A 57,671-nucleotide genomic window follows, 5' to 3' on the forward strand; every position below is an offset into this window, starting at 1 on the left:
GGTGGGCCCCAACGGTGCCGGCAAGACGACGATGCTCAAGATCATCATGGGCATCGACGCGCCCGACGCCGGAAGCGTCACCTACGCAAAGGACGTGAATGTCGGCTACCTCGAGCAGGAGACGAAGCTCGCCTCCGACAAGCCGATCATCACCGAGGTCATGGATGCCGCCATCGAGATCCGCACCATGGGGGAGCGCGCCGAGGAGCTGCAGCTGAAGATCGCCGAGGCCGACCCGAACGACCCTGGCCTCGAGGCCATGCTCACCGAGTACGGCCGCGTCCAGGACCGCTTCGAGCACCTGGGCGGCTATGAGCTTGAAAGCAACGCGCGCCAGATCCTCTCGGGTCTGGGCTTCCATCCCGAGGATTTCGAGCGCCCCTGCTGCGAGTTCTCCGGCGGCTGGCAGATGCGCATCGCGCTCGCGAAGCTCTTCCTGCGCCGGCCCGACCTGCTGCTGCTCGACGAGCCCACCAACCACCTCGACCTCGAGAGCGTCCAGTGGCTGCGCAGCTTCATCGCCAACTACGAGGGCGCCGTCCTCATCGTCAGCCACGACCGCGCGTTCATGGACGCCTGCGTCGACCACGTTGCTGCTCTCGAGAACCGCCGCGTCACGACCTACACCGGCAACTACAGCTCGTACCTCAAGCAACGCGAGGACAACCTCGAGCAGATGCGCGCCAAGCGCGCCGCCCAGGAGCGCGAGATCGCCCACATGCAGGTGTTCGTCGACAAGTTCCGCTACAAGCCCACCAAGGCGGCCCAGGCGCAGGAGCGCATCCGCAAGATCGAGCAGATCAAAAGCGAGCTCGTGATCCTGCCCGAAGGCCATAAGCACGTGGACTTCAAGTTTCCTGACCCGCCGCGCTCCGGCGACCTCGTGGCCGCCCTAGAGAACGTCTCGAAGAGCTACGAGGACAAGCAGGTCTACGACGGCATCGACCTCAAGCTCTATCGCGGCGACCACATTGCGCTCGTCGGCCCCAACGGCGCCGGCAAGTCGACCATGCTCAAGATGATCGCCGGCATCGAGCAGCCGACCACCGGCACCCGTGAGCTCGGCCTGCACGTGGGCGTGGCCTACTATGCCCAGCACCAGCTCGAGGGCCTGAAAGAAAGCAACACCGTCCTGCAGGAGATCGATTCCGTCGCGCCCACCTGGACCGTCCCGCAGCAGCGCAGCCTGCTCGGCGCCTTCCTGTTCTCGGGCGAGGACGTTGACAAGCGCGTCGGCGTGCTGTCGGGCGGTGAGCGGGCGCGTCTGGCGCTCGCCAAGATGCTCGTCGCGCCCGAGGCGCTGCTGTGCCTCGACGAGCCCACGAACCATCTGGACATCGACTCGGTCGACATGCTCGAAAACGCCCTCAAGCGCTTCCCGGGCACCATCGTGCTCATCAGCCACGACGAGCATCTCGTACGCGCCGTGGCCAACCGCGTCGTCGATATCCGCGACGGCAAGATGACGGTCTACGACGGCGACTACGACTACTACCTGTTCAAGCGCGAGGATCTGGCCCAGCGCGCCGAAGCCGAAGCCGAAGCCGCGGCGTCCCACGCCCCGGCGCAAAAGCCCGCCGCGGGTGGCCGCACCCTGCGCCGCACGCACGAGCCCGCATCCGCCGCGCCCGAACCTACCGGCAAGAAGACCCGCGAGCAGAAGCGCGCCGAGGCTGAGGCCCGCGCGGCGCTTAACCGCAAGCTCAAGGGTACGAAGGATCGCCTGAGGAAGGTCGATGCCGAGCTTGAGAAGAAGCGTGCGCGCTATGACGAGCTCATGGAGTTGATGGCCTCCGAGGAGCTTTATGCCGATCAGGAGAAATTCAACGCCGCTCTTGCGGAATACAATGCGCTGAAGAAGTCCATTCCCGAGCTCGAGGACGAATGGCTCGAGCTCTCGACGACCATCGAGGAGGAGACGGCGCGTGGATGTGCGTAAGGCGGGTGCGATCGCGCTGTCGGTGCTTTCCGTTGCCTTCCGGCTCGCCGGCATCGCGTTTGCTATCCTGACCGTGATGCTCTGCTTCCCGAGCGCCGCCGCGCGCTTGGGGATAAGCGACATCGTCATCGACCTCTCGCGCGCGCTGCCCGACCTCATCGAGGGCTACGGTCTGGTGACCTCGCCGTTCGGCGGCGTCTTCCGCCTCGACTTCGCGCTCGCGATGCTCGCCCTCTTCGGTCTCGACTATCTCTGCCAGCGCGTGAGCTGGAACCTGCGCTAAAGGACGCCCATGAACATCGACTACATCGTCTCGCTTCTCATCACGGCGGCGGCCCTCATCCTCGCCATCGTCATCCACGAGAGCGCCCATGCGCTCGTCGCCTATCTTCTTGGCGATAAGACCGCCCGTTCGCGCGGCCGCGTATCGCTGAACCCGCTTAACCATATCGACCCCTTCGGAACGGTCATCCTGCCGCTGCTCATGCTCGCGGCGGGCGGCCCGGTGTTCGCCTTCGCCAAGCCCGTGCCGGTCTACCTGAACAACCTGAAGCACCCGAAGCGCGACGAGGTCCTCGTGGCGCTCGCCGGGCCGGCATCGAACCTCCTGCTTGCCTGCCTGGCGGCGCTTCTTGTCCATCTGCTGCTCGGATATTCCTACAGCACGCCGGTCGGCCTGATCGGCAGCTCGTACATCGTGAACTTCCTGTTCACCTTCCTCACCGTGAACCTCTCGCTCGCGTTCTTCAACCTCATCCCGCTGCCGCCGCTCGACGGCTCCTCGATCCTCGTGCCGTTCCTGCGCGGACGCGCCTTGCAGACCTACTACGAGATCCAGCGCTACGCGATGCCGATTCTCATCATCGTGCTGTACCTGCTGCCGACGGTCCTCCACATCGACCTCGTGGATATCTACTTCCGCTTCACGTACTATCCCGTCGCGAACGCCTTGCTGAGCTTCGCGATCGGTGCATAGGAAAACACGCTAGAATCGTGTACGGAATCGCATCGGGAACAGCGGGGGAGGGAAAGCCGTGTCGTATCGCGTGAGCACGCAGGCATATAGCGGTCCTTTCGACCTGCTGCTTCAGCTGGTCAGCCGCCAGAAGGTCGACATCGGCTCCATCTCCATCTCCGAGGTCGCCGAGCAGTACCTCGCCGAGGTCGACCGCCTGGGCGCCCTCGACCTCGATGTGGCGAGCGACTTCCTGCTCGTCGCGGCAACGCTGCTCGACATCAAGGCGGCCTCTCTCGTGCCCGATGACGAGCCGCGCCGCAGCGACGATGACGACGAGCTCGAGGAGTACAGCGACCTCGATGGCGAGTCGCTGCGCGAGGTGCTCATCGCTCGCCTGATCGCCTACAAGCAGTTCAAGAGCGCCGCGGCCGCGCTCGGCGCGCGCATGGAGGCCGAAAGCCGCATGCACCCGCGCGTCGCCGGCCCCGATCCGGAGTTCTTGAACCTCGTGCCCGACTACCTGGCGGGGATCACGCTGCGCGGCCTGGCCGTCATCTGCGCCGACCTCGACGGCCGTCGGGAGACCTTCCTGCTCGAGGCCGAGCACGTGGCGCCCAAGCGCATGCCGCTTGAGCTCACGGTGGCCTCCGTCGACCGCGTCACCATGGCGCGCCCGCAGGTCACCTTCGCGGAGCTGCTCGACGGTGATTCCACGACCGAGCAGGTCGTGGCCACCTTCCTTGCCGTCCTCGAGCTCGCCAAGCGCGGCTCGGTCGTGCTCGAGCAGCCCAAGGCCTTCGGAACCATCACCATCAACCGCGTCAAGGACGCGCCCGCATACCATCCCGGCGAGGCCCTCGCCATCGAGGAGGACTGATAATGGACGATCTCGACATCCTCGAACCTGACTCCCTTAAAGGCGCCCTCGAGGCGCTGCTGCTCGTATCGAGCGACCCGGTGAGCGCAAGCGCTCTCGCCACGGCACTGAACATCGCCCCCGGCGAGGTCGCTTCGCTGCTTGCTGAGCTCAAGGTGGAGTACGAGGAGAAGAACCGCGGCTTCCAGCTGCGCGAGGTCGCAGGCGGCTGGCGCCTGTTCACCCATCCCGCCTTCCACGACCAGGTGGAGCGCTATGTGCTCTCCTGGGACACCCAAAAGCTTTCGCAGGCTGCCCTCGAGACGCTCGCCGTCATCGCATACCACCAGCCCGTGACGCGCGAGACCGTCAAGGGCATCCGCGGCGTCAACTCCGATGGCGTCATCTCGTCGCTCGTCGACAAGGGCCTCGTGCGCGAACTCGGCCGCGATCCCCAGCGCGGACAGGCCATCATCTACGGCACGACCGCGGCGTTCCTGGAGAAGTTCGGCCTGCGAAGCATCCGCGACCTACCCGACCTCGAGCAGTTCGCCCCCGACGAGCGCACGCGCCAGTTCATCCGCGAGCGCCTGTCGGGCCGCTCCATCGCCTCGACCCTCGACGAGACCGACGAGGAGCTCACCGAGGAGCGCGACCTGCTCGATGCCGACGGAGACCCCGACGACGAACTCATGATCATCGGCAACGCGACGGATGAAGAGTTCGATGAGTAGGCCCATGCCCCCGCAAGACCCCGCAACCGGCGAGCCCATCGTGCCGATGCGCCTGCAGCGCTTCCTGGCGCGCGCGGGCGTGGCGAGCCGTCGCGGGTCGGAGGACCTCATGACCGCCGGCCGCGTGCGCGTGAACGGCGCCGTGGTCACCGAGCTCGGAAGCAAGGTCGATCCGGCGAGCGACATCGTGGAGGTCGACGGCCGGCGCGTGGAGCTCGGCACCAAGGCAGTGCACATCATGCTCAACAAGCCCGCGGGCTATCTCACCACCATGAAGGACCCGAAGGGCAGGCGCTGCGTGGCGGAACTCGTGCCCTGCGACCGCTATCCCGGGCTCTTCCCGGTCGGTCGACTCGATATGGATACGACGGGCCTTCTGCTGTTCACAACCGACGGCGACCTCGGGCAGCGGCTGCTGCACCCCTCGATGCATGTCGACAAGCGCTACGTCGCTCTCGTCGACGGGCGCGTGCGCGACCACGAGCTTGAACCCCTGCGCCGCGGCATCGAGCTCGATGACGGCCCCTGCCAGCCCGCGCGCTGCCGCATCCTGTCTGTGCGCGAGGCGCGCGAGGTCGCACCGCACGGCATCGGCGACTTCGAGACAGCCGTCGAGGTCATCATCCGCGAGGGCCGCAAGAACCAGGTGAAGCGGATGCTCAGCCGCATCCACCATCCGGTGCTCGCCCTCCATCGCTCCGATTTCGGCCCGCTTGCCCTGACCGGCGTGAAGCGCGGCCACTGGCGCCTGCTCACCGAGGAGGAGACCGCCGCCCTCGAGCGTGCCTCAGCCGAGCGCGCAGGAGCCCCGAAGCCATCACGAACCCCGAGGAGGAACCGCTCATGATCATCGCCATCGACGGACCCGCAGGATCGGGCAAGTCGACGATCGCAGACCTGCTTGCCGACCGATTCGGCTACACGAAGCTCGACACCGGCGCCATGTACCGCACCGTGGCGCACGTGTGCGCGACCCGCGGCATCGACCTCGATGACGAACCCGCCGTGACGAGCGTTGCCGACGCCCTCGACATCGTGTTCGACCGCCGTCCCGACCGCATGCATGTGCTCGCCGACGGTACGGACGTCACGACCGAGATCCGCACGCCCGCGACCGACCGCATCGTGTCGAAGGTCTCCGCGTACCCCGGCGTCCGCACCGCGATGCTCGGCTGCCAGCGCGCCTTCGCGACCGGCCGCGACGTCGTGGCCGAGGGCCGCGATATCGGCACGGTCGTGTTTCCCGATGCCGACCTCAAGGTGTTCCTCACCGCTGATCCCCGCGAGCGCGCACGTCGCCGCGTGCTGCAGCGCCACCCCGACGGCGCTCCCGACGACAAGACCATGAAGCGCGAGGTAGCCGAGACCCTGGCCGACCTCGAGCGCCGCGATGAGCTCGACGCCCACCGCGCTGTGGCCCCGCTGCGCGCCGCCGACGACGCCATCCGCATCGATTCCACCGCCCACACCATCGACGAGATCGTCGACCAGATCATCTCACTTGCGAATGCCAGGAGGCAGGCATGAAGTTCTTCTCTTCCAAGGCGGACGACTACTACGACAACGGCATGCGCGACTTCCCGACGGCCGTGCGCGCAGGCTACGCCGTGATCTTGGGCATCCTTTACGTCTTCACGAAGATCATGTGGCGCTGCTCGTTCGACAACATCGAGAAGTTCCTCGACCGTCGCGACAAGACCGGCATCGTCATCATCTCGAACCACACCTCCATGGCGGAGGTCGTTGCCATCGTCGTGCTGCTGTGGCGCCGCGGCCGCCTCGTGCGCCCCATCTTCAAGTCGGAGTTCAACAAGAGCGGCATCGTCGAGTGGTTCTTCGCGCGCGTCGGCGGCATTCCCGTCGAGCGCGGCACAGCCGACATGAAGTCGCTGCGCCGCGCGAGCAAGGCGCTCGGCCGTGGCGAGGACATCCTGATCTTCCCTGAGGGCACGCGCATCCGCACCGACGACCAGCCCGTCGAGGTCCACGGCGGCTTCGCCATCATCGCGCAGATGGGCAAGGCGCCCGTGATGCCCATGGCGGTCTGCGGCTTTCGCGACATCACGCCCAAGGGTCACCACCTCATGCGCCCCGTGAAGTGCTGGATGCGCTTCGGCAAGGCCCTGAGCATGGACGACGCCCCCGCCGACCTCAAGCGCCGCGAGCGCACGGACTGGGTCGAGAAGGAAGCCCTGCGCCGCATGTACGAGATTCGCGACATCCTGCGCGACGAGCACCCCGGGAGGCGCTGATGGGCTCTCAGGTAACGATCGAGGTCGCGGCGCACGCTGGCGTCTGCTACGGCGTCGAGCGCGCGCTTTCGATGGCAGCCGACGCCGCGGCGAGTGCGCCCGCACCTGTCCACACGTTGGGACCGCTGATCCACAACCCGCTCGTGGTCCGCGAGCTCGCTGAGACAGGCGTCGGCCTGGCCGATACCCTGGACGACGCGAACGCGGGCTCCGTCATCATCCGCGCCCACGGCGTCGTGCCCTCCGTGATCGAGGCCGCCCGCGAGCGCGGCCTTGCCGTCATCGACGCGACCTGCCCCTACGTCAAGCGCGTCCACCACGCTGCCGAGCGTCTTGTGGCCGAGGGCTACCAGCTCATCGTGGTGGGGGAGAGCGGGCACCCCGAGGTCGAGGGCATCATGGGCCATGCCGACGGGCGCGCCCGCGTGGTCTCCGACACGTCCGACCTCGAGGGCATCGAGCTCGAACGCCGCGTGGGCGTCGTCGTGCAGACGACGCAGACCCAAGACAACCTCTCTCGCATCGTGAGCGAGCTCACACGCCGCGTCGACGAGGTCCATGTGGTGAACACCATCTGCAGCGCTACGCAGGAGCGCCAGCAAGCAGCCGCTGAGCTTGCCGACCGCGCCGATGTCATGGTGATCGTCGGCGGCAAGAACTCCGGCAACACCCGCCGGCTCGCCCAGATCTGCTCCGAGCGCTGCGAGCGCACGCGCCACATCGAAGACGCATCTGAGCTTGATGCTGCCTGGTTCGAGGACGCCCGCCTGATCGGCGTCACCGCCGGGGCGTCCACGCCTTCGGCCCATATCGACCGCGCCTGTACCCGCATACAGGAGCTCACGGGAGCGGCCCATGCCCGCTGACCAGCAGCTTCCGACCATCGCCGCCTACGCCGGGGTGCGCGCTGACTACGCGCCCTCCGCGCACCCGGACGCCCAAGGCGCCCTCGTGACCGCCGTGCGGCCCGAGTCTCCCGCCGACGATATGGGCATCGAGCCCGGCATGCGCGTGCTGACCGTGAACGGACAGGACCTCACCGACATGATCGTGTGGCTCTGGGAGGCCGACGACGAGACGGTCGACCTCACGGTGCTCGACCCCTCGGACAACACGGTGAGCCCCTGCACCCTCGAGCGCTTCGAGGGCGAGGACTGGGGCCTCGAGTTCGACGGCGCCGTGTTCGACGGCATGCGCACCTGCGTGAACGCCTGCGTGTTCTGCTTCATGACCATGCTGCCCAAGGGGAGTCGCGACAGCCTCTCCATTCGCGACGACGACTACCGCCTCTCGTTTCTGCAGGGCAATTTCGTCACGCTCACGAATATGACCGACGAGGATGTCGACAACGTCATCAACCGCTGCCTGTCGCCCATGAACGTGTCGCTGCACGCCATCACGCCCGAGGTGCGCCGGCGCATCATGGGAAAGAACGCTGCCCGCGGCATCGAGGTGCTCGAGCGCCTCATGGCTGCCGACATCGAGATCCATGCCCAGATCGTGCTCTGCCCGGGTATCAACGACGGCGAGGAGCTCGACCGCACGCTCGCGTACTGCGAGGCCCACCCGCAGATCACGAGCCTCGGCATCGTGCCGCTCGGCTTCACCAAGCACCAGAACCGCTTCACGACCTCGTTTTCCGACGATCCGGCTGCTGCGCGCGCGATCATCGAGCAGGTGCGCCCCTACCAGCAGCGCGCCTATGAGCGCTTCGGCCGCCACACGTTCCAGATGTCCGACGAGTTCTATCTCGATGCCGAGGTCGAGGTCCCGCCCGCCACGTGGTACGACGGCTATCCGCAGTACTACGACGGCATCGGCATGATCCGCAGCTACCGCGACGACACGGACGAGATGTTGAGCGAGCCGCAGCGCCTTGAGCGCATCCGCGAAGGGCTCTCACGCGCGGGACTCAAGCTCACCGTCGTGTCGGGGACCTCCGCCGCCGACACCGTCGCGCGCTTCGTGGAAAGCGACGCGCTGGGGGGAGCCGTCGCCCCCATCCGCAACGATTACTTCGGCGGCAACGTCGACGTCACGGGGCTCATCTGCGCCGGCGACCTGCTCGCGCAGCTGCCGCGATCCCTTGCCGGCGTTATGCTGATTCTCCCCAGCGTCATGTTCAACGCAGACGGAATGACGCTCGACGGGTATCATCAGACTGATATATTGAACGAACTCACGCGGCGCGGCGCGCAGGCGCTCATCGTCTCGACCATGCCCCGTGAGCTCGCCGACGCCCTCGAGAGTGCGCTCGGCCTCAGCTGAGGCCGGCCCGATACATCAAGGAGCAGACCGCATATGAAACCTGTCGTCGCAGTCGTCGGTCGACCCAATGTCGGCAAATCGACGCTCGTCAACCGACTTGCCCAAACCAAGGACGCCATCGTCCATGAGAGCCGCGGCGTCACCCGCGACCGCTCGTATTACGACGCCGAGTGGAACGGCCGCGAGTTCACCCTCGTGGACACCGGCGGTATCGAGCCACTCAAGAGCGAGGACGTGTTCTCCGCGCCCATCCGCGACCAGGCGCTCGCCGCCGCGGAGGAGGCTTGCGCCATCCTGTTCGTCGTCGACGGCACCGTCGGCATCACCGAGGAGGACGAGAGCGTCGCGCGCATGCTCAAGCGCGTGCGCAAGCCGACCTTCCTGCTCGTGAACAAGCTCGACAACCCCGACCGCGAGGACGAGCGCCTCTGGGAGTTCTACTCGCTCGGCGTCGGCGACCCGCTGCCCATCTCGGCGCTGCACGGTCACGGCACGGGCGACCTGCTCGACGAAGTCGTCGCCCTGTTCCCCGACGAGGACGAGCTCGAGGACCGCACCCCCGATGACGGCGCGCTCTCGATCGCCATCATCGGCCGTCCGAACGCCGGCAAGTCGTCGCTGTTCAACAAGATGCTCGGCTCTGAGCGCTCCATCGTCTCCGATGTCGCCGGCACGACGCGCGACGCCATCGACACCGTCGTCGAGCACGCGGGCAAGATGTACCGCATGGTCGACACGGCCGGTATCCGCAAGAAGAGCACGGTCTACGAGAACATCGAGTACTACTCCATGGTGCGCGGCCTGCGCGCCATCGACCGCGCCGATGTCGCCCTGCTCGTCGTCGACTCCTCAACCGGCATGACCGAGCAGGACCAGAAGGTCGCGAACCTCGCCATCGAGCGCGGCTGCGCCCTCGTCATCCTGCTCAACAAGTGGGACCTGCTCACCAACGATCAGGAGCGCGAGCACGTCATGGAGTCGGTCGCCCGCCGCATGACGCTCGCACCCTGGGCACCCGTGCTGCGCATCTCCGCGCTCACCGGCCGCTCCATCGAGAAGATCTGGGCGCTCGCCGATTCCGCCGCCGCCGCGCGCGCGACGCGCGTGACGACCTCGGCGCTCAACAAGCTGCTGACTGACATGCGCGAGTTCGGCCATACCGTCGTGGACGGCAAGCGCCGCCTGCGCATGCACTACGCCACCCAGACCGGCACCAAGCCGCCGACGTTCACGTTCTTCGTCAACCATGTCGACCTCGTGAGCGATTCGTATCGCCGCTACATCGAGAACCGCATGCGCGAGGCCTTCGGCTTCAAGGGCACGCCCATCCGCCTGCGCTTCCGCAAGAAGGAGCAGCGCGACGACAAGGGAGATAGGTAATGGAGACGCTCGCCGCCGGGGGAAGCTCGATCTACCTGCTGCTCATCGGCTGCATGGTCGTATCCTACCTCATCTGCGGCATTCCCTTCGGCCTTATCCTCGGTCGCTTCATGGGCCATGTCGACATCCGCAAGTCGGGCTCGGGCAACATCGGCACCACGAACGCCCTGCGCGTGGCTGGCCCCAAGGTCGCTGCGGCGACGCTTCTGTTCGACGTGCTCAAGGGCGTCATCTGCATCAACGTCTCCCGCGTGCTCATCGCCGGCGCGCTCGGGCCCGCCGCCAGCGCCATCGAGCCGGGCGGCGGCGCCGACTGGCTCATAGCCCTCGTGTCGCTCAGCTGCCTGTACGGCCATATCTTCAGCCCATACCTGAAGTTCCACGGCGGCAAGGGCATCGCCACCGGCGTGGGCATTCTGTTCGGCTTCTTCTGGCCGCTCGCGATCGTCCATCTCGCTATCTTCATCGTACTTGTGGCCATCACCAAGTACGTCTCGGTCGGCTCCATCGCCACCGCCGCCCTGGTGCCCGTCACGATGTACATCGCCTTCCCACAGACGTCTGCAGCGTCGCTTGCCATCTGGGCGCTGCTCGGCTGGACGGTCGTCTGGGCGCATCGCGGCAACATGAAGAAGCTGCGCGCCGGCAACGAGAACAAGCTCAGTTTCTCCAAGAAATCCGATAAGAAAGAGGACTAGGCATGAGGATCACCGTCGTCGGCTCCGGCTCCTGGGGCACCGCGATCGCCGGCCAGGCAGCTGCGCATGTGGATGAGGTCGTCGTCTGGTCGTTCGGCGGAGAGTCCGTCGAGGGCATCAACAACGACCACCGCAACAACCTCTACCTCACCGACTACACGCTGCCCGACAACGTGTGGGCCACCGCATCCTACGAGGAGGCCCTGCAGGGCACCGACGGCATCATCCTCGCCGTGCCCTCCGCCTTTCTGCGCGGCGTGCTCGAAGGGGCCGCTCCCTATGTGGATCCTGCAACCCCGGTCCTCACCCTCACCAAGGGCATCGAGGAGGGCACCGGCTACCTCATGAGCGAGCTCGCGGCCGACTGCATCGGCGGGCCAGAGCGCATCGCCGTGCTCGCCGGCCCTAACCACGCCGAGGAGGTCTGCCGCGGCTGCCTGTCGGCCGCCGTCATCGCCGCCGAGGACACCAAGGTCGCCGAGTTCTTCAAGAAGGTCCTGCTCTCCGATCACTTCCGCATCTACGTGGGATCCGACCTCATCGGTATCGAGATGTGCTCTGCCGTGAAGAACGTCATCGCCATCGTCTGTGGCTACCTCGCGGGCATGGGCTACGGCGACAACACGCTCGCGCTCGTCATGACGCGCGGCATCGCCGAGATCAGCCGCCTCGTGCATGCGCGCGGGGGAGAGGCCATCACCTGCATGGGTCTGGCGGGCATGGGCGACCTCGTGGTAACCTGCACGTCGCACCATTCGCGCAACCGCACTTTCGGCGAGGCGCTCGCCAAGGGCGGCACGCTCGAGGAGTACCAGGCGCGCACGCACATGGTCGTCGAGGGTGCCGCCGCCGCGAAGAGCGTTGCCGGCCTCGCGCGCAAGCTTGGAGTCGACGCCCCGCTCACGTTCGCGCTCGAGAAGGTGCTCTGGCGCGGCGTCTCGAAAGAAGAGGTCTTCAACGAGCTCATCGAGCGCTTCCCGACCGAAGAGTTCTACGGTATGGACGACTAGCAGAAAGGTTCAGATTCTCCGATGACCAGTCTCATCAATGTAGCGCCCTCCATTCTCGCCGCGGACCTCAATCATCTGGGCGATGATCTCGACCGCGTCTCGAACGCCGAGATGATCCATGTCGACGTCATGGACGGCCATTTCGTGCCCAACCTGAGCTTCGGCACGCCCGTGGTTGCCGCTGTGAAGCAGGCGACGCGCGCGCTCGTCGACGTGCACATGATGGTCACGAACCCCGATGAGACCGTCGACTGGTACATCGATGCCGGAGCGGACCTCATCTCCGTCCACTACGAGGCGGCGCACGATCTGCACGGCATCATCGACCACCTGCACGAACGCGGCGTGCTCGCGGGCGTGGTGATCAACCCCGATACGCCCGTCTCGGTCTTAGCCGGCGTCATCGAGGATGTCGACCTCGTGCTCGTCATGAGCGTCTATCCCGGCTTCGGCGGCCAGCACTTCATCGAGGAGACCTACGGCCGTCTGCGCGAGCTCGTCAAGCTATGCGACAAGCACGACGCCTACCCGCTCATCCAGGTCGACGGCGGCGTGAGCCTCTCGAACGCCCGTCAGCTCGGCGCCTGCGGCGCCAACGTGCTCGTGGCGGGCTCCGCCGTCTTCAACGCACATGACCCCGCCATGATCGTGCGCGAGCTGCGCGACCTCGCAACCATCGGCCTCACCGGCCGTGAGGAGTAGCGCCGTGAGCGACCACGACCCGGCTGCCCCGGTCAACCTCGATTACGCCGCCTCGACGCCGATGCGCGCCGAGGCGCTTGCCGCGCAGGCAGCCTACGACGCTTCGGACATCGCCGGTGCGAACCCCAACTCACTTCACACCCTCGGCCGCAAGGCGGCCTCCGAGCTCGAGCGCTGCCGTCGAGACGTCGCGGCCTCGCTCGGCAGGCGCATCCGCTCGAGCGAGATCATCTTCACCGGCGGCGGCACCGAGTCTGACTTCCTCGCCCTGTTCGGCATGGCGCAGGGGGCGCGCGAGCGCGACCGCAACCGCACGCGCGTACTCGTGAGCGCCATCGAGCATGATGCCATCCTCGATAACGTTCCCGCGCTTCGCGCCCAGGGTTTCACCGTTGAGCTCATCGGCGTGTGCCCGGAGGGCTTCATCGACCCCGACGAGCTCGAGCATATGCTCGCCGACGACGTCGGCCTCGTATCCGTCATGCTGGCGAACAACGAGACCGGCGTCGTGCAGCCCATCCGCGAGCTCGCCGCCCGCGCGCATGCGCACGGCGCACTGTTCCACACCGACGCAATCCAGGGCTACCTGCATATTCCCTTCGATGTCGACGTCCTTGGCGTCGATGCCCTTTCGCTTGCGGGGCACAAGGTAGGCGGACCGGTTTCCGCAGGTGCGCTCTACCTACGGTCGAGGACCCCCTTGCGCCCCCAGGTGATGGGAGGCGGCCAAGAATCTGGCCGCCGCGCCGGAACGCAGGACCTGCGCGCCATCGTTGCGCTCGCAGCCGTCGCACGCGAGCTGCACGCGCGGGTGGAGGACGACAGCCAGCGCGTACGCGCCTGGGCCGACGCCCTCTACGCGCGCCTGTGCTCCCATCCGCGCATCCAAGCGACCATGGGCGATTGGACTTGCGTCGAGCGCCTGCCCGGCATCGTGTCGCTGACGGTCGACGGCTACGATTCCGAGGAGCTTGTGCTCAAGCTCGATGCACGCGGCTTCGAGGTTTCGGGCGGATCGGCCTGCTCGAGCGCGAGCCTCGACGCGAGCCATGTGCTTTCGGCCATGGGCATCCCGCGCGAGCGCGCCCTGGGATCACTGCGCATCTCTTTCGACGACCGCTGCGACCCCGCCGACCTCGACCGCTTTGCCGACGCCCTTCTCGATCTGATTGGATAGATTATGCTCGTACGCGAACTTGAAGCCGCGCTGCTGGCGCACTTCCCCCACGAGGATACCGAAAGCTGGGACCACGTCGGCCTGTCGGTCGGCGAGCCCGATTCGGTAGTCGAGCGCGTCGCCATCGCTCTCGATCCCACGCCAGCCGCTGTGGAGGACGCCCACGATGGGGGAGCGAACGTTCTCGTGACCCATCATCCCGTCTACCTCAAGGCTCCCGATGCCTTCACGCCGCTCGACCCCGTCCGCCCCGCCTGCGCGGCGGCGGTGTACCGCGCAGCGCGCCTTGGGGTGAGCATCATCTCGCTCCACACGAACCTCGATCGCTCGCGCGAGGCTCGCGAGCTGCTCTGCGCCCTTCTGGGCTCGACGGCCATCGCCTCGCTCGAGCACCCCGATGATCCGGATGCAACAGGCCTCGGAGCCTATTGCGATGTGCCCGGCGAGCTCACGCTTGCAGAACTCGCCTCCATCTGCCGCAAGCGCTTCGGAGGTGCACCCCGCGTCTGGGGAGACCCGGACGCGCCCATCACGCGCATCGCGGTGCTCGGCGGCTCGCTCGGGTCGTTTGGCGATAACGCCATCGCCCTGGGTGCCCAGGCGGTCGTCTGCGGCGAGGCCGGCTACCACATGTGCCAGGACCTCGCGCTGCGCGGGTGCGCCCCGATTCTTCTCGGCCACGATCGGTCGGAGGAGCCGTTTGGCGCAATCTTGATGAATGCCGTCGTGAATGCGGGCATCGACCCCGCCCACGTGCGTAGAATTACCCTTCCTGAACAATGGTGGACCTCATACGAACAGGAGCGCTCATGAGCCTCGGATCTCTTCTTCTCAAGCTGCAGGACATCGACCTCGCCCTGACGCGCAACCGCGCCGCGCTGAACGCCATGCCCGAGATCGCGGAGCTAGCCAAGAAGCGCCGCGCCCATCAGAAGCTCAAGGCCGACGCCACCAAGCTCTACGCCCAGCGCAAGGACATCGAGACCTACCTGAAGGAGCTCGAGGGCAAGGAGATGGATGCGAACGACGACGTCCGCATTGCCCAGCAGAACACCGACTCCTCCGATTACCGCGCGGTCCAGCAGCTCGAGATCGAGCTCTCGAACCTTGCGAAGCAGCTCGATAAGATCGCCTTCGACCGCCGTGATTACGAGGCCAAGCTCGCCGACATCAAGGCCAAGGAGGAGTACCTAGCCGAGTACACCGCCAAATTCGAGGCCGCTGTGATCGCTGACACCAAGGCCGCGCGCGAGAAGGCGGCGGGCCTCATGGCCGAGGTCGAGAAGGCCCAGCGCCAGCGCGAGCACATCCTCGAGCAGCTGCCCGAGGACATGCGCGTCCGCTACGAGAAGGCCGCCGAGACCCATAACGGTCTTGCCGTCGAGCGCCTCGAAGGCAACGTGCCGAGCGTCTGCCGCATGGCGCTGCAGGCTTCCTCCATGTCCGACCTTGCGCGCACCTCGTCCGAGGTCGTCGAGTGCCCCTATTGCCACCGCATGCTCGTGATGGGAGAGGACGGCGAGGAATCGTGAGCGAGACCGCCGGCACCCCGTGCGTCCTGCTGTGCGTCACTGGATGCATAGCCGCCTATAAATCCTGCGAGACCGCGCGCTGCCTGCAGCGCGCGGGCGCCCGCGTGAAGGTGCTCATGACCGAGCACGCCACGCATTTCGTGGGACCCACGACGTTTCGCGCCCTGACGCACGAGAAGGTCGCTGTCGGGCTCTTTGACGATCCCGAGGATCCCATCCATCACATCTCGCTTGCGCAGGAGGCCGATGTCGTGCTCGTCGCCCCCGCGACGGCGAACATCCTCGCCAAGATGGCTCACGGCATCGCAGACGACCTGATGTCGACCACACTGCTCGCCACCAAGGCGCCCATCGTCGTGGCGCCCGCGATGAACGTGGGGATGTGGGAGGCCGATGCCACCCAGGAGAACGTCCGCACCCTCCAGCGCCGCGGCGTGCATGTCATCACGCCCGATTCCGGCTACCTTGCCTGCGGCGACGTCGGGGGAGGACGCCTGCCCGACCCGTGGCGCGTGGCCGACCTTGCGCTGATGGCCGCTGGCGAAGCGGGCCCGCTTGCCGGCGAGCACGTGCTGATCACCGCCGGTGGCACTCATGAGCCCATAGACCCTGTGCGCTTCATCGGCAACCGCTCGAGCGGCAAGATGGGCGCGGCGCTTGCACGCGCTGCCAGCCGCCAGGGAGCCAACGTGACGCTCGTGTTGGGACCCGCCTCCATCGAGCCTCCCGCCGGCGTGCGCTGCGTGCGCGTCGAGACCGCCGCGGAGATGCTCGCTGCCTCCGAGGAGGCCTTCGAAGACGCGACCATCGCCATCTGCGCCGCCGCTGTGGCGGACTACACGCCTGCGAAGCCCGCCGACCACAAGCTCAAGAAGACGGAGGAGCGCCTCGATACCGTCGAGCTTACCGAGACGGTCGACATCCTGGCAGCGCTGTCCGCCCGCAAGGGAGAGCGCACCGTTATCGGCTTTGCCGCCGAGACGTCGAACGTCGTGGACTACGCGCTTGCCAAGCTTTCGCGCAAGGGCTGCGACGCCATCGTCGCTAACGATGTGAGCCGCGAGGATTCGGGCTTTGGCACCGACACGAACAAGGCATGGTGGATCGATGCGGACGGCACTCACGAGATGCCCTGCATGAGCAAGGAGGGTCTCGCTTACGAGATTCTCCGCCGCGCGACGAAAAGCTAGGGGAGAGCTTCGCCTCACCCGCTCCCTTATCGCCACAAGAGGCGGCCGACTGGTACCAGCCGGCCGCTTTCCTGTTTGTTTGACATCCTTCTTTGGACGTCTGGTACTGGAATGCCATTCGACCGTACGGCCGCCATGAAACTGGGCAGGGGGCCGCTCGCGGGGAAAGTGGTCTATACCTCATAACGCATCTGAATTGAAGTGATATCCGTAACATTTTCCCTGAACGGTCGTTACCTTACGAAATGCTAACAAGAGCATTGCCGTACCCTCATATAGCAGGAGCGGGGAGCTTTGCGTGCGCATGATAGCCTAGAACAGGGCAAACGCCCACAGGCGCGATCGATAAGGAGGAGACAAGATCATGCGCATCTCGAAGAACATCCGCCATGCGATCGTGGCGGGCCTTGCAGGCGCGACCGTTGCCGCCGCCACCTTCGCACCCGCGATGGCATTCGCCGACTACAAGGGGTATCAGGATGTAGCCGCAAACCATTGGGCGGCGTCCAGCGGCGTCATCGACTGGGCCGACCGCAACGACATCGTCAACGGATTCCCCGATGGCTCATGGGGCGCCGACAAGCCGATCGACCGAGCCCAGGCTGCCGCTATCCTCTACAACCTCGCCGGGAACCCTCCGGTGACGGGCTCCCCGCAGTTCTCCGATGCCGACACACTTGGATGGGCGAGGACTGCCGCAACCTGGGCCCAGCAGCAGGGCATCTTCACCGGCACCCAGCATGCTGACGGCCGCGTGACATTCGACCCGTGGGGTCCGCTCACCCGCGAGCAGGCGGCAAAGGTTCTCTGCGTCCTTTCCGGCGGCAAGGGATCCAATCCTGCCATTCTCGACCAATTCCCCGATGGGGACTCCGTTTCCGGCTGGGCGAAGAGCGTTGTCGCCTGGGCCGCAAAGAACGGCATCATCGGCAACGGCGGCAGCCTGAATGGCAACAGCGTCTGCACCCGCGCCGAGTTCGTATCGATGACCCGCACCACCGACAACCGTATCATGCACATCATCGACGACCATACCGACTGGGATGACGACTGGGATGACCGGTTCGACGACTGGGATGACGACTGGGATGATGACTGGGACGACGACTGGGATGATGACTGGGACGACGACTGGGACGACGACCACGACGACTGGGACGACGACCGGGACGATGACGACGACCACGACGATGACGACGACTGGGACGATCGCTGGGACGACTAGTCATCCTTGACGAAACCATATTTCGAATCCTACGAACGGCCATCTGGTATCAGATGGCCGTTCTTTCGCAAACGAGAAGGCCCATTTTGGTCATCTGGTACCAGATGACCAAAATCACAGTAGGTAGTGCGCTCTTTAGGCCGTAATGCGAAAAGGGAACTAAACAAACGAAAAGGCCAACCCGAAGGCTGGCCTTGAAGCTTCTGGTCGGGACGACTGGATTCGAACCAGCGACCCCTTGACCCCCAGTCAAGTGCGCTACCAAGCTGCGCCACGTCCCGAAGCATATGCGCTGTCTCGCTGACAGCAAGGGATACTATACTCACCTCGCTCAAACGATGCAAGGGGGATTTTGAACTTTTTTTCAAATCGACGGAGCCTGTGGCTCCGCCCATGCGCCCCATGCATGCGCTTCGCAAGCCGGCCCTATACGCTGGCCCCAACTTTCCCAATCATACGATATCCGTCACCGAACCCGTCCATCCAGTACCAAACGCCCAAAATAGAGGACCTAACTACCCGGAATTTGTCCGTCTGGCACTGGTTGCCCACGAGACGGCTGCGACGCGCCGCGAGGGGCAACTGCGCATTCTTTTGTGGGGCTTGCGTTACCGGCAGCGCAATCGGGTATCATTCCTCTAGTTTATTGCCGACATGCACAGGGGGAGTGACGTGAGCCTCAAGAAGAAGATCAAAAAGGAGCTCATCGGAACCTCCGACTACCCCTCGAACAAGATCTTCACCATCTCGAATTTCATCACCTTCACGCGCCTGATTCTCACGTTCGTGTTCCTCTATCTGTTCATCACCAACGAGAATCGCTATATCGCGCTGATCATCTACGCCATCGCCGCCTCGACCGACTGGATGGACGGCCAGATCGCCCGCATGACCAAAACCGTCAGCTGGCTGGGCAAGATGATGGACCCGATCGTCGACCGCGCGCTGCTGTTCACCGGAGTGCTAGGCCTTGTCGGCCGTGGCGAGCTGCCCATCTGGGTCTGCGCCCTCATCATCGGACGCGACGTCTACCTCGCCGCCGGCAACACGGTCGTTCGCCGCTACCACAAGCGTCCGCTCGACGTCGTCTACACCGGCAAGATCGCCACGGCCCTGCTCATGAGCGGATTCACCCTCATGCTGCTCGGCCTGCCCATCATCAACGGCCTCAACCTCTTCGGGCCGGAAGCCACGATGTTCCCCGGCCTCAACGGCCAGTCGGTACCGCTGGGTATCTTCTTCGTCTACGGGGGCTGCATCTTCTCGTTGATAACGGCCGTCGTCTACACGATCAAGGGAGCCATGGCCATCAAGAAGGCCATGGCACATCCCGAAGATGAGGACGTCGACTTCCTCAACCCCGAAATCGAGGACTCAGAGGAACCGGTCGACTCCGATGCCGCCATGGCCCACGGTGGGGTAGAATAGGCCTATCTGTTCGATTACCGATTCACGTGGGGAGAAACCATGACCGATATGCTGAATAACCCCTCCGGTGCTAACCTGCCCGGAGATTCGACCTGCGTCTTCCGCATGCCGGTTGATGATGCCACGGTACCTGACCTGATGAAGAGCGCGCAGACCCCCACGCCCGTTCTCACGATCATCAAGGGGCCCCAGACGGGCAACACCTTCGAGCTCGAGGGTCCCGAGACCACCATCGGTCGCGATCCCGCCAACGGCATCTTCCTGAACGATATGACGGTCTCGCGTGCCCATGCCAAGATCGTGAGGAACGCCGCCGGCGTCCTGATCGAGGATCTCGGCTCGCTCAACGGCACGTGGGTCGACGGTGCGATCGTCAATTCCGCGCCCCTGCACGACGGCTCCTCCGTGCAGATCGGCACGTTCACGCTGATCTATCACGAAAGCCAGGCAGAGCGCATCGAAACCGGTGAGTAGCTGTGGCTGAGCGCAGTTACCTCAGCATCGGCCAGGTCGTCAACTTCCTGCGCGGGGCGTATCCGGACCTCTCCAACTCCAAGATCCGCTTTCTGGAGGACGAGGGTCTGATTACGCCGCACCGCACGCCCAAGGGCTACCGTCAGTACTCCAAGGAGGATGTTGACCGCCTCGAGGTCATTCTCCATCTTCAGAAGACGCGCTACATGCCGCTAAACGTTATCAAGCAGAAGCTCGATAGCGCCACGGACCTCTCGACGCTCGCGTACGAGGTCGGACTGCTTTCCGACCTCCCCATGAAGCAGGAGCCCAAGGAGACCCAGCAAAAGCTTCATCCTATCGAGGACATTCCCGATCTTCTCGGTGTCGAGATCTCGTTCATCCGCGCTCTGGCCGACAACGACCTCATCCGCATCGTGCGCAGCCCGCAGAACCGCGAGCTCGTCGATGGGCGCGATTTCAAGATCATCCGCCAGTGCGCCGAGCTCAACCGCTTCCATATCGAGCCGCGCAACCTACGCCAGTACGTCGTTTCCGCCAACCGCGAGTCCCCGATGTTCGAGCAGGTGCTCATCGCGATGCTCGGCTCGGATGACTCCGACGACGAGCGCGACAAGAAGCTCGAGCGCGCGTTCAACAAGCTTCACGACCTGACCGACGGTGTGCATACAGCGCTGCTGAAAAACCGTGTCTTCGAGTCGCTGAACGCTGTCGTCGAAGATGCCGATCTCGATGACATCGACGACAAGATGACCCGTGCCGAGGCGGCAAAGCAGGAGGCGAAGCAGGAGTCCGCAGAAACCTCCCAGCCCGTGCAGAAGGGCAGCCCCCGCCGCGGCCGCACGGCGAAAAACTCCTCGAAGTAGCACGCATCAGATAGGATAAGGACCACCATGGCAGATTTTGATTTCGAGTCGCGCATCGTCAGCATTCCCGACTATCCTCAGCCGGGCGTGATCTTCAAGGACATCACGCCGCTGTTCGCAGATCGCGATGCGCTTTCCGCAGCTATCACCCAGATCGCCGACCACTACAAGGACGCCGGCATCACCAAGATCGTTGCACCCGAGGCCCGTGGTTTCATGATCGGCACGCCCATCGCCTTCCATATGGGTGTCGGCTTCGTGCCCGCCCGCAAGCCCGGCAAGCTTCCCCGCAAGACCGTATCGGTTACCTACGACCTCGAATACGGCACGGACACGATCGAGATGCATGAGGACGCCCTCGATTCGAGCGATCGCGTGCTGATCGTCGACGACCTGTTCGCCACCGGCGGCACCGCGCGCGCTGTTGCGAACCTCGTCGAGAAGATGGGCGCCACGCTCGTCGGCTACTCCGGCATCCTCGAGCTCGACGCCCTGAACCCGCGCCCCGTGCTCGACCCCGATGGAACCCTCGACATCTTCTCCCTCATCCACGTGGGATAACAACGCCAACCATACCGATTCGCGCAGCCCCCGGATGCCACGTGGCATCCGGGGGCTGTCCACTTTCAGGACGGAGATGTTTTCGGACATCGGACGGGACCGGCTGGCCTCTCTGGGGACGTAGCCGGAAGGTGAAATTTAGGGGACAGGCCCCAAACTTGCAGGCGGGCGGGAAGCTTTCATGCTCCCCGTCCGCCTGCAAGTTTGGGGCCTGTCCCCTAAATTTCACCTTCCGGCTACGTCCCCAGAGAGGCCAGCCGGTCCGCGGCGCAGGGGTTCCGCTCGCTGAAATAATGCATGAAATCAGATTGTTTCTGTATAACTCGGGTATCCTTACAGTGGTCTGAACAACGACGGCAGGAAGGATTGCCATGGCCGACACTCAGTTGATGAAGGAAATCGACGGCTGGATCGATGAGAACTGGGAGACCATCGTTTCCGAGATTGAAACGCTCGTGAACATCCCCAGCCAAGAGGACCTCGACCACGCAGGGGAGGGCATGCCCTTCGGCCCCGGCCCGCTGGCTGCGCTGAACGCCGGCCTCGACCTCTGCGACAGGCTCGGCATGAAGGCCGAGAACCATGAGGGCTTCGTCGGCACCGCCGATTACCCCGGCGCCGACGATTCCAAGAAGATCTGCCTCATCGCACATCTGGACACCGTGCCCTGCGGCCCCGGCTGGACCCAGGATCCGCACAAGATGACGCGCCGCGACGGCTTCCTGATCGGCCGCGGCACCCTCGATGACAAGGGCCCTTTCGTCATCGGCGCCTACGCCATGCGCTATTGGCACGAAAAGGGCGTCCAGTTCCCGTACACCATGCGCATGATCCTCGGCTCCAACGAGGAGACCACCCTGCGCGACGTCGAGTACTACCTCGAGCACTTCGGTGAGCCGACCTTCCTGATGACCCCCGATGCCGAGTTCCCCGTGTGCTATGGCGAGAAGGGCATCTACCAGGGTGTCTTCACCTCCGGCCCCATCACCGACTCCAAGATCGTCTCCTGGAAGGCGGGCGAGGCCTTCAACGCCATCCCGACCGACGCGAGTGTGACGGTCGCCGCCGATGCCTCCCAGCTTCCCGCCGCCGACGGCATCACGCTGACCGATAACGGCGACGGCACCGTGCTCATCGCCGCCAAGGGCAAGGGCGGCCACGCCTCTCAGCCGGAGGGCACCAAGAACGCCATCGGCATGCTTGTCGACTACATGCTCGATAACGACCTCGTCTCCGCTTCCGAGCGCCAGTTCCTCGAGCTGCAGAAGACCCTGATCGACGACTACACCGGCGCCGCCGTGGGCGTCGCCGCCTCCGACGACCTCTTTGGCCCGCTGACCATCGTTGGCGGTATGGTCTGGCGCGATGAGGACGGTACGCTCCACCAGTCCGTTGACTCCCGCTATCCCACGACCTTCTCCTGCGCGCAGTTCGAGGAGGGCCTCTCCGCCACCGCCGCGCGCTTCGATGCAACCTACGCCACCGACAACGACACCGAGCCGTTCTATATCGATCCGAACGGCCAGGAGATCCAGCGCCTCATCGGTGTGTACAACGACGTCACCGGCGACGACCGCAAGCCGTTCACCATCGGCGGCGGCACCTACGCGCGCGAGTTCAAGAACGCCGCGGCCTTCGGTCCCGAGATGCCTTGGGTCGAGGTTCCCGAGTGGGTCGGCCCCATGCACGGCGACGACGAGGGCATGAGCGAGGAGCTGCTCAAGACCACCCTCAAGATCTACATCCTTGCCATCAAGGAGATCATGGCGATCGAGTACTAACTCGCTCCGACATAGCCGAACAAAGGCGGCGGCTCGCAATCATGCGGGCCGCCGCCTTCATATGCGTCAACAGTCTGCGCTTTTCAGCGATGGCGCAGTCGCCTAGTGCCGCTTGCCGTCGCTTTCCGCCGCATCGTATCCGCAGTACGAAAGGTAGCTCATCAAGAAGGCCTTGGAGGCGAAGGCCTCGGCTGCACTGCGCACCAGCACGCTTTCGCGCGTGACGACGCGCGCGCTGTCCTCGTGCCGCGTTCCATCGACCGAGAAGGCGTCGGAGACCGCATGGTTGAGCTCGTTGGCGATGTAATCGAACGCAACCTCGACGGGGTAGGTCATGAGCTGGATGGAGAACATCCGCGCGATGGCCTCCATGGAGAGAAACTGCTTGAACACGCAGATGACGAGCAGGCGCGCGATCTGCTCGGAACCGTAGAGCTTCTTCACGGGAGCGGGAAGCAGGCGCTGCTTGACATAGTTGTTCACCATGGAGGGCGTCAGCCAGGGCCCCTCTGCGCACGCATCGAGCGGCGCGAGCACGCTTTCGATGTAGGCGATAACCTGGTCGCGATACAGCTCGACACTGGGCAGCTCATCGTAGCAGGGAAAATGGAACTTCGCGGCAGCCGCGGCCACATCTGATTTGAGGAACGCATCGGGAAGCGCCGTAGGGGAGAGGTCCTCAGCCGCGATTTGACGCGACGTGTCGGACATGGGAATGATCGTTGCCAGCTGTTCCATGGTGCGCTCCGTCCTCAAAGCGGGCTGTGCCCGTATGATGAGCATACTCTTGCGTTCGCCGATTATCTAGATTCGATTATTGTGATATCTAGTTTTCCATACTAGAAGGGGAGTGCTCGACTATACTTGAGGCATCGTACGCTATCGAAAGGATCCCTCGATGTCTTGGGCAATCGTCACCGACTCAAGCTGCAACCTTCGTTCGTGGAAGCCGTCGGCTCCCAACACGACGTTTGCCTCCGCGCCGCTCACCATCCACGTGGGCACCAAGGAGTTCGTCGACGACCCCAATCTTGACGTGGCTGAGCTTAACCGCACGGTAGCGGAATCCAGCGAGGCGTCCTCGAGCTCGTGCCCGAGCGTCGGTATCTGGGCGGAGGCGTTCCGGGCTGCCGACAACGTCATCGCCATCACCATCTCCGCGAACCTGTCCGGCAGCTACGAGGCGGCCTGCACCGCCCGCAACATCGTAATGGACGAGTACACCCGCGAGCATGCGGGCATCGTAGCGGGGAAGAACATCTACGTGCTTAACTCGCGTGCAACCGGCGGCAAGATGGAGCTCATCGTCGAGCTGCTCGATGCGTTTTTGGCCCATAACCCCAACGCGACCTTCGATGAGGTCGTGGCGTATATCGAGCATCTCGACCAATGCTCGACCGTGCTGTTCTCGCTCAGCAGCTACGATAACCTGATCAAGAACGGCCGTATGCCGCGCCTGGCGGGCTCGATTGCAAGCAAGCTCAATATCCGCATGCTCGGATGCGCAAGCGACGAGGGAACCATCAAGATCGTCGGGCCGACGCGCGGCGAGAAGAAGATGTTCCGTAAGGTCGTGAGCTCCATGGAAGGCATGGGATTCAAGGGTGGCCTCGTGTACATCGACCATGTAGACAACGAGCGCGCGGCCACGGAGCTTAAGGGCGAGATCGAAGCGGCATGGCCGAGCGCGACCGTCCGCCTGCTGCCGTGCGGAGGACTGTGCTCGTACTACGCTGAGGAATCCGGTCTCATCATCGGCTTCGAATGGGCATAGGCGGTCTGCGCGATTGATTGACTCGAAGCGCCCTGTATCGGCTTTGTCGATACAGGGCGCGTTTTCGTAATGTGGGGCAGAGATGACCTTCCTAGCTCTCATTCCTTACTTTACATAACATATATTATCGCGATTTTGTAAGACAGTCGAGGTACACCGGTGGATATCCGCCAACTGCGCTAATCCCGATGCTCGCCGCGCGCCCAACGATACGCAATTATTGCTCGCATGCCGTCATCAATGACCTTACCGCATTGAGATCGTCTAAGGTCCAACGCGCACCGCACGCAATCGGTCGCTTGGCCCATACGTGCCGCCGCGCAGCTTCATTCATGCGTACCTTGCCAGTCCCAGTCATCATGATGCGCTCTACGGTCATATTCCCGGCTGTCTCAGTACGGTTGCAATCCATACGAGCCCTTATTCGGCCTCTCAGCGCCTCGCTATTCAAGCTCTTAATTGACAGTCTCATATGGCAGGGCCGACACGCGCAGGCTCTGATGACCCGGTCGCATGTCCAAATATGCAGATATATCGATACACACGCCGTTTTGCAGACTCAAAGAACCACATGCTTGCAACCGTCAATCGTTATCAGCAGATAAACGGTCTCAGGCCTCAAATCGGTCCACCTGTATATACAGAAACGGGCGCGAGGCAAACCTCCTCGCGCCCGACCATCCCCTATCGGATGTATATTTAGGTACCTAACTCTATATGAGATTCCTCAACCTAGTCCAGCGCATGGACGAATCCATACGCAGCCGTCGCCGCGATGGCGCCATCAGACACTGCGGTGACCACCTGACGCAGGACCTTCGTGCGCATATCTCCCGCGCAGTACAGGCCCGGCGTGCGCGTGGCCATGTGCTCATCGGTCTGCACTCCCCCGTCGGCGCCGAGGTCGACAAAGGGGCGAACAAGATCGACGATGGGATCGGTGCCGGCAAACACGAACACGCCGAAGGATCCTTCCGCATACGTCTCCGTCTGCTCCTCGCCCGTCACGTTGTTGCGCAGCGTGATGCTCGACAGCAGCATGCCGCCATCGACCTTGACGATGGATGTCGAATAGCGGACGGACACGTTGGGCTGCTCGAGCAGCTGATCAACACGGCCTTTCGGTGCACGGAACTCGTCACGGCGCACGATCATCGTGACCGACTTGGCGATACGCGACAGGTAGAGGCCCTCCTCGCAGGCAGAGTTTCCGCCGCCGACCACGAAGACGTCTTTGCCCCGGTAGAACATGCCGTCGCAGGTCGCGCAGTACGACACGCCGCGCCCGCGATAGGTGTCCTCGCCCTCGAAACCCACAGTGCGCGGAGCGGCACCGGCCGCAACGATCACCGAGGGTGCATGGAACGACTGTCCGTCAGTCACGACGCCGAAACCACCGTCTTCGGAAGCCGACAGGCCCGTCACCATCGCATACTCCACCGTGGCACCCGCAGCCTCGGCATGATCGAGCATCTTCTGGCCGAGCACTGCGCCGGAGATATCGGGCAGACCGGGATAGTTGTCGATGATGTCCGTCGTCGCGATCTGCCCACCGGGCATTCCCTGCTCAAGCACAAGCGTTTTCATGCTCGCACGAGCGGCATACAGGCCAGCACTGCTGCCTGCAGGCCCTGCGCCGATGATGATGACGTCGTAATCGCCGGTATGATCCATGGCAACCGCCTTCCCCTATGTCCATTTCTTCTCTCGTACCCACCATACCGGAAATGAATCAGTACGTGAAACGTGTGCGATGGCGTCCATAGTGTGGGTCGTTTTGGACCGTACGAATCTCGTCGGCTTTCACAGGTCGTACACGCGAGGCATATCCTTTGTTCACCCGTCGGCAATCCCGGCAGCGTACAATAAGGCAGATACGGACCACAAGGGAGTTGAGATGACCCAGAGCACCGAGGAACACGGAATCGGAGAGCGCCCGGGCGAGCAGCAGCCCGTCATGACGCTGCCCGCTGCCGAATCCGATCGCGCGCCCGTCATCACCATCATGCACGCGTCCGTCGGCTCCGGCCATCGCGCGGCAGCCAATGCCGTCGCCCAGGCCATCGAGCGCATGCGCGGCACCGAGGGCATCCCCGAAAACGTTCGCGTCGAGGTCATCGATATCCTCGATTTCGGTCGTATCAAGTTTGACGGCAACAAGACCGCCGCATCCTTCACCGGCGCAACCCGCCCCATCTACGACATCACCTGGCGCTACACGCTAACCGGACGCCTCCTGTGGGGCGGTGGCACGGGCTGGTCGCGCGTGATGTTTCCCGCCTTCAACGCATACGTCGAGAACAAGCGACCCATCGCTATCATCGCCACGCACATCACGGCCGCAAACGTCGCCGTCGGCGCACGCATGATCACCGGCATCGACTACCCGCTCATCTGCATTCCCACCGACTACGAGATCGAGGGCTGGTGGCCGCACAAGGAAACCGACCTATTCTGCGTCGCCACGGAGTTCATGGCCGAGACGCTGCGCCCCCGTTTGGTCGAGGAGTCCCGCATCACAATCACGGGCATTCCGGTGCGAGGTGGCTTCGAGACGGAGTTCGATCTCGCAGAGAGCCGCAAGCGCTTTAACCTTCCGCTCGACAAGAAGATCGTCCTCGTCATGGCTGGCGCCAGCCTGCCGCAGCCGTATGTGCGCTTTCGAGCGGCGATGGAGGAGACGCTTCCCTACCTGCGCGGATTCGAGAACATGCACTTCGTGTTCCTGCCCGGCAAGGACGTGGAATACGCCGACCGCCTGCGTAGGATTTTCGGCGGCATGAAGCTCGAAAACGTCTCGATCATGGATTACGTCGAGGACATGGCCACGCTCATGCGCTGCTCCGACGTTGCCATCCTCAAATCGGGCGGCCTCGCCGTCACCGAATGCCTCTGCGCCCGCCTGCCGATGATCCTGCTTGGCAAATCGTACGGCCAAGAGAAGGCAAACACCACGATGCTCACCGGCTTCGGCGCCAGCATGCACGCCACGACCGCCCGCGAGCTCATCATGACGCTCAGGCACCTTCACGACAACCCCATCGCGCTCAAGGCGCTACTCGTCAACGCCGAGACGCTGCGCCGTCCCCATGCTGCCGAGGATATCGTCCGCGAGACCATGCGCCTTGTTTCCGAACCGCACCGCCCACGCGAACGCCACTTCGCCGAATTCTACTGGGGCGATAAGCCGGCGCATATCCGGTAAGCGTCGATACGCTTTTTCTTACCCGGAGGGCCGCAACGGATAACCCCATCAGAACGTCCTCGCCCTGCGGGCTGCGGGATTGTTCTGATGGGGTTATCCGTTGCGGCCCTCCGGGTAAGAAAAAGCGCCCCGTTGCAGAGGCGCTTCGAATGCAACCGTGTTATGCAGTGCCGCTCGAGCCGAATCCGCCGGCTCCGCGATCGGTCTCGTCGAGCTCGTCCACCTCGACGAGATGGACGATGGGAACCTGCTGGATTACGAGCTGGGCGATGCGCTCGCCGCGCTCGATGGAGATCGTGTTCTCGGGATCGAGGTTGACGGCGATGACCTTGAGCTCACCACGGTAGTGGGCATCGATCAGGCCGGGCGTGTTCGCTATGGAAAGACCCTGCTTGAGAGCAAGCCCGCTGCGGGGCTGGACGAAGCCGGCATAGCCGTCGGGAAGCGCAATGGCAAGGCCGGTTGGGATGAGCACGCGCTCAAAAGGCTTGATCTCCACCGAGGCGTTCGCGCGAAGATCGAGTCCGGCATCACCCTCATAAGCATAAGAGGGCAGCTCCACAGAGGGGTCAAGTCGCTTGATCGCAACGTTCAGTTCGGGCATCTCATCACCTCAACCTATTGAGCTCATCGATGAACTCATCGACATCCTGGAAATCGCGGTAGACGGAAGCGAAGCGGATATAGGCCACCTTATCGAGCTTCTGCAGGCGCTTGAGCACCATCTCGCCCAGCTCATCGGACTTCACGGCCGTAAGCGTACGCCCACGAAGCTCATACTCGATATCGTCGATCAGGCCGTTCAGCTGTTGCAGATCGATATCGCGCTTCGACGTGGCGCGCATAAGGCCGACGAGCAGCTTGTTGCGATCGAAGGGCTGCGAGGTGCCGTCGCGCTTGATGACCTCGATGGGATCTTCGCAGCGCTCGAAGGTCGTGAAGCGGTAGCCGCACGAACGGCATTCCCTTCGACGTTTGATGGCGTTGGTGGCGTCTTGCGTGCGGGAATCGACGACGCGCGTGTCGTCCTTACCGCATTTCGGGCAACGCATGGAACCCCTTTCGTCTACCAATCAACGACCTCAGGATACCATGTAAGACGAAGGCGGCCATAACAGACCGCCTTCGAAACCATCAACCACACGAATAGGACCTCGTGCGAGCAGCTATGCGGGAACGACAAGCGTCTCCCCCGCGCGAAGCATGCCATCGGACAGATCGTTCCATGCGCGGACGATATCGACCGTCTGGCGCGTGCTCACGTTGTCCGCGGGATGCGCCTCGGCGATAGCCCAGAGCGTATCGTCCGGGGACACCGTGATCGTCATGCGCTCCTCGGAAGCGAGAGCGCGATCGTACATAGCCTGACCTGCGGAGAGAAACTGAAGGCTGCAGGCGATGGCGGAGGCGACGATGAACAGCGCCAGGGCAGCGCGAATCAGCGTGTGGAGCGCATTCGCCGGACGGACAGTCTCAACGGCACTCTTACGAGGATGCGAAGCGGAACCGTCGATAACGGTGAAGACGGGACGGGTGGGCTCGAGTGCAAGCGCGAGGTTGCCATCGGTGAGCGTGATGCCGGTCATGTATATCTCCTCTCGTCGTGGTTGACGATAGTAGGTATATCGTCTCGCGCGGACATTTTCTCTAGCGTGAGAACGCGTGTTCGGGTATCATTATTAGCGAACAGTTGTTCCCCGTCAATACAAAATCGAACATCTGTTTGGAGAAAGGATACGCACATGGCCCGCAGCATCACGAAGCGCCAGCAGCAGATCTACGATTTCATCCGCTCTTACCAGCACGAGAAGGGCTATCCGCCCAGCGTGCGCGAGATGGCGGCTGCCGTCGGCCTGTCCTCCCCTTCCACCGTACACGCGCACCTCGCGGCGCTAGAGGACCATGGCCTTATCCGGCGCGACAAGACGAAACCGCGCGCCCTCGAGGTCTTCGAGCAAGACGGTGAACCCGCTCGCACACCCGAGGTCACCGAGGCGCCTGCTCGCGGCACGGTCTCGCTGCCGCTTGTCGGCCGTGTCGCCGCGGGCATTCCCATCCTGGCCGAGCAGAACATCGAGGATACCTTCACGCTTCCGACCGAGATCGCGACCGATGCTAGCTCCTTCGTCCTCGAGGTGCACGGCAACTCGATGATCAACGCCGGTATCTTCAACGGCGATTACATCATCGTCCGCGAGCAGCACAGCGCCATGAACGGAGAGATCGTCGTCGCGATGATCGATGGTGAGGCCACGGTCAAGACGTTCTACAAAGAGCGCGGACGCGTCCGCCTGCAGCCGGAAAACGACGCCATGGAGCCCATCTACGCGACGAACCCGACGATCCTGGGCAAGGTCGTCGGTCTCATGAGGCGCTTCTAGATATGGCTTCCGACGCGCTTACGTCCGATGCGCCCGCACCGCGCGGGCGCATCGCCTTCTTTGATACCCTGCGCGGATTCACCGTAATATCGATGGTGTGTTTCCATGCGGCCTATGACGCAGCCTATATCTACGGGTATGGGCTCGATTGGTTTTTGGATCCCATGATCCAAAACCTCTGGCGCGCCTCCATCAGCTGGGTCTTTCTGGCGCTTGCCGGCTGGATGTGCTCACTCAGCCGAAACAACGTTCGTCGCGGTCTGCGCTACGCTGCAGCCGCCCTTGCCGTCTGGGCGGCAACCTCAATCGCCGCTGTCGACACGCCCATCTCGTTCGGCATCATCTTCTGCATGGCGGCAAGTACGCTCATCTATGCGGCCGTAGCACCGGCTTTGAAGCGTATACCCGCAGGCATCGGCCTTCTGCTCTGCCTTGCGCTCTTTGCCGTAACCTACGGCGTTCCCGATGCCACGATCCCCTTCCGCGGCCTTTCCTGGCTCGGTTTTCCCGGACCGGGATTCGTTTCAGGCGACTACTACCCGCTCATACCGTTCACCTTCATGTACCTTGCAGGGGCGTTTGGCGCCCAGCTCTTCACAAAGCTCACGCACGGCTCCTATCCGGAGTGGATGCGGCGCTTCGACATTCCTCCGCTGCGCGTCATAGGCAACCACAGCCTTGCGATCTATCTGATCCACCAGATCGCCCTGGTCGGCATCTTTGAGGCTCTCGCGCTGCTTGCCTGAGACTCATACCAACTTCTCAAGAGAAACCCCGGTGCACGCAGTACAGGAGCCGTGCATCGGGGTTATCAATATCGAGCGCTCAAACGGAGAAGGCTTACTCAACGAGGTAGCGCGCGAGCGCACCGGCAATGCGCTCGGGCACCTTCGCCACGATGCGCACGCCGCCGCCATGGTATTCCTCGCTGATAACCGAGCCCTGCTCGCGAACGAGCTTAACGAGCGCTCCCTCGCGATACGGAATGTCTGCGCTGACGAGCCTGTCGGTCGCGGCGGCCTCGGCGGAGAGTCGCTCGAGCAGCTCGTCGATACCGTACTTCGTATGGGCGGAGAAGAAGACCGCCTGCGGATGGCGCCGCTTCAGCGTATCGAGCTCGTTGGCATCGATGAGATCGACCTTGTTGAACACCGTGACCGACGGGCGCTCGCCCGCGCTGATCTCGTCGAGCACGCGATCGACCGCCTCGGCCTGACGCTCATGATCGTCATCGGAGATATCGATGACCTTCAGGATAAGGTCCGCTCCGAGCACCTCGGACAGCGTCGACTTGAAGGCCTCGACCAAGCCATGGGGCAGTTTCTGGATGAAGCCGACCGTATCGGTGATGGTGACGGACCGGCCGCCCGGCAGCGTATAGGCACGCGTCGTCGGGTCGAGCGTCGCGAAGAGCTTGTCCTCGATAAGCACGCTCGCGCCGGTCAGCGCATTCAAGAACGTCGACTTGCCCGCATTGGTGTAGCCGGCAAGGGCGATGCGGAACGAATCGGAGGCGATACGGCTCTTTGCCTGCACGCCACGGCGCTTTTCAAGCTCCTTCAGCTCACGGCGCAGCGCCGCGATGCGGTTGCGGATCAGGCGGCGGTCGACCTCGAGCTGGCTTTCGCCCTGACCGAAACGGCTGCCGATGCCGCCGCGCGTCTGCTCCTTTGCCAGATGCGACCACATGCCGCGCAGGCGCGGCAGCAGATACTGAAGCTGCGCGAGCTGAACCTGCAGACGACCCTCTCGAGTCGTCGCATGCAGGCCGAAGATATCGAGGATCAGCGCGGTTCGATCGATGATCTTCGTCGGTTCACCGATCGTTCGCTCGAGATGGGACTGCTGCGCAGGCGTCAGATCCTCATCGAAGATGACCACATCGGCATCCAGGCGCCGAACCAGCCCCTTCAGCTCTTCGACCTTACCAGATCCGATAAACGATTTCGGAACCGGACGGTCCAGGCGCTGCGTGAGACGACCGACGACCACGGCACCCGCGGTATCGGCAAGCCTCTCGAGCTCATCGAGCGAACGGTCGACCGGCCACGCGCCGTCGCGCCATTCGACGCCGACGAGCACGGCCCGCTCGGGCTCTACCGCGGTGGAAAGAAACGAAAATCGCGTCACGCCGTCTCCTTGTTGACCTTCTGCACGATGTAATCGGCTGCGCCCTGCGCGTCCAGGGCATCCATATCGATCCACTCGATGCGCTCGTCGCGACGGAACCACGACAGCTGGCGCTTCGCATAGCGACGCGAGCGTAGCTTCACCGTCTCGATGGCCTCGTCAAGCGTGATTTCGCCCTCGAGCGCCTCGATAATCTCCTTGTACCCGATTGCCTGCCTCGACGTGAGGGCGTCCGACATGCCCTGGTCCATAAGGCCGCGCACCTCTTCGACCAAGCCGAGTTCGACCATGCGGTCCACGCGCTCGTCAATGCGACGGTACAGCCGCTCGCGATCCATCGTGAGCGCGAACTGCAGGCTCGGATACCAGGAGACGGGCTGCGAGAACCCGCTGTGCTGGTCGGCATACGACGTTCCCTCGTCGAGCATCTCGAGCGCGCGGACGGTCCGACGCACGTTGTGGGGGTGGATGAGCGCAGCACTTCTGGGATCGAGCTGCTCCAGATAGGCATGGATGCCTTCGTCGCCAAGCTCAGCCGCCATCTTCTGGTACTTCTCGCGCGAAGGGCTCTCGAGCTCGCCCGCGGGAAACCTCATGTCGTCAAGGGCGGCGCGCACGTACAGGCCCGTTCCGCCGCACAGCACGGGAACCTTGCCAGCGGCACGCAGGCGGTCGATCTCCAAACGCGCATCGCGCTGGAACAGAGCGGCAGAATACTCCTCGCCAGGATCCACGACGTCCACCAGCCGCAACGGAACGACACGCTCCGCCACCGGGGTCTTCGCCGTGCCGATATCCATACCGCGATACACCTGCATCGCATCGGCGGAAATGACCTCGCTGCCAAGTGAAGAGGCAACGAGATCCGCAACAGCGCTTTTGCCGGAAGCCGTCGGGCCTACGACGGCGATGACGCACGGGCCTCCGTCGTCAAAAGGACGGATAGCCGGCTCATCGCTCATCGAGGCTGCCCCACGACGCTGCCCGAAAGGTACCAGGTGCGAGCCGTATCGACCTTGACGTCAACGATGCGCCCGACCAGGTCGTCGACGCGCAGGCCCTCGGGAAGCGGCGCGTGAACGGTCTGGTTCTTGGGGCTCTTACCAAGAAGCTTGGTGGCGTCCTTCTTCGAGGTGCCCTCGACGAGCACCGGCACGACGGTTTCGAGGTCATGCTGGTTGAAGGCGTAGGCGCTGCCCTCGATGACCTTCACAAGCCGATTGAAGCGGTCGAGGATGACCTCGCGCGGCGTGTCGTCGGCGATGCGCGCAGCAGGGGTTCCCTCGCGGCGCGAATAGATGAAGGTGAAGGCCTGCGCATACCCGACGCGCTCGGCAAGCGAGAGCGTCTCGAGGAAGTCCTCCTCGGTCTCGCCCGGGAACCCGACGATGATATCGGTCGACAGCGCGATATCCGGAATGCGGTCGCGCACGCGGTCGATCAGGTCGAGATACTGCTCGCGCGTATAGCGGCGGTTCATCAGCTTGAGGATACGCGAGGAACCGGACTGCACGGCCAGGTGAAGCTGCGGCATGACCGCGGGCACCTCTGCCATGGCGTCGATCGTCTCGGGCAGCAGGTCCTTCGGGTGCGACGAGGTGAAGAAGATGCGCTCGATGCCGGTGTCGCCCAGGCGGCGCAGCAGCTCGGCGAAGCGCGGCGCACCGAACAGGTCGCGCCCATAGGAGTTCACATTCTGACCGAGCAGCGTGATCTCGCGCGCGCCCACGCGGGCAAGACCGGTGACCTCATCGACGATCTCGTCCATATCGCGGCTCTTCTCGCGGCCGCGCACATACGGCACGATGCAATAGCTGCAGAAGTTATTGCAGCCGGTCATGATGGGCACCCAGGCGCGATAGCTCTCAGCGCGATGCCATGGCATGCTCGTCGCCGGCTGCGCATCGGTCTCCTCGCAGCGAACATGGCGCTCGCCGTCGGTAAAGGCATCCTCGAGCAGCTCGGCCACATGGGCGATGGAATGCGTACCGAAGATGACGTCGACGTTGTCGAGGTTCGTCAGCAGGCCGGCACCGTCGCGCTGGGCGATGCAACCGCCGACCGCGACGACGCGACGCCCGCTCGGAGGAGCGGGAAGGCTTTTGCACGAGGAGCACTGGCCGTACAGGCGCGTATCGGCCGCCTCGCGAACGCAGCACGTCATGAAGATGACGATATCCGCATCCTCAGGCCCTGCAACCTCAAGCGCACCGCAGCTATCGAGCAGGCCGCTGACCCGCTCGGAATCGTGCATATTCATCTGGCATCCGAACGTGCGGATGAAATAGGTCTTACCGGAAAGAATGGATGTGTGCATACCCTACCCGACTCGAAGATTATCGTCGTTGACATCGAACGAATCGCCCGCATGAGACGTCAGCCGGTGCACGTACACCGACAGCCGAATGGCGGTACGCGATTCGCCGTTGATGAGGATATCGGAAAACACCGGCGCACACGAGATATCGAAGCCCGTGGGAATCAGAAACCCACGAGCGATGGCGATGGCCTTGATGGCCTGGTTGACCGCGCCCGCGCCGACGCACTGCATGTTGACGGGAACACCGTCCTTCACCATGCCGGCGATGGCGCCGGCAACTGAGGCCGGCGATGACTTACTCGATACCTTCAGGAATTCCATGGCTGCATTTCTCCTGCGTGCGGGTGCATTTAAGCATAATTAAAGTAACTGTACCCCATGGGCAGACACTCGGCAAGCTGCTATTCGTCCTTGCCGATGTCGAAGGTGACGACGATGCGGTCGCGCGTCACACGAACCCGAGGGTCCCCCTGAAGCGTCAGGTAGTAACGGTCGGCAAGCTCCGAAAAGCTGCGTTCCATACCGCGGGAGAACCTTTGTAGGTCCTCGCGGGCGATCTTGAGACCGCGGCGATCGCGCTCGAGGTCTACCGGCTTGTCCTGCGGGCGCGCGGCATGGGTGCGCTCGCGCAGCAGACGGGCGGACACGCTGCGCTGCGGCTTGATCGTGCCGGCAAGGATGCGGTGCGCCGTGCGCTCAGACACCTCGATGCCGATGCTCTCGGCGATGCACATGAAGTCAGATGCGTCTCCTGCCGACCCGAGCCGATCGACCACGGGGAGCTCCTCGGCATCGTCGATGAACAGCAGACGGCCCGCATCGACCGTCGATGACGCGTGCGAGAAAAGCGTCGCCGCGATCTCGGCGGGCGATCCGAGGTACACGTCGCAGCCGTGCAGCTCGCTCAAGGCGAAATCCGCCGCCGCGCGCACGATGTTATGGGGACCGCGCACGATGTGATAGACACCGGCCTCATCCTTCTCGGCAACGGGCCAGGTCGACTGATCGGCACGCTCGCTGAGCTCGGCGGTGTCGGCCACCACCTTGATGGCGGACCCGAGCCGTGGACGGGAGGTCACGACCTGCGCCGAGCGCGTGTTCTGCCGGATGGAGAACAGCGCCATGCCACGACCGTGGACGCCCCATTGGTCCATCTTCATGGACTCGAGCTTGGAGGTCACGCGCGCGTCGAAGATACGCTCGTGCATATCGGCCGGGATACCCGAGCCGTTATCGATGAAAAGGAGGGTGCGAACACCCTCCTCCTTCATCGTCGCGATATAGATCTTGGTGGCGCCGGCATCGCGCGCGTTGCGCAGCATCTCGATAACGATGTCCTCGACATGCTGGATATCGTGCTTTGCCTGACGGCGCTCAGCCTCCGAGACGCGCAGCCTCACAAAGCCTTCGCCGAGGTTCTCCTCGACGCGAAGGTTTCTCTCGCCCGACATGGCGGCGACGAAGGAGATGAGGTCGCTGGCGTCTCCCATGGGCGGCACCTACTTGGCGATGTCGACAGCGCGGCTCTCGCGGATGACCACGACGCGCACCTGACCGGGATACTCCATCTCGTCCTCGATCTGATGGGCGATATCGTGGGCGAGCACCGTCGCCTGGGCATCGGAGATCTTGTCGGGCTGGACCATGACGTGGACCTCGCGGCCCGCCTGCATGGCGTAGGTGCGCTCGACGCCCTCGTAGGAGTTCGAGATCTCCTCGAGCTTCTCAAGGCGCTTGATGTAGCTCTCAGCGGACTCGCGGCGAGCGCCGGGACGCGACGCGGAGATGGCGTCGCCAGCCTGAACGAGCACGGCGAGCACGGAATTCGGGTCGATGTCGCCGTGGTGCGCCTCGATGGCGTGGACGATCGCGGGCTTCTCGCCGTAGCGACGAGCGAGGTCGGCGCCGATCACGGCATGCGGACCCTCGACCTCATGGTCGATGGCCTTGCCGAGGTCGTGCAGCAGGCCGGCGCGCTTGGCCACACGCACATCGACGCCGAGCTCAGAGGCCATGATGCCGCAGAGCTCGGAGACCTCGATGGAGTGCTGGAGCACGTTCTGGCCGAACGAGGTGCGGTAGCGCAGGGCGCCGAGCGTCTTGACAAGCTCGGGGTGCAGATCGTGGATGCCGATGTCGAAGGCCGCCTGCTCGCCCGCCTCGCGCACGCGCTGCTGAACGAGATCGGAAGCCTTGCGATACATCTCCTCGATGCGCGCAGGGTGGATGCGGCCGTCGGCAATGAGGTTCTCCAGGGCGACGCGGGCGGTCTCGCGGCGAACCGGATCGAAGCTCGAGAGCACGACGGTCTCCGGGGTGTCGTCGATCACGAGGTTCACGCCCGACACCTGCTCGAAGGTGCGGATATTGCGGCCCTCGCGGCCGATGATGCGGCCCTTGAGGTCATCGGAGGGGATGTGGACGGTCGTGACCGTCACCTCGGCGGTGTGGTCGGCCGCGCAACGCTGGATAGCGAGCGAGATGATCTCCTGGGCAGTCTTGTGGCATTCGGCGCGCACATGCTGCTCGGACTCGCGGATGATGGAAGCGGCCTCGTGGGTCACCTCGCCGCGAACCTTGTCGAGCAGCTCGCGATGGGCGTCATCGCGGGTGAGCTCGGAGATGCGCTCGAGCTCGGAGGTCTGACGGGCCACGAGCTCATCGAGCTCGCGAGAACGCTTCTCGATCTGGCCAGCCTGGCTCGAGAGCTGGTGCTCGCGCTTGTCGAGCGCATCGTTGCGGCGGTCAAGGGATTCCTCGCGCTGCATCACGCGATTCTCGAGGGTGCGAAGCTCGCGCTTGCGCTGCTTCTCCTCGGCCTCGGCCGCCTGCTTGCTCTGGATGATCTCCTCCTTCGCCTCGAGGAGGGCCTCCTTCTTCAACGTCTCCGCGGTTCGCTTGGCATCGCCGATGAGTCGTTCTGCCTCTGCATGTGCGGACTGAATCTTCGAATCCGCCTCGCGGAGGCTACCGCTCTTGGCGCTGCGCATGGCGATGGCGGCAACGGCGGCCCCGATGACGAGGCACACGATGCCGATCACAAATTCCATGCTCAGACTCCTTTTGTATCTTCAAGTGCAACAGGAAACGAACCGCCCACGCGATGCAGGCGGTTTCGGACATTTGCTAGGGAATGGTCACCCCATATGAAATAGAACCTATATCTATCAATCTCATCGTCGATGAGCGCATATCACATAACAAATGACCTTGTTATCGTACGTTTACAAAGGCAGTCTGTCAAACACACCGAAGCTCTTGGGAACAGGTTCCACATCAGATGGTTTTCCAAGGTAGGAGCCGTGTTACCACATGTCCTGCTCCTCGTCGGAACCGTCCAGCCTTCGGCGGACGGCATCGGCGGCGATACCGTATGAAAACCCCTTTGACACCAAAAAACGCATGAGCTTATCGCGCGCATGCATATCGGGCACCGACTTGCGCGCAAGAAGGGCGCAGGCACGTTCAAGGTCGTCCTCATCGCTGAAGAACTCCTCGGGATACCCCGGCACATCTTCGGCGCGAACCCCTCGGCGCGACAGCTCGAGCTCGATGCGGCGTCTCCCCCATCCCTGCCGCTTGCGCTCCTCGATGAAATACGCGGCAAAGCGAACGTTATCGACGAACCGGTTCTCTCGCGCACGGGCGATCGCGGAGCCGATCGCGGGCTTGCGAAACCCCGATCGCCTGAGCTTGCGTGAAAGCTCCTCCTCGGCGTGGTCGCGTCGCGACAGCAGATCGACCGTCACCGCAAAGCAGACGCGCACCTCGATGGCAGCGAGGGACTCAAGAACCTCTTCGCGCGATGCGGGGAGCGCAGGCGGCTCATCGGCAACCGCACGCGCCACGCGCACGGGCAGCGAGATATCCTCGTGCGTGCCGTCCGCGTACGCAAGATGAATCGAAGCGGCAGCTCGATAGCCGGACGCCGCCGCACGTCTGCGTGCAGCGGCGTCCGGATACGTTATATCGAGTGCGCAGACCTCGACGGCACTCACGCCGTCACGTCCGCAGCTGCTGGCTCGATGGCCTCGCCCGTCGACTCGTCATCGAAATCGAGCCCGAAGTTCACGCGAACGCGATGCTCGATTTCGTCCATAAGCTCAGGGTTGCTGCGCAGGAACTCCTTGGCGGCCTCGCGGCCCTGGCCCAAGCGCTCAGTCTCGTAGGTATACCAAGCGCCCGACTTGGTGACGATGCCGGCGTCGACGCCCATGTCGAGAATCGAGCCCTCCTTGGAGATGCCCGTGCCGTACATGATGTCGAACTCAGCGGTGCGGAAGGGTGCGGCCACCTTGTTCTTTACGACCTTGCAGCGCACGCGGCTGCCCACGATATCCTGACCGTTCTTGATGCTGTCGATACGGCGGATGTCAATACGCACGGACGAGAAGAACTTGAGGGCACGGCCACCGGTCGTCGTCTCGGGGTTGCCGAACATGACGCCGATCTTCTCGCGCAGCTGGTTGATGAAGATGCAGGTGGTACGCGACTTGGCAAGCGAGCCCGCGAGCTTGCGGAGCGCCTGGCTCATAAGGCGCGCCTGCAGGCCGACCGAGGAATCACCGATCTCGCCCTCGATCTCGGCGCGCGGAACGAGCGCCGCGACGGAGTCGATGACGACGACGTCGATCGCGCCGGAGCGAACGAGCATGTCGCAGATCTCGAGTGCCTGCTCGCCGGTATCGGGCTGCGAGATGAGGACCTCGTCGATATCGACACCGATGCGTGCCGCATAGCCCGGATCGAGCGCATGCTCGGCGTCGATGAACGCGACGACGCCGCCCAGGCCCTGCGCCTCGGCGCAGATCTCGAGCGCGAGCGTCGTCTTACCGGACGACTCGGGACCGTAGATCTCGATGATGCGGCCGCGCGGAACACCGCCGATGCCGAGCGCCGCATCGAGCGCGAGCGCACCGGTGGGGATCGCCTCGATCTCGAGCTCCGGACCGCCGTCACCGAATTTCATGATGGAACCGGTGCCGAACTTCTTCTCGATCTCCGCCGTGGTGAGCTTGATCATGTTGTCGCGCTCTGCACCGTAGGTGCGCTCGTGAATCTGGCGCGCCGGTCCGGAACTTTTCGCCATGGGGTCCTCCTTCATGATGATATCCTCCCAGACTATAGTCGAACAGTTGTTCGGCGTCAAGCCGTAACGCGACTATGCTAACTACGGCAGTCTGGGATCGTTCCCGATGGTTCGAACGGCAATCCGACAGCTCGGCGAACATGCATCCCGCGAAACCTTACAGGACGCAACGCTCGCTAAAAATCACGATGAGGTCAGCGCGGTCAGCTCCTCAAGCAGCATCTGGAGGGCGCAGAGGGCCGACCCGGCGCGCACGGCGGCGCGATCGCCCTCAAGCGTCACGCGCCGCGAATCGACGCCGCGCGCGCTCGCGACTCCCAGGTACACCGTGCCCACCGGGTCTTGCTCCGTTCCTCCCCCGGGGCCGGCATATCCGGTCAGACTCACAGCGACATCCGCTCCGAACAGCCTGTGCGAACCTTCGGCCATCTGACACGCGACAGGGTGCGACACCTCCGTGTAGCGCGCGATCGCCTCGGCATCGACGCCGAGCACCGCCTCCTTCACCTCGTTGACATAGGTGACGGCGCCGCCGCGCAGCACGGCGGAGGCCCCGGGCACGCCCGCGATCGTGGAGGCGACGAGTCCCGCCGTGAGCGACTCTGCGGTCGATACGGTAAGGCCGCGTTCCGACGCGAACGAGACCAGCGCATGGGCGGCCTGTTCGAGTTGCCCCTCGATTCCTCCACATTCAGCCATGCGAGATGCTCCTATCCAAAGATGACCTCACGGCAATTCCAGAAGTACTGGATGCCGGACACGACCGTGAGCACCACGGCGGCGATCATCAGGATGTCGGACGTGAAGTGCAAGTAGATGGTGATCGGGCTCACGCCCGCAGACGCCGTCAGGGCGCCGAAAGCAAAGGTGAACAGGTAGCAGCAGATGGATACCATGGTCACCGCGGTCTTCCACTTGCCGAGCTTGTCGGCGGCAACGACCACACCGGCTGCGCTCGCCACCATGCGCAGGGCGCTCACCAGAAACTCGCGCACGAGGATGATGAACACGAACCACAGACTCACATAGCCCAAGTCCATGAGCAGCAGCAGGGCGGACACCACGAGCAGCTTGTCGGCAATGGGATCGAGGAACTTGCCGAAATCGGTAATCTCGTTGCGTGAGCGCGCAAGGTAGCCGTCGACCTTATCGGTCAGGCTCAGAAGCACATAGAGCGCGAAGGCGGCAAACGCCAAGCCGACCGACACCTGCCCGGACCCGTTGTGGTACGAGAGGTCTGACAGGACCATGAACACCGGGATGAACAGGATGCGGATGCAGGTCACGATATTCGCGGGCGTCCAGACGCTCGTCGTATGCGGACCATGAGGGCGACTACTCGAGCCCATGGGTTGCCTCCTTGTCGATGACATGGCCGATGAGCTCGTAGCAGAAGCTGTCGGTGAACTCCACGGTCAGGATATCCCCCACCGCGGCCTCGCCTGCATCGAGATGCACGGCGCCGTCGCAGTCGGGCGCCTGGAACCACGCGTGGCCGATGAGCTCGGGGCCGTCCTCGGTCTCCTCGATGCCATCGACGATGACCTCGGCGGTCTCGCCCACATGCGATGCCGTGGCGGCAAAACCGAGAGCCTCGGCAAGATCGATGGCCGCCTGGGTGCGCTCGAGCTTCTCCTCCTCGGGAATCTGCTCGTCCATGCGGGCGGCGCGGGTGCCGTCCTCACGGGAGTACGCGAAGACGCTCGTGTAGTCGAAGCCGATGCGGTCCATGAAGGCGAGCATCTCCTCATGCTCCTCGGCGGTCTCGCCCGGGAAGGCAGCGAGGTAGGTGGTTCGGATGACCATGCCGGGAATCTCGTCGCGCAGGCGGGCGAAGAGCTTCTCGAGCTCGCTTTCGGAACCGGAGCGGTTCATGGCGGAAAGAACGCGCTCGCTGCAGTGCTGCACGGGGATGTCGATATAGGGCAGGACCTCGGGCGTGTCGCGAATGGCGGCGATGAGCTCGTCGGTCATGCCCTCGGGCTGCAGGTACAGCACGCGGATCCACACGCGCTCCGGACGGACGGCAGCGGCCACGGCCTCGAGCAGCTGAGCGAGATTGCGCGGACCCTCGGTGTCCTCGGGAAGGTCGTTGCCCCAGATGCCCGTATCCTGGCCGATCAGCACGAGCTCACGCACACCGCCGGCAACCAGCTCGCGGGCCTCGGCGAGAATCGAGGCGGCGGAGCGAGAGCGGTAGCGGCCCCTGATGTAGGGAATCGCGCAGAAGCTGCAGAAACGGTCGCAGCCGTCAGAGATCTTGAGGTAGGCAACGGCGCCCTCGACCGTGCGCTTCACGTCGGGCACGTGCGCAGGAACGGCTCGGCCATGGCCGAGCAGCTCGTCGACCACGCCCACGATGCCGTCCTCCTCGTCGGTGCGCACGAAGGCGGCAACCTCGGGCAGCTCGTCGGGCAGGTCGGCGCCGTAGCGCGAGGGCACGCAGCCGCACATCACGATGGGAGCGGAGCGAACGCCCTCGTGGACCTCATCGGCAAGCTCGAGTGTCGTCTCGATGCTCTCGGAGGTCGCCGACGCCAGAAACGAGCAGGTGTTGATGATGACGAGGTCGGCATCCTCGGTACCGTCGGCCTCTTCGTAGCCGGCGGCGCACAGAAGCGACCTCATGCGGTCGGTATCGACCTCGTTCTTGGCGCAGCCGAGCGTGATGTACAGGATGGAGGATGGTTGGTCCATGGGCAGATGCGCTCCCCTTTCGATGCGGTTAGCGGTAGTTGGTGAACTGCAGCGGCTGACCGTAGTCGCGCTCGCGCAGCATCGCGATGACCTGCTGGAGGGCGTCCTTGGACGCGGAGGTCACGCGGAGCTTATCGGACTCGATGGTCACCTTGACCTTGAGCTTGGCGTCCTTGATGTCCTTGTTGATCTTCTTGGCGGTGGGCTGGTCGATGCCCTCGACGATATGGCCGAGCACGCGCACGGTGCCGCCCGAGGCGGCCTGCGGGGCGTCCCAGGAGACCGCAGCGAGCTCGATGCCGCGCTTGATGAGCTTCGAGCTGAACAGATCGATGATCTGGCGCGCCACGAAATCGGCGGGAGCGTTGACGGTCACGAGCTTGTCGCCCTTGGAGAGGTCGATGGTCGCACCCGAGTCCTTGAGGTCGTAGCGCTGGGAGATCTCGCGCGCCGCCTGCTGGTAGGCGTTGTCGACCTCCTGCATATCGACCTGGGAAACGACGTCGAAGCTGGAATCCTTAGCCATGGGTCATATCCTTTCGCATAGCAAACCTACGCCCTTACTCGTAGGTCTCCTCGTCTTCGTAGGTGGTGTCCTCCTCGTAGCCCTCGTCAGTCGAGGTGTCCTCGCCGGTGGACTCGCCATCCGCGCTCTGCTCCTCGGTTGCGGGGTCGGGCTCCGGCTGCTGCGGCACGGTGATGGTCACGCGGCCGACACCGGGGGTACGGGTATCCCAGTCGACGGTCTTGCCGTTCTCGGTCACCGAGACGTCGGACGGATGGTCGACGGTGATCTCGATCGTCTGGCCCGGGACGTACTCGAGGGTCTCGGGGCCGGCGGTCTGCGAGCCGTAGACGACCTCACCATCGACCTTGACCTCGATCCACGAGGTGGCGCCCTCGTCGACGGTGATGGCGATCTTCGTCTCGGTCGGAACCTGCTGCTGGGTAGCCGCCCCGGCGGCCGGATCATCCGCGTTCTGCCGGCCATCGCCGGCGCCGTCTTCGGGCTGGTCGGTATCCTGGGCGTCCTGGTCGTCGGCCTCGTCGGTCGCGGTGTCGTCGGCATTCGTCTGCGTCTGCTGGGTGGCAGCGGAGCCCTGCACCGTCGGCGTGGTCTGGTTCGCTGCGGGCGTGCAGCCGCGGACGAGCAGGAACACGATGATGATCAGCAGGATGACGATGACGGCGGCACCGCCGATAAGCAGGCGCTGGTCGAGCCCGCTCGCGGCGCCGCGCGATCCCCCGCGCTGAGGTCCGCGGCCGCGCGAGCCGTAGCCGCCAGGTCCGCGGCGTCCGGAAGCGGAGCCGTAATCGCGCGTGCGCTGCGGGGCGCGCCCGCGACCGGAGAAGTCGCGCGTGCCCGCGGAGCCCAGAGGGCGCCTCATCTGAACGGTGCTGTCGGCGGGCATGCCGCCGCCCGAAGCGGGCGCACCGTATCCGCCGCGCGAGCCGGAGGCCGGACGCAGCGCGCGGCGCGCGCCATCGCGTTCGGGAAGCTGCGATGCGCGGCGCTCGTTATCGGCAACCCGCATGGGCACATGGCCCGACGTCGAATCGGAAACATAGCCCGCCTGCGGGGGACGCTGGGCAAAACGGGAGCTCGACGAGGGCGGATCCACGAGCAGATAGCGACCGCTCGTGCTCACGCTGCGCGGTACGGGGTCCGTCGCGCCCTCGGTGAACTGGCTACCCGAGGCGCTGCCGCCCCGCTCGTACACATAGAGCTCGTCGAAATAGGCGTTCACGACCTCGCGCGGGTTCAAACCCAAATAGCGCGCATAGCTTGCGATCATGCCCTGCGCGTAGCCGCGCGGCGGCATCGACGCGAAGTTACCCGTCTCGAAGAACTCGATGATCTGAGGGCGAATCTTGATCACGTTGGCGACCTGCTGGATCGAAAGACCCAGCTCGCGACGACGATCGAGCAGCATCTCGCCGAATCGACTTGCCATCAGAACCCTCCAAATCCATCTTCTGCGGCCATCTCGGCCTCCACGGCCTCGAGGGCGGCGAGCCCCTCCTCGTCCAGCAGGACCTCACGGGGCTTGGAGCCGTCGGGGGGACCGACGACGCCCTTTTCCTCGAGCATATCCATGATACGGCCCGCACGTGCATAGCCAACCTTCAAACGGCGCTGCAAACCAGAGGTGGAACCGAGCTGGGACTCCACCACGATGCGCGCGGCCTCCCAGATCAGCGGATCGTCGTCGGACGCCTCGCGGGCACCGCCGCCCCCGCCGCCACCCATGGCGGCCGGAGCCACGGCGGAGAGGATCTCCTCGTGGTAATCGGCCGGGCTCTGCTCCTTGACGAACTCCACGACCGCGAAGATCTCCTCGTCGGACACGTAGCAGCCCTGGATGCGCTTGGGCTTGCCCCAGTCCACGCGGCTGAACAGCATGTCGCCCTGGCCGATGAGCTTCTCGGCACCCGTCTGGTCGAGGATGACGCGCGAGTCGATACCCGTGGCCACGGTGAGGCCGATACGGTTCGTGATGTTGGCCTTGATGAGGCCGGTCACGACGTTCGAGCTCGGGCGCTGCGTCGCCACGATCATGTGGATACCGGCGGCGCGGCCGAGCTGGGCGATGCGCACGATGGACGCCTCGACGTCCTTGCCCGCGACCATCATGAGGTCGGAGAGCTCGTCGATGACGATGACGAGATAGGGCATCTTCGCGGGCGGGTTGTCGTACTTCTCGAACTCGCCTGCCGCCTGCTTCTCGTTGAACGTCGAGATCTTGCGGACGCCGATGCGCTCGAAGATCTTGAGGCGGCGCTCCATCTCGGAGACGGCCCATTGCAGGGCGCTCGCGGCCTGCTTGGGCTCGGTCACCACCGGCACGTACAGGTGCGGCAGGCCGTCGTAGGGGGCGAACTCGACGCGCTTCGGGTCGATCATGATCAGGCGCACATCCTCGGGGAAGGTGCGCATGAGCAGGCTCATGAGGATGGAGCTGATGACGACCGACTTACCGGAGCCCGTGGTGCCCGCGATGAGCAGGTGAGGCATCTTGGCGAGGTCGGCCACCATGGGCTGGCCCTCGGCGTCGCGGCCGAGCGCGAACTCCAGCGGGCCGCCCTTCACGTACGGCAGGATGTCGCCGAACGCGACGGTCTGGCGCGTGCGGTTGGGGATCTCAATGCCCACAAGGGAGGTGCCCGGAATCGGCGCGAAGATGCGCACCGAGTCGGTGGCGAGCGAAAGCGCGATGTCGTCCTCGAGGTTGGAGATGCGGCTCACGCGCTCGCCCTCACCGGGCTGGACCTTGAACGTCGTGACGGTGGGGCCGGAAATCCAGCCGACCACGCGGGAATGCAAGCCGAACTCCTGAAGGGTGTCCTGAAGGGCCGATGCCGTCTGCTGAAGCTCCTTCTCGGAGCTCACCGACGAGGCCGAAGCGGGGTTATGGCGCAGCATCGACACGGGCGGAAGCTGGCGCTCGTCGCCCTCGTCGGTAGCGGATGCCGGCGTGGCGGTACCGCCCGCAGCGGCCTGCGGGGCGGCAGCGCGCTTGGGCTTCGGGCGCGCAGCAGCGGCATCGGCAGCGGAAGGCGCGGCAGCTGCGGGCTTCTCGCGATGCGCGGGGGCGGCAGGCGCCGCGGCGGCGGTGCGCTTCAGGAAATCGGGCACGGCGGGGGCGGCGTCATCGGCGCCTGCGGGCTCATCCCACGGCGGGGCGGCATCGCCCTCCGGCTCGGACGCGATATCGGCAACGCCGCGCGCGGTGCCCGCGGCGACGGCATCGAGCTCTGCTCGGGAGGCAGCGATCGCCCCGAGCGCACCGCCCGCGGCAACCGCGGCGGCGCCGGCCATGGGATCGACCTCGTCCATCGGCTCGACGAAGCGCTCCTTGACGGGAATGAGCGTCGTCTTGGCGCGATCGGGTGCCGCAGACGGGGCGACATCGTCAGAGGCGGGCTTGCGCTTCTTCTGCCTGCGGCCCAGGATGAGGGTCGTCTTGGCGCTCTCCGTAGCGACCTGGTCGGTCACGTCCACGAAGGGGTTGTCGTCGCCCTGGGGGGCATCAAGCTCGTCGTCGATGCGGTCGCGCGCCGTGATCGAACGGGCACCGAGGTAGGTCGTCTCGGCACTCCCCTCCTCGTCGTCGAACAGGCTCGCCTGGCGCGGCGTAGCTCGGCGGGGCGCCTGCTGGCGCGCCGGCACCGGAGCCTCGCCCCAAGGGCTCTCGTTCACGTCGACATGGCGTCGACGCGCGATCTGCTCGGCGCGTGCGGCGACGGTCGCGGTGAGCTCGCTCACCGAGAAGCCGATGATCACGAGGCCGAGCAGCACAAGGCCGGCAAGGATGACATAGGCGATGGTATTGCCCACGGCCGCCATGAGGGCGCTCGCGATGAAGGCTCCCAAGTAGCCACCGGTCGCGGAAAGATTAGCCGGCTCGAAGAGCGCGGAGGCGGGCACATCGGCGCCCACGACGGACAGCGAGAGCATGGCGAGCACGGCGCAGTAGATCACCGCAGCGCCCGCGCAGGTGCGGACGGGCACCCGGGCCGTCCCGCGCAGGAACAGCAGGGCCGCGGCCCCGAGGATGAACAGCGGCAGGATATAGCCGCCCAGGCCGAAGCCCAGGTGGAAGAAGCCCGCGAGCGCCGCCGTCACGGGAGCGGAACTCGGCGAGATGACCGCGATGAACGAGGCCACGGCGAACACGCCGAGCAGCACGCCCGCGATATCGCGCCCCGACCCCTCATCGAGCAGCGGAGCCGCCTGCTCATCGCGAGAGCGCCCCGCGTTGGCACGCAGGTTGCGCTCCCCCGACTGCGCGGCCTTGCGACCGCGCCCGGTGGAACCCTTGCCCTTGTTCGTCTGCTGCTTGTTGCCCGCTGCCGCCACGCTAGACCTCCATGACGACCGGGATGATCATCGGGCGCGTGCGTGTGCGGTTCCAGATGAAGTTGGACAGCGAGTCGCGCACTGCCTTGCGCAGGGCGTCGGTGCCGCTGCTCGTGTAGTTGAACTTGCCCTTCTCGATCATCTTCATGATGGAGGCCGAGGCATCGGACGAGAACTCGTCGTCGATGGTGAAGGACACGCCGCGGCCGGAGAACTCGATGGCGTCGACGCGCTTGCGCTTGAGCGACACGATGGCGACGGCGGTCACCATGCCGTCGTTGGCGAGCTTCTGGCGGTCGCGCAGGACGATGGGGTCGGTGTCGCCGATGCGCAGGCCGTCAACGTACACGACGCCCGACTCGACCGAGGGGCCGCGGCGCACGACGCCGCCGCGCATCTCGAGCGAATCGCCGTTGTCCAGGATGAAGATATGGTCCTCGGGCATGCCCATCTTGCGGGCAAGGCCGGCGTGGGCCCTCAGGTGGACCGCCTCGCCGTGGACCGGCATGAAGTAGCTCGGCTTCGTCATGGCCAGCATGAGCTTGAGCTCTTCCTGGCTGCCGTGGCCGGACACGTGCACGAGCGTGCGGTTCTTGTCGTAGACGTCGCAGCCAATCTTGGCCAGACTGTTCACCACCTGCTGGACGCCCTTCTCGTTGCCGGGGATGGGCGTGGCGGAGATGATCACCGTGTCGCCCTCGTGCATCGAGAGCGTCTTGTGCTCGCCGTTAGCCATGCGCGAGAGCGCCGACAGCGGCTCACCCTGGGAGCCGGTGCACATGACGACAATCTGGTCCTCAGGGAGGTTGTTGATGTCGTAGGCGTCGATGATGTCTTCCTCGGGGATGTCGAGGTAGCCGAGCTCACGGGCGACGCGCGTGTTCGTGAGCATGGAACGGCCGGTCACCACGATCTTGCGGTGGCAGCGGCGCGCGGCGTCGCAGATCTGCTGCAGACGGTGGATGTGGCTCGAGAAGCTCGCCACGAAGACGCGGCCGGGCGCGTTCTTGATGGCGCTGTACAGCGAGGGGCCGACCTCGGCCTCGGACTTCGTGAAGCCGGGACGCGTGGCGTTCGTGGAGTCGCTCATGAGCAGGTCGATGCCCTGCTTGGCGAACTTGCTGATGGCGGCGTAATCGGGCGTCACGCCGTCGATCGGCGTCTGGTCGAGCTTGAAGTCGCCAGTGTGCAGGACCGTGCCCTGCGGCGTGCGGATGAAGACGCCCAGAGCGCCGGGGATGGAGTGCGTCATCGAGAAGAAATCGATCTGGATGCAGCCGAGGTTCACATGGCTGCCGCCGGTGACCTCGCGGAACTTCGGCGCGCGGATGCGGAACTCGGCGAGCTTGCCCTCGATGAAGCCGAGGGTGAGCTTGCTCGAGAAGATGGGCACCTTGTTGTTGAGGTCCTGCAGCAGGTACGGCAAAGAGCCGGTGTGGTCCTCGTGGCCGTGGGTCACGACGATGCCGCGCAGCTTCTCCTCGTTCTCGAGGACATAGGTGTAGTCGGGCAGCACCAGATCGATGCCGGGCTGCGAATCGTCGGGGAACATGAGGCCGGCGTCGACGAGGATCATGTCCTCGCCGCACTCGATGACCGTCATGTTCTTGCCGATACCATCGAGACCGCCCAAGGGGATGATCTTGAGCGGTGCGGGCTTCTTTTTAGTTGTTGCCATGGGGTGAGATGGCTCCTTTCGTTGCGGTGGTATCCATACGGCGGTATCCGCCAAACCATTCAATATCGGCCCGCGCGTGAGATTCGCAGGCATAATTCACAGTGATAAGCCATTGTACCAACATGCGGCATGCCTTACACGCAGCCGACCCCATCCCTACACAATGCGTGGAAATTGAAAGTTTGGGCGACAAGATTGAACCTGGCCCCATCTTGTCGCCTGCAAAAGAAGGCCGGACCCTCCCGAACGGAGGATCCGGCCCATCGCATACGGTTCAGAAAGACCGCGCTATCGCATTAGCCCTCGTGATGACGGCGCGGGGTGCGGCCGCCGTTGTCGCCGGGGCGACGCGGACGATCGCTGCGGTCGCCATGCTCGCGGCGCGGACGGCCGGGACGGTCGCTGCGCTCGCGACGCCCGCGGCCACCGAAGCCGCCCTCGTCGGAGCCGCTACCCGAACCGGCGGGAGCCTCGGGCTTGTCGAGGCGGTCGAGCGAGATCTTGCCGCGCTCGTCGACCTCGATGACCTTGACCTTGACCTCGTCGCCGACGTTCAGCACGTCCTCGACCTTATCGACACGGCCCTGGGCCACACGGGAGATGTGCAGCAGGCCGTCCTTGCCGGGCAGCAGGTTGACGAAGGCGCCGAAGGGCTGGATGGAGACGACGCGACCGGTGTACTCCTCGCCCACCTCGGGAACCTTGACGATGAGCTGGATGCGCTCGACGGCCGCATCGACGGAATCGCCGACGCCGCCCACGAACACGGTGCCGTCCTCGTGGATGTCGATGGAAGCGCCCGTCTCGTCCTGGATGCCGCGGATGGTCTCGCCGCCCTTGCCGATGACGTCGCGGATGTTCTCGACCGGGATGGTGATCGAGGTGATGCGCGGCGCGGTGTCGCGCGTGGTCTCACGCGGGGCGGGGATGACGTCGAGCATCTTGCCGAGGATGAACGCGCGGCCGGCCTTGGCCTGCTCGAGCGCAGAGCGCAGGATGTCGAAGGTGAGGCCGGTGGCCTTGTTGTCCATCTGGAGCGCCGTGATGCCGCGCTCGGTGCCGGTCACCTTGAAGTCCATATCGCCCAGGAAGTCCTCGATGCCCTGGATGTCGGACAAAACGACGGTCTTGCCCTCCTCCTGGATGAGGCCCATGGCGATACCGGACACGGGGCGCTTCAGCGGCACGCCGCCGTCCATGAGCGCAAGGCAGCTCGCGCAGGTCGACGCCATGGACGAGGAGCCGTTGGACTCCATGACCTCGGAGACGACGCGGATGGCGTAGGGGAACTCCACCTCATCGGGCAACACCGGCAGAAGGGCGCGCTCGGCGAGGTTGCCGTGGCCGATCTCGCGGCGCTTCGGGGCGCCGATGCGGCCGGTCTCGCCGGTGCAGAACGGCGGGAAGTTGTACTGGTGCATATAGCGCTTGCCCTCGACGGGCTCGATGGTGTCAAGACGCTGGCCCTCGTTGAGCATGCCGAGCGAGAGGACGGAGAGCACCTGGGTCTGACCGCGCTGGAACAGGCCGGAGCCGTGCACGAGCGGCAGGTAGGAATCCTTCACCATGATGGGGCGGATCTCGTCGGCGGCACGGCCGTCGACGCGCTCACCGGTCTCGACGACCATGGTGCGCATGGCCTTCTTCTCGAGCTTCTTGAGGTTGACCGGGATCTCGCGCTCCCACTCGAGCTGCTCCTCCTCGGTGAACTCGGCGCGGATGCGCTCCTTCAGCTCCTCGACGTGCGCGATGCGGGAAAGCTTGTCGGCATCGGACAGCGCGGCGTACATCTCGTCGTAGTGGGCGAAGATGCGCTCCTCGACCTCGGGAACGGGCTGATCGAGGATGTACTCCTTCGGGACGATGGCGCCGTTGACGCGCTCCCACTCCTCGATGAACTCGAGCTGGGCGTCGCAGAAGGCGCCGATGGCCTCCTGGCCGAACTGCATGGCGGCGAGCATGTCCTCCTCGGTCACCTCGTCGGCGCCGGCCTCCACCATGGAGATGAAGTCGCGGGTGCCCGCGAGCTCGAGGTCGAGGTCGGAGTTCTCGCGCTCCTCATAGGTGGGGTTGACGATGAACTCACCAGTCTCCTTGTTGCGGCCGATGCGCACGCAGGCAAGCGGGCCCTCAAAGGGGACGCCGCCGACCGTGAGGGCGAGCGAGGCGCCCATCGTGCAGATGACGTCGATGGGGTTCACCTGGTCGGCCACGAGCGAGGTCGCGACGATCTGGACCTCGTTGCGGAAGCCGTCGGGGAAGCTTGGGCGGATGGGACGGTCGATCATGCGAGCGGTGAGCGTGGCCTTCTCGCTGGGACGGCCCTCGCGCTTAAGGTAGCCGCCGGGAATGCGGCCGGCAGCGTACATCTTCTCGTTGAAATCGACGGTCAGCGGGAAGAAGTCGTAGTTCTTGCGCTCCTTGGAGACGACGACCGTGACGAGCGCGGTGGTGTCGCCCTGCTTGACCAGGGTGGCGCCTGTCGCCTGCTTGGCGAGCTCGCCGGACTCCAGGGTGTAGGTCTTGCCGTACAGCTCAAAGGTCTTGGATACGAGTGTCATTTTTCTCCTTCATCTCCGCACGCCCCATTGCGTGCGGGCCTCGATAGGGCCTGCGGTCGCCCCGCAGGCGGTGTAGAGGACGCGATTGCGGCCCCTTACATGAAAAGGAGCCCCCACGGGGGCTCCTGCATGCACAACGTGTTACTGGATGTTGTCGCGGATACCGAGCTCCTTGATGAGCGCGCGGTACTCGAAGATGTCGTTCTTCTTGATGTAGGACAGAAGACGACGACGGCGACCGACCAGCATGAGCAGACCGCGGCGGGTGTGGAAGTCTTTCTGGTGGGACTTCATGTGCTCGGTGAGCTCACGGATGCGCTCGGTGAGGATGGCAACCTGAACCTTGGGGTTGCCGGTGTCGACGGGGCTGTTGCCGAACTGAGCGGTGAGCTCAGCCTTGCGCTCCTTGGAGATGGTCATGATGAACACCTTTCTCTTGAATACGCCCAGCACTGGGATGCCGCCGGTGCAGCGAGCATCTAAGTGCGGGTAACCAACAGCTGCTTATACTACCACAGCCCTCCGCATTCACGAGAACTGCATGCAAGTTTGGGGACAGGTCCCAAACTTTCACCTCGTGTAGACATGCCGCTCGCATCGAAAAGAGTATGAGATTACCGACAGATAGCGGTCGATTTGCCGCCGTAGTTGTCGGTTATCTCATACTCTGCAAACGCCTTGCTGCCTGCCGATGAAAGTTTGGGGCCTGTCCCCTAACTTTCACGCAAGGGGGATGAAGCGGCGGGCTGCTATCGGTGTCGTCACGATGCCGATGATCACCCAGATGGCCATGCCGGGCAGAGAGGTGGACCATTGCCCGAGTGCAATATCCGTGATGATGCCAATGAGGTTGGGCAGCAGGCCCGTGAAGCCGACGAGGGCCACGGCGAGCAGCCAGGTATCTTTTGCCGACCAGGCCTCTTCGGTGGGATACCCCGGAGCGTTCAGCGAGAACAGCCACTGCTTGACCGCGCGATGCGCCCGGTACACGAGCACGTAGCCGTAGATGACGAACCCGAGGGAAACAGCAAGGATCAGAAACATAAAGCCCACCGCCTGAAAGGCGCCGAGCATGTCCTCCCGCCTGATCGCATCGAACGCGATGCATGCGGCGATCAGGCAGATGATCGTCACCACCACGCTGAGGATGATCTCGAACCGCAGGCACTTGCGAATCGCCACGCGCGGGGCCTCGCCCAAAGCATGCCAGTAGCGCTTCACGGCATCCATGGTCGCTCCTTCCCTTCGGCTACCTATGGACCGTATTCCCCGCAACAAGGCAGACCTTACTGCAAGTTTGGGGACAGGTCCCAAACTTGCACGCAAAAGGCCGCGGCCGGGAACGTATCCCGGCCGCGGCCCATGCAGCTTAAACGGCGATGTACCCCGCAGCTAGAGCAGCAGGAAGTACAGCAGGAACGCGAGGCCGGCGACCCACATGAGCGGGCGCACGTACATGGCGCGGCGCGTCACCACGGCGACGACGATGTAGGTGATGAAACCGAGGCCGATGCCGTTGGAGATCGAGTAGGTGAACGGGATGCCGGCGATGATCATGAAGGTTGGGAAGCCCTCGAGCACGTCGTCCCACTTGACCATGACAGCGTCGCCCATCATGAGGAAGCCGACGAACACAAGCGCACCGCAGGTCGCAGCGGAGCTGATGCACGAGATGAGCGGCGAGAGGAACGCTGCCAGAATGAACAGGATGCCCGCGAAGACCGAGGTCAGACCGGTGCGGCCACCGTCGGCGGCGCCCGAGGCGGACTCGACGAACGTCGTGATGGACGAAGCGCCCATCAGGCCGCCCACCGCAGCGGCAGCGGAGTCGACGACGAGAATCGGCTTGATGTCCTCGACCTTGCCGTCCTCGGTCAGGAACTCGCCCTGCTTGGCCACGGCCATAGCGGTGCCCATGGTGTCGAAGAAGTCGCTCATCATGAGCGAGAACGCGAACAGCAGGATCGTCGGGGTGGTGATCGCCTTCACGATGCCCATCACGCCGTCGGCATCGCTCATGAAGGGCGCGCCGAACGTCGTGAAGTCAAGCGGCGCGACGACACCCGTCGGCGGCTGCACAACACCCAGCGGAACGCCGCAGACCGCAGCGACGAGGATGCCCCACAGAAGCGCACCCTTGATCTTCATGGAGTAGAGCACGACCGTCGCCACGATGGAGATGGCGCCCACCAGGAAGGTCGGGTCGGTCACGTCGCCGAGCGACACGAGCGTATCGGGGTTGGCCAGGATGATGCCACCGTCCTTGAGGCCGATCATCGCGATGAACAGGCCGAGACCGATCGAGATGCCGCGGCGCAGCGACACCGGGATGGCCTCCATGATGGCCTCGCGCAGACCGCAGAGCACGAGCAGCAAGATGGCGATGCCCTCGATAAGGACAACGGCCATGGCGGTCTGCCAACCAAGGCCCATCGCGCCGCAGAGCGTGTAGGCGACGATGGAGTTGATGCCCATGCCGGACGCGCAGGCAAGCGGACGGTTGGCGAAGATGCCCATCGCGATGGTCATGATGCCGGCGCCCACGCAGGTCGCGGTCACAGCCGCGGTAACGGGCACGCCGCCCGCCTCCAGGATGAGCGGGTTCACCACGATGATGTAGGCCATCGCCAAAAACGTGGTGAGACCGGCGCGCAACTCGGTTGCCACCGAGGAGCCACGCTCACCTATCTTGAAAAACTGTTCCATTAGGATTCTCCCTCCCCCAAAACAAGTGACCCCCATCTGGAAGCCACCCGCACACTCTAGCACGAGCGCTGCAAGTTTGGGGACAGGTCCCAAACTTGCAACCTAAAAAGCCGCGACCGGGAAGGGATCCCGGCCGCGGCCTGACAAGATTGTACCTGGCACCAACTTGTCGCTAGCGGGGCATGGACCAAGCGGTGTGATCGGTGTGGAGCAGCTCCTCGGCGCGCTCGGAGAGCGGGTGCTCGAGGTAATCGTCGTAGACGAGCTTCACGCTGGGGTTCTCGTGGCTAAAGCGGATCGGCGCCTTGGCATCGAGGCCCCACAGCACGTCGCCGCGCTCGCCGGCAAGCTCGCAGCCGTCGTGGATGGGCTGTCCGCCGCCGCCCACGCAGCCGCCGGGGCACGCCATGATCTCGACGAAGTCGTACTCGACCTCGCCGGCACGCAGCGCCTCGATGAGCTTATGGGCGTTGCCCAGACCGCTCGCCACGGCAACGCGCAGCGGGGTTCCGGCCAGATCGAAGGTCTTCTCCTTCCAGCCGTCCAGGCCACGCACGCCGGAGAAGGCGTCCGGGTCGGGGTTCTCGCCCGTGGCAAGGAAGTAAGCGGAGCGCAGCGCCGCGTCCATGACGCCGCCGGTCGCACCGAAGATCACGGCGGCACCGGTGCCGACGCCGAGCGGCTGGTCGAGCTCCTGCTCGGGCAGGCCGGACGCATCGATATGCGACGCGCGGACCATGCGGTCAACCTCGCGCACGGTGAGGACGACATCCACATCGGGCTCGCCCGTCTCCCCCACCATGGTGGGCAGCGCGGCCTCGGACTTCTTGGCCACGCACGGCATGATGGACACGCTGAAGATCTTCGAGGGATCGACACCGAGCGCATGCGCGTAATAGGTCTTGGCCACGGCGCCGAACATCTGCTGCGGCGACTTCGACGTGGACACCTGGTCGAGCATGTCCGGGTAGTGCGACTTCACGTAGCGGATCCAGCCCGGGCAGCACGAGGTGAACATCGGGAACTTGATGTTCTCGCCGCCCGGCTCGCCCGCCTTCTTGATACGCTCGAGCAGCTCGGAGCCCTCCTCCATGATGGTGAGGTCGGCCGAGAAGTTCGTGTCGAACACGTAATCGAAGCCCATGGTGCGCAGGGCGGCAGCCAGGCGCTCGACCGTTGCGTCCTCGCGCGCAAGGCCGACGCCCTCGCCCCACGCGGCGCGCACGGCGGGCGCGACCTGAACCAAGCAGATCTTCTCCGGATCCTCGAGGGCGTCGAACACGCGCTCCGTATCGTCGCGCGCACGCAGCGCACCGGTCGGGCAGTGGGTGATGCACTGGCCGCACAGGGCGCAGTCGGTCTCAGACAGCTGCTTGCCGCCAGCGACGTTCACCACGGTGTGGCTCGCACGGCTCGTGAGGTCCCATACGCCCGTGCCCTGGACCTTCTCGCAGATCTGGATGCAGCGCAGACACTTGATGCACTTGTCGTTGTTGCGGATGAGCGGGAAGGCCGGATCGGAGCGAAAGCCCTCGAGATGCTTGGAGAACGGCAGGTCGGTGATGCCCAGGTCGTTGGCGAGCGACTGCAGCGAGCAGTTGCCCGAACGCGTGCAGCTCGTGCACTCGGAGTCATGCTGCGAGAGCAAAAACTCCACGTTGGTCTTGCGCGCGATGCGGGCCTTGCGGCTGTTCGTGTGCACGACCATGCCGTCGAGCACGTAGTTGTTGCACGCGGCCACGAGCTGGTCGATGCCCTCGACCTCGACCACGCATACACGGCAGGCGCCGACCTCGTTGATGTCGCGCAGGTAGCACAGGGTCGGAATCTCGATCCCTACGCTTTTCGCTGCGTCAAGAATGGTCGTATGCTCGGGTACCTCGACCTCGCGGTCGTCGATGATCAGCTTTACCACTGGAAATTCCTCCCCCCACGGAACGCACCGAAGCCGAAGTGATCGCAGCGCAGGCAGCGCGAGGCCTCCTGGTGCGCCTCCTCCTCGGTGAGGCCGATCTCGGCCATCTCGAAATCGCCGATACGCTCGGCGGCGTCGCGCTCCTTGAGCTCGCAGCGGCCGCACAGGCGCTTGCCCTTGAACTGAACGGGCGGCAGGTCGACATCGAGCTCGATTGCGTGATCGAACCCGAGGTAATGGTCGATATTCGCAGCCGCGACCTTACCGGCGTTGATGGCGCGGATGACGGTCGCGGGGCCGGTCTGGCAGTCGCCGCCGGAGTACACGCCGTCGAAGCCGTCGATGGCGCCCTCGGTATCCGTGACGATGCGGCCCCACTTGCAGGGGATGCCGACCTGCTCGAACGTGGCCGAGTCGATGTCCTGGCCGATGGCCACGATGACGCGGTCGCAGGCGATGAGCTGCTCGGGCGCGGCGGCAGCGCGGGGTGCGGGGCGGCCGCGGCGCGGGGCGCCGATGATCTGCGGCTGCACGACAACGCCGGCGACGCGGCCGTCCTCGGTGGTCTCGATGCGCACGGGGGCGTTCAGCTCCATGATCTGGCAGCCCTCGGCCTCGGCGCCGGCGATCTCGGCGTCCTGGGCCGTCATGTCGCAGATGCGACGGCGGTACGCGATGATGACCTTCTCGGCACCAAGGCGCACGCTGGAGCGCGCGACGTCCATGGCGACGTTGCCGCCGCCGATGACCACGACGCGCTCGCCGGTGAAGTCCGGCATCTCGCCGTCGCCGATGGCGCGCAGCATCTGGACCGCGGACACGACGCCTTCGGCATCCTCGCCCTCGAGTCCGAGCTTCTTATCGCTGTGGGCACCGATGGCCAGGTAGACCGCGTCGTAGTCGCGGCGCAGCTGCTCGAGGCCGGTGCCGTCGATCGAGCACTCGGTCTCGACGTCGATACCGCAGTCGAGGATCCACTGGATCTCGGCGTCGAGGTCCTCGCGCGGCAGGCGGTAGCTCGGAATGCCGTAGCGCAGCATGCCGCCGAGGTGCTTGCGCTGCTCGAAGATCTTGACCTTATGGCCCATGAGCGCCAGGTAGTAGGCGCAGCTGATGCCGGCGGGGCCGCCGCCGATGACGGCAACGTTCTTGCCGGTGGCCTCCGCCATGTTGGGACGGTAGTCGCACTCCATGTGATCGGTCGCGTAGCGCTTGAGCGCCAGGATGTTCAGCGGGTCGTCCACGATACCGCGGCGGCAGTGCATCTCGCAGGGATGCTCGCACACGCGGCCGCACACGACGGGCAGCGGGTTGTCCTTGCGG

54 protein-coding genes and 1 tRNA gene (2 of these 55 running past the window's edge) are annotated in these 57,671 nt (G+C 64.5%); 28 read left to right on the plus strand and 27 right to left on the minus strand.

Features of this window, described 5'->3' with window-relative positions; translation table 11 throughout:
- From H6A16_RS01025 to H6A16_RS01115, 19 genes are all read left to right on the plus strand, one after another.
- Positions 1–1,939 carry the 3' portion of an ABC-F family ATP-binding cassette domain-containing protein gene (locus H6A16_RS01025; protein ID WP_204615365.1) on the plus strand. The gene continues 98 nt to the left of window position 1, outside the view, so the window shows 1,939 of its 2,037 coding nt (coding positions 99–2,037); its start codon lies beyond the left edge, outside the window; its stop codon occupies positions 1,937–1,939.
- A complete protein-coding gene (locus H6A16_RS01030; protein ID WP_204615367.1) occupies positions 1,926–2,222 on the plus strand; it encodes a hypothetical protein in 297 nt (98 codons plus the stop codon). The genes H6A16_RS01025 and H6A16_RS01030 overlap by 14 nt, the downstream gene beginning before the upstream one ends.
- A gap of 9 nt (positions 2,223–2,231) precedes the next feature.
- A complete protein-coding gene (locus H6A16_RS01035; protein ID WP_204615369.1) occupies positions 2,232–2,915 on the plus strand; it encodes a site-2 protease family protein in 684 nt (227 codons plus the stop codon).
- Positions 2,916–2,973: 58 nt separating this feature from the next.
- Positions 2,974–3,774, plus strand: coding sequence for a segregation/condensation protein A (locus tag H6A16_RS01040; RefSeq protein WP_204615370.1), 801 nt, complete (start codon positions 2,974–2,976; stop codon positions 3,772–3,774).
- Between the two features lie 2 nt (positions 3,775–3,776).
- Complete coding sequence (scpB, locus tag H6A16_RS01045) at positions 3,777–4,487, plus strand: SMC-Scp complex subunit ScpB (protein ID WP_204615371.1); 711 nt, start codon at positions 3,777–3,779, stop codon at positions 4,485–4,487.
- Entirely contained in the window at positions 4,480–5,334 is an 855-nt protein-coding gene (locus H6A16_RS01050) for a pseudouridine synthase (RefSeq protein ID WP_239458095.1), read from the plus strand. The genes scpB and H6A16_RS01050 overlap by 8 nt, the downstream gene beginning before the upstream one ends.
- Positions 5,331–6,014, plus strand: coding sequence for a (d)CMP kinase (gene cmk, locus H6A16_RS01055; RefSeq protein ID WP_204615372.1), 684 nt, complete (start codon positions 5,331–5,333; stop codon positions 6,012–6,014). Before H6A16_RS01050 ends, cmk begins: the two co-directional genes overlap by 4 nt.
- Positions 6,011–6,739, plus strand: coding sequence for a lysophospholipid acyltransferase family protein (locus tag H6A16_RS01060; protein ID WP_204615373.1), 729 nt, complete (start codon positions 6,011–6,013; stop codon positions 6,737–6,739). The genes cmk and H6A16_RS01060 overlap by 4 nt, the downstream gene beginning before the upstream one ends.
- Positions 6,739–7,605 carry a 4-hydroxy-3-methylbut-2-enyl diphosphate reductase gene (locus tag H6A16_RS01065; RefSeq protein ID WP_204615374.1) on the plus strand — a complete coding sequence of 289 codons (867 nt, stop codon included), beginning with the start codon at positions 6,739–6,741 and terminating at the stop codon, positions 7,603–7,605. Before H6A16_RS01060 ends, H6A16_RS01065 begins: the two co-directional genes overlap by 1 nt.
- Complete coding sequence (locus H6A16_RS01070) at positions 7,595–9,007, plus strand: DUF512 domain-containing protein (protein WP_204615375.1); 1,413 nt, start codon at positions 7,595–7,597, stop codon at positions 9,005–9,007. The genes H6A16_RS01065 and H6A16_RS01070 overlap by 11 nt, the downstream gene beginning before the upstream one ends.
- A 33-nt stretch (positions 9,008–9,040) precedes the next feature.
- Positions 9,041–10,387, plus strand: a complete 1,347-nt coding sequence (gene der / locus H6A16_RS01075) for a ribosome biogenesis GTPase Der (protein ID WP_204615377.1) — start codon at positions 9,041–9,043, stop codon at positions 10,385–10,387.
- A complete protein-coding gene (plsY, locus tag H6A16_RS01080) occupies positions 10,387–11,085 on the plus strand; it encodes a glycerol-3-phosphate 1-O-acyltransferase PlsY (protein ID WP_204615379.1) in 699 nt (232 codons plus the stop codon). Before der ends, plsY begins: the two co-directional genes overlap by 1 nt.
- Before the next feature lie 2 nt (positions 11,086–11,087).
- Positions 11,088–12,095 (plus strand): NAD(P)H-dependent glycerol-3-phosphate dehydrogenase, encoded by a 1,008-nt coding sequence (locus H6A16_RS01085; protein WP_204615381.1) that lies wholly within the window; start codon positions 11,088–11,090, stop codon positions 12,093–12,095.
- A gap of 21 nt (positions 12,096–12,116) precedes the next feature.
- Positions 12,117–12,797, plus strand: a complete 681-nt coding sequence (rpe, locus tag H6A16_RS01090) for a ribulose-phosphate 3-epimerase (RefSeq protein WP_204615383.1) — start codon at positions 12,117–12,119, stop codon at positions 12,795–12,797.
- A gap of 4 nt (positions 12,798–12,801) precedes the next feature.
- Positions 12,802–13,974 carry a cysteine desulfurase family protein gene (locus H6A16_RS01095; RefSeq protein WP_342589696.1) on the plus strand — a complete coding sequence of 391 codons (1,173 nt, stop codon included), beginning with the start codon at positions 12,802–12,804 and terminating at the stop codon, positions 13,972–13,974.
- Positions 13,975–13,977: 3 nt separating this feature from the next.
- Complete coding sequence (locus H6A16_RS01100) at positions 13,978–14,787, plus strand: Nif3-like dinuclear metal center hexameric protein (RefSeq protein WP_204615385.1); 810 nt, start codon at positions 13,978–13,980, stop codon at positions 14,785–14,787.
- Positions 14,784–15,506, plus strand: a complete 723-nt coding sequence (locus H6A16_RS01105; RefSeq protein WP_204615388.1) for a zinc ribbon domain-containing protein — start codon at positions 14,784–14,786, stop codon at positions 15,504–15,506. The genes H6A16_RS01100 and H6A16_RS01105 overlap by 4 nt, the downstream gene beginning before the upstream one ends.
- Positions 15,503–16,696 (plus strand): bifunctional phosphopantothenoylcysteine decarboxylase/phosphopantothenate--cysteine ligase CoaBC, encoded by a 1,194-nt coding sequence (coaBC, locus tag H6A16_RS01110; RefSeq protein WP_428830069.1) that lies wholly within the window; start codon positions 15,503–15,505, stop codon positions 16,694–16,696. The genes H6A16_RS01105 and coaBC overlap by 4 nt, the downstream gene beginning before the upstream one ends.
- Positions 16,697–17,060: 364 nt before the next feature.
- A complete protein-coding gene (locus H6A16_RS01115) occupies positions 17,061–17,921 on the plus strand; it encodes an S-layer homology domain-containing protein (RefSeq protein WP_204615392.1) in 861 nt (286 codons plus the stop codon).
- Positions 17,922–18,125: 204 nt separating this feature from the next.
- Here H6A16_RS01115 and H6A16_RS01120 read toward each other — a convergent pair.
- Positions 18,126–18,202: transfer RNA gene (locus tag H6A16_RS01120), tRNA-Pro, on the minus strand.
- A 391-nt stretch (positions 18,203–18,593) separates the two neighbouring features.
- Between H6A16_RS01120 and H6A16_RS01125 the strand changes: the two genes are divergently transcribed.
- From H6A16_RS01125 to H6A16_RS01145, 5 genes are all read left to right on the plus strand, one after another.
- Positions 18,594–19,349, plus strand: coding sequence for a CDP-alcohol phosphatidyltransferase family protein (locus H6A16_RS01125; RefSeq protein WP_204615394.1), 756 nt, complete (start codon positions 18,594–18,596; stop codon positions 19,347–19,349).
- Positions 19,350–19,388: 39 nt separating this feature from the next.
- On the plus strand, positions 19,389–19,823 hold the full coding sequence (locus tag H6A16_RS01130; RefSeq protein WP_204615395.1) for an FHA domain-containing protein: 435 nt from the start codon (positions 19,389–19,391) through the stop codon (positions 19,821–19,823).
- A gap of 2 nt (positions 19,824–19,825) precedes the next feature.
- On the plus strand, positions 19,826–20,689 hold the full coding sequence (locus tag H6A16_RS01135) for a MerR family transcriptional regulator (RefSeq protein WP_204615396.1): 864 nt from the start codon (positions 19,826–19,828) through the stop codon (positions 20,687–20,689).
- A gap of 27 nt (positions 20,690–20,716) precedes the next feature.
- On the plus strand, positions 20,717–21,250 hold the full coding sequence (locus H6A16_RS01140) for an adenine phosphoribosyltransferase (RefSeq protein ID WP_204615397.1): 534 nt from the start codon (positions 20,717–20,719) through the stop codon (positions 21,248–21,250).
- 371 nt (positions 21,251–21,621) lie between these two features.
- Positions 21,622–23,031 carry a Sapep family Mn(2+)-dependent dipeptidase gene (locus tag H6A16_RS01145; protein WP_204615399.1) on the plus strand — a complete coding sequence of 470 codons (1,410 nt, stop codon included), beginning with the start codon at positions 21,622–21,624 and terminating at the stop codon, positions 23,029–23,031.
- Between the two features lie 102 nt (positions 23,032–23,133).
- Here the strand turns inward: H6A16_RS01145 and H6A16_RS01150 are convergent, their stop codons facing one another.
- Positions 23,134–23,769, minus strand: a complete 636-nt coding sequence (locus H6A16_RS01150) for a DUF1836 domain-containing protein (protein WP_239458097.1) — start codon at positions 23,767–23,769, stop codon at positions 23,134–23,136.
- Between the two features lie 160 nt (positions 23,770–23,929).
- Between H6A16_RS01150 and H6A16_RS01155 the strand changes: the two genes are divergently transcribed.
- On the plus strand, positions 23,930–24,805 hold the full coding sequence (locus tag H6A16_RS01155) for a DegV family protein (RefSeq protein WP_204615401.1): 876 nt from the start codon (positions 23,930–23,932) through the stop codon (positions 24,803–24,805).
- A gap of 732 nt (positions 24,806–25,537) precedes the next feature.
- On the opposite strand, the gene H6A16_RS01160 is transcribed toward H6A16_RS01155, so the two are convergent.
- Positions 25,538–26,479, minus strand: a complete 942-nt coding sequence (locus H6A16_RS01160; protein ID WP_204615403.1) for an NAD(P)/FAD-dependent oxidoreductase — start codon at positions 26,477–26,479, stop codon at positions 25,538–25,540.
- A gap of 223 nt (positions 26,480–26,702) precedes the next feature.
- Here H6A16_RS01160 and H6A16_RS01165 point away from each other — a divergent pair, with 223 nt between their 5' ends.
- On the plus strand, positions 26,703–28,010 hold the full coding sequence (locus H6A16_RS01165) for an MGDG synthase family glycosyltransferase (protein ID WP_239458098.1): 1,308 nt from the start codon (positions 26,703–26,705) through the stop codon (positions 28,008–28,010).
- A 160-nt stretch (positions 28,011–28,170) separates the two neighbouring features.
- Here H6A16_RS01165 and dut read toward each other — a convergent pair whose 3' ends face one another.
- The 3 genes from dut to H6A16_RS01180 all read right to left on the minus strand — a co-directional run bounded on the left by dut (position 28,171) and on the right by H6A16_RS01180 (position 29,596).
- Positions 28,171–28,614: a dUTP diphosphatase gene (gene dut / locus H6A16_RS01170; protein WP_204615405.1), complete on the minus strand. Its 444-nt coding sequence runs from the start codon at positions 28,612–28,614 to the stop codon at positions 28,171–28,173.
- A 4-nt stretch (positions 28,615–28,618) separates the two neighbouring features.
- Complete coding sequence (gene nrdR / locus H6A16_RS01175) at positions 28,619–29,062, minus strand: transcriptional regulator NrdR (protein ID WP_204615407.1); 444 nt, start codon at positions 29,060–29,062, stop codon at positions 28,619–28,621.
- Between the two features lie 114 nt (positions 29,063–29,176).
- Positions 29,177–29,596: a LysM peptidoglycan-binding domain-containing protein gene (locus H6A16_RS01180; protein WP_204615409.1), complete on the minus strand. Its 420-nt coding sequence runs from the start codon at positions 29,594–29,596 to the stop codon at positions 29,177–29,179.
- Positions 29,597–29,752: 156 nt separating this feature from the next.
- On the opposite strand from H6A16_RS01180, the gene lexA reads away from it, so the two are divergent.
- Positions 29,753–30,391, plus strand: a complete 639-nt coding sequence (gene lexA / locus H6A16_RS01185) for a transcriptional repressor LexA (protein WP_204615411.1) — start codon at positions 29,753–29,755, stop codon at positions 30,389–30,391.
- A 2-nt stretch (positions 30,392–30,393) separates the two neighbouring features.
- Positions 30,394–31,137 (plus strand): heparan-alpha-glucosaminide N-acetyltransferase, encoded by a 744-nt coding sequence (locus H6A16_RS01190; protein ID WP_239458099.1) that lies wholly within the window; start codon positions 30,394–30,396, stop codon positions 31,135–31,137.
- A gap of 94 nt (positions 31,138–31,231) precedes the next feature.
- Here H6A16_RS01190 and hflX read toward each other — a convergent pair whose 3' ends face one another.
- The 21 genes from hflX to H6A16_RS01295 all read right to left on the minus strand — a co-directional run.
- On the minus strand, positions 31,232–32,521 hold the full coding sequence (hflX, locus tag H6A16_RS01195; RefSeq protein WP_204615412.1) for a GTPase HflX: 1,290 nt from the start codon (positions 32,519–32,521) through the stop codon (positions 31,232–31,234).
- Positions 32,518–33,483, minus strand: coding sequence for a tRNA (adenosine(37)-N6)-dimethylallyltransferase MiaA (gene miaA / locus H6A16_RS01200; RefSeq protein ID WP_204615413.1), 966 nt, complete (start codon positions 33,481–33,483; stop codon positions 32,518–32,520). Before miaA ends, hflX begins: the two co-directional genes overlap by 4 nt.
- Positions 33,480–34,838 carry a tRNA (N6-isopentenyl adenosine(37)-C2)-methylthiotransferase MiaB gene (miaB, locus tag H6A16_RS01205; RefSeq protein WP_204615414.1) on the minus strand — a complete coding sequence of 453 codons (1,359 nt, stop codon included), beginning with the start codon at positions 34,836–34,838 and terminating at the stop codon, positions 33,480–33,482. The genes miaA and miaB overlap by 4 nt, the downstream gene beginning before the upstream one ends.
- Positions 34,839–34,841: 3 nt before the next feature.
- Positions 34,842–35,162, minus strand: a complete 321-nt coding sequence (locus H6A16_RS01210) for a stage V sporulation protein S (RefSeq protein WP_204615415.1) — start codon at positions 35,160–35,162, stop codon at positions 34,842–34,844.
- 80 nt (positions 35,163–35,242) lie between these two features.
- Positions 35,243–36,331, minus strand: coding sequence for an ATP-binding protein (locus H6A16_RS01215; RefSeq protein ID WP_204615416.1), 1,089 nt, complete (start codon positions 36,329–36,331; stop codon positions 35,243–35,245).
- 9 nt (positions 36,332–36,340) lie between these two features.
- Positions 36,341–37,891, minus strand: coding sequence for a ribonuclease Y (gene rny / locus H6A16_RS01220; protein WP_204615418.1), 1,551 nt, complete (start codon positions 37,889–37,891; stop codon positions 36,341–36,343).
- 255 nt (positions 37,892–38,146) lie between these two features.
- Entirely contained in the window at positions 38,147–38,839 is a 693-nt protein-coding gene (locus H6A16_RS10960; protein ID WP_204615420.1) for a RecX family transcriptional regulator, read from the minus strand.
- Positions 38,836–39,930 (minus strand): recombinase RecA, encoded by a 1,095-nt coding sequence (recA, locus tag H6A16_RS01230; RefSeq protein WP_204615487.1) that lies wholly within the window; start codon positions 39,928–39,930, stop codon positions 38,836–38,838. The genes H6A16_RS10960 and recA overlap by 4 nt, the downstream gene beginning before the upstream one ends.
- A gap of 183 nt (positions 39,931–40,113) precedes the next feature.
- Positions 40,114–40,629: a CinA family protein gene (locus tag H6A16_RS01235; protein WP_204615422.1), complete on the minus strand. Its 516-nt coding sequence runs from the start codon at positions 40,627–40,629 to the stop codon at positions 40,114–40,116.
- Positions 40,630–40,640: 11 nt separating this feature from the next.
- Positions 40,641–41,279, minus strand: coding sequence for a CDP-diacylglycerol--glycerol-3-phosphate 3-phosphatidyltransferase (pgsA, locus tag H6A16_RS01240; RefSeq protein WP_204615425.1), 639 nt, complete (start codon positions 41,277–41,279; stop codon positions 40,641–40,643).
- A complete protein-coding gene (gene rimO, locus H6A16_RS01245; protein ID WP_204615427.1) occupies positions 41,266–42,627 on the minus strand; it encodes a 30S ribosomal protein S12 methylthiotransferase RimO in 1,362 nt (453 codons plus the stop codon). The genes pgsA and rimO overlap by 14 nt, the downstream gene beginning before the upstream one ends.
- 28 nt (positions 42,628–42,655) lie before the next feature.
- On the minus strand, positions 42,656–43,153 hold the full coding sequence (locus H6A16_RS01250; protein WP_204615429.1) for a YajQ family cyclic di-GMP-binding protein: 498 nt from the start codon (positions 43,151–43,153) through the stop codon (positions 42,656–42,658).
- A 34-nt stretch (positions 43,154–43,187) separates the two neighbouring features.
- Entirely contained in the window at positions 43,188–44,582 is a 1,395-nt protein-coding gene (locus tag H6A16_RS01255) for a helix-turn-helix domain-containing protein (protein WP_204615431.1), read from the minus strand.
- On the minus strand, positions 44,582–47,488 hold the full coding sequence (locus H6A16_RS01260) for a DNA translocase FtsK 4TM domain-containing protein (protein WP_204615433.1): 2,907 nt from the start codon (positions 47,486–47,488) through the stop codon (positions 44,582–44,584). Before H6A16_RS01260 ends, H6A16_RS01255 begins: the two co-directional genes overlap by 1 nt.
- A gap of 1 nt (position 47,489) precedes the next feature.
- Complete coding sequence (locus H6A16_RS01265) at positions 47,490–49,166, minus strand: ribonuclease J (RefSeq protein ID WP_204615435.1); 1,677 nt, start codon at positions 49,164–49,166, stop codon at positions 47,490–47,492.
- Positions 49,167–49,462: 296 nt separating this feature from the next.
- Positions 49,463–51,727, minus strand: a complete 2,265-nt coding sequence (locus H6A16_RS01270; RefSeq protein WP_204615437.1) for a polyribonucleotide nucleotidyltransferase — start codon at positions 51,725–51,727, stop codon at positions 49,463–49,465.
- Between the two features lie 141 nt (positions 51,728–51,868).
- A complete protein-coding gene (gene rpsO / locus H6A16_RS01275) occupies positions 51,869–52,147 on the minus strand; it encodes a 30S ribosomal protein S15 (protein ID WP_204615439.1) in 279 nt (92 codons plus the stop codon).
- 300 nt (positions 52,148–52,447) lie between these two features.
- Complete coding sequence (locus H6A16_RS01280; protein ID WP_204615441.1) at positions 52,448–52,957, minus strand: hypothetical protein; 510 nt, start codon at positions 52,955–52,957, stop codon at positions 52,448–52,450.
- Positions 52,958–53,119: 162 nt separating this feature from the next.
- Positions 53,120–54,433, minus strand: a complete 1,314-nt coding sequence (locus H6A16_RS01285) for an NCS2 family permease (RefSeq protein WP_204615442.1) — start codon at positions 54,431–54,433, stop codon at positions 53,120–53,122.
- A gap of 172 nt (positions 54,434–54,605) precedes the next feature.
- Positions 54,606–56,348, minus strand: a complete 1,743-nt coding sequence (locus tag H6A16_RS01290) for a [FeFe] hydrogenase, group A (RefSeq protein ID WP_204615443.1) — start codon at positions 56,346–56,348, stop codon at positions 54,606–54,608.
- Positions 56,342–57,671, minus strand: partial view of an NAD(P)-binding protein gene (locus H6A16_RS01295; protein WP_204615444.1) — the 3' portion only. 500 nt of this gene lie beyond the right edge of the window; 1,330 of the gene's 1,830 nt are visible here — the last part of the coding sequence; the start codon falls outside the window, past its right edge — the gene reads right to left on this strand; its stop codon occupies positions 56,342–56,344. The genes H6A16_RS01290 and H6A16_RS01295 overlap by 7 nt, the downstream gene beginning before the upstream one ends.

It is taken from the genome of Collinsella tanakaei (assembly GCF_016900375.1).
Lineage (GTDB): Bacteria > Actinomycetota > Coriobacteriia > Coriobacteriales > Coriobacteriaceae > Collinsella.

Bases quoted from the DNA above. Each gene is read 5' to 3' on its own strand.
- H6A16_RS01035 (WP_204615369.1), top strand. From the start codon at position 2,232: ATGAACATCGACTACATCGTCTCGCTTCTCATCACGGCGGCGGCCCTC.
- scpB (WP_204615371.1), top strand. From the start codon at position 3,777: ATGGACGATCTCGACATCCTCGAACCTGACTCCCTTAAAGGCGCCCTC.
- H6A16_RS01050 (WP_239458095.1), top strand. From the start codon at position 4,480: ATGAGTAGGCCCATGCCCCCGCAAGACCCCGCAACCGGCGAGCCCATC.
- cmk (WP_204615372.1), top strand. From the start codon at position 5,331: ATGATCATCGCCATCGACGGACCCGCAGGATCGGGCAAGTCGACGATC.
- H6A16_RS01060 (WP_204615373.1), top strand. From the start codon at position 6,011: ATGAAGTTCTTCTCTTCCAAGGCGGACGACTACTACGACAACGGCATG.
- H6A16_RS01065 (WP_204615374.1), top strand. From the start codon at position 6,739: ATGGGCTCTCAGGTAACGATCGAGGTCGCGGCGCACGCTGGCGTCTGC.
- H6A16_RS01070 (WP_204615375.1), top strand. From the start codon at position 7,595: ATGCCCGCTGACCAGCAGCTTCCGACCATCGCCGCCTACGCCGGGGTG.
- der (WP_204615377.1), top strand. From the start codon at position 9,041: ATGAAACCTGTCGTCGCAGTCGTCGGTCGACCCAATGTCGGCAAATCG.
- plsY (WP_204615379.1), top strand. From the start codon at position 10,387: ATGGAGACGCTCGCCGCCGGGGGAAGCTCGATCTACCTGCTGCTCATC.
- H6A16_RS01085 (WP_204615381.1), top strand. From the start codon at position 11,088: ATGAGGATCACCGTCGTCGGCTCCGGCTCCTGGGGCACCGCGATCGCC.
- rpe (WP_204615383.1), top strand. From the start codon at position 12,117: ATGACCAGTCTCATCAATGTAGCGCCCTCCATTCTCGCCGCGGACCTC.
- H6A16_RS01100 (WP_204615385.1), top strand. From the start codon at position 13,978: ATGCTCGTACGCGAACTTGAAGCCGCGCTGCTGGCGCACTTCCCCCAC.
- H6A16_RS01105 (WP_204615388.1), top strand. From the start codon at position 14,784: ATGAGCCTCGGATCTCTTCTTCTCAAGCTGCAGGACATCGACCTCGCC.
- H6A16_RS01115 (WP_204615392.1), top strand. From the start codon at position 17,061: ATGCGCATCTCGAAGAACATCCGCCATGCGATCGTGGCGGGCCTTGCA.
- H6A16_RS01130 (WP_204615395.1), top strand. From the start codon at position 19,389: ATGACCGATATGCTGAATAACCCCTCCGGTGCTAACCTGCCCGGAGAT.
- H6A16_RS01140 (WP_204615397.1), top strand. From the start codon at position 20,717: ATGGCAGATTTTGATTTCGAGTCGCGCATCGTCAGCATTCCCGACTAT.
- H6A16_RS01145 (WP_204615399.1), top strand. From the start codon at position 21,622: ATGGCCGACACTCAGTTGATGAAGGAAATCGACGGCTGGATCGATGAG.
- H6A16_RS01150 (WP_239458097.1), bottom strand. From the start codon at position 23,769: ATGGAACAGCTGGCAACGATCATTCCCATGTCCGACACGTCGCGTCAA.
- H6A16_RS01155 (WP_204615401.1), top strand. From the start codon at position 23,930: ATGTCTTGGGCAATCGTCACCGACTCAAGCTGCAACCTTCGTTCGTGG.
- H6A16_RS01160 (WP_204615403.1), bottom strand. From the start codon at position 26,479: ATGGATCATACCGGCGATTACGACGTCATCATCATCGGCGCAGGGCCT.
- H6A16_RS01165 (WP_239458098.1), top strand. From the start codon at position 26,703: ATGACCCAGAGCACCGAGGAACACGGAATCGGAGAGCGCCCGGGCGAG.
- dut (WP_204615405.1), bottom strand. From the start codon at position 28,614: ATGCCCGAACTGAACGTTGCGATCAAGCGACTTGACCCCTCTGTGGAG.
- nrdR (WP_204615407.1), bottom strand. From the start codon at position 29,062: ATGCGTTGCCCGAAATGCGGTAAGGACGACACGCGCGTCGTCGATTCC.
- H6A16_RS01180 (WP_204615409.1), bottom strand. From the start codon at position 29,596: ATGACCGGCATCACGCTCACCGATGGCAACCTCGCGCTTGCACTCGAG.
- lexA (WP_204615411.1), top strand. From the start codon at position 29,753: ATGGCCCGCAGCATCACGAAGCGCCAGCAGCAGATCTACGATTTCATC.
- H6A16_RS01190 (WP_239458099.1), top strand. From the start codon at position 30,394: ATGGCTTCCGACGCGCTTACGTCCGATGCGCCCGCACCGCGCGGGCGC.
- miaA (WP_204615413.1), bottom strand. From the start codon at position 33,483: ATGAGCGATGAGCCGGCTATCCGTCCTTTTGACGACGGAGGCCCGTGC.
- miaB (WP_204615414.1), bottom strand. From the start codon at position 34,838: ATGCACACATCCATTCTTTCCGGTAAGACCTATTTCATCCGCACGTTC.
- H6A16_RS01210 (WP_204615415.1), bottom strand. From the start codon at position 35,162: ATGGAATTCCTGAAGGTATCGAGTAAGTCATCGCCGGCCTCAGTTGCC.
- H6A16_RS01215 (WP_204615416.1), bottom strand. From the start codon at position 36,331: ATGGGAGACGCCAGCGACCTCATCTCCTTCGTCGCCGCCATGTCGGGC.
- rny (WP_204615418.1), bottom strand. From the start codon at position 37,891: ATGGAATTTGTGATCGGCATCGTGTGCCTCGTCATCGGGGCCGCCGTT.
- recA (WP_204615487.1), bottom strand. From the start codon at position 39,930: ATGGCGAAAAGTTCCGGACCGGCGCGCCAGATTCACGAGCGCACCTAC.
- H6A16_RS01235 (WP_204615422.1), bottom strand. From the start codon at position 40,629: ATGGCTGAATGTGGAGGAATCGAGGGGCAACTCGAACAGGCCGCCCAT.
- pgsA (WP_204615425.1), bottom strand. From the start codon at position 41,279: ATGGGCTCGAGTAGTCGCCCTCATGGTCCGCATACGACGAGCGTCTGG.
- rimO (WP_204615427.1), bottom strand. From the start codon at position 42,627: ATGGACCAACCATCCTCCATCCTGTACATCACGCTCGGCTGCGCCAAG.
- H6A16_RS01250 (WP_204615429.1), bottom strand. From the start codon at position 43,153: ATGGCTAAGGATTCCAGCTTCGACGTCGTTTCCCAGGTCGATATGCAG.
- H6A16_RS01255 (WP_204615431.1), bottom strand. From the start codon at position 44,582: ATGGCAAGTCGATTCGGCGAGATGCTGCTCGATCGTCGTCGCGAGCTG.
- H6A16_RS01265 (WP_204615435.1), bottom strand. From the start codon at position 49,166: ATGGCAACAACTAAAAAGAAGCCCGCACCGCTCAAGATCATCCCCTTG.
- H6A16_RS01270 (WP_204615437.1), bottom strand. From the start codon at position 51,727: ATGACACTCGTATCCAAGACCTTTGAGCTGTACGGCAAGACCTACACC.
- rpsO (WP_204615439.1), bottom strand. From the start codon at position 52,147: ATGACCATCTCCAAGGAGCGCAAGGCTGAGCTCACCGCTCAGTTCGGC.
- H6A16_RS01280 (WP_204615441.1), bottom strand. From the start codon at position 52,957: ATGGATGCCGTGAAGCGCTACTGGCATGCTTTGGGCGAGGCCCCGCGC.
- H6A16_RS01285 (WP_204615442.1), bottom strand. From the start codon at position 54,433: ATGGAACAGTTTTTCAAGATAGGTGAGCGTGGCTCCTCGGTGGCAACC.